Annotated in this window: 49 protein-coding genes (2 of these 49 running past the window's edge); 17 read left to right on the forward strand and 32 right to left on the reverse strand. The window is 71.8% G+C overall.

The features are described from left to right. The 3 genes in view from ACLQ2R_RS23090 to ACLQ2R_RS23100 are tightly spaced (each overlapping or abutting the next) and all read left to right on the forward strand, a layout consistent with a single transcriptional unit that may run on beyond the window. Positions 1-579: the 3' portion of an extracellular solute-binding protein gene (locus ACLQ2R_RS23090; protein ID WP_425962492.1), read on the forward strand. It extends 1,119 nt beyond the left edge of the window; only the last 579 of its 1,698 coding nucleotides appear in the window; its start codon lies beyond the left edge, outside the window; it ends in the stop codon at positions 577-579. After that, positions 572-1,594: an ABC transporter permease gene (locus tag ACLQ2R_RS23095; protein WP_425962493.1), complete on the forward strand. Its 1,023-nt coding sequence runs from the start codon at positions 572-574 to the stop codon at positions 1,592-1,594. The genes ACLQ2R_RS23090 and ACLQ2R_RS23095 overlap by 8 nt, the downstream gene beginning before the upstream one ends. Continuing rightward, positions 1,591-2,490, forward strand: coding sequence for a carbohydrate ABC transporter permease (locus tag ACLQ2R_RS23100; RefSeq protein ID WP_425962495.1), 900 nt, complete (start codon positions 1,591-1,593; stop codon positions 2,488-2,490). Before ACLQ2R_RS23095 ends, ACLQ2R_RS23100 begins: the two co-directional genes overlap by 4 nt. Positions 2,491-2,573: 83 nt before the next feature. Here ACLQ2R_RS23100 and ACLQ2R_RS23105 read toward each other — a convergent pair whose 3' ends face one another. The 4 genes from ACLQ2R_RS23105 to ACLQ2R_RS23120 all read right to left on the reverse strand — a co-directional run bounded on the left by ACLQ2R_RS23105 (position 2,574) and on the right by ACLQ2R_RS23120 (position 7,095). Further along, positions 2,574-2,882, reverse strand: a complete 309-nt coding sequence (locus ACLQ2R_RS23105; RefSeq protein ID WP_425962496.1) for a helix-turn-helix domain-containing protein — start codon at positions 2,880-2,882, stop codon at positions 2,574-2,576. 86 nt (positions 2,883-2,968) lie between these two features. Beyond that, positions 2,969-3,424, reverse strand: coding sequence for an Hsp20/alpha crystallin family protein (locus ACLQ2R_RS23110; RefSeq protein ID WP_425962497.1), 456 nt, complete (start codon positions 3,422-3,424; stop codon positions 2,969-2,971). Positions 3,425-3,731: 307 nt separating this feature from the next. Next, entirely contained in the window at positions 3,732-4,598 is an 867-nt protein-coding gene (locus tag ACLQ2R_RS23115) for an aldo/keto reductase (protein ID WP_425962498.1), read from the reverse strand. Positions 4,599-4,806: 208 nt separating this feature from the next. Continuing rightward, the gene (locus ACLQ2R_RS23120) at positions 4,807-7,095 is read right to left on the reverse strand and encodes a TIM-barrel domain-containing protein (RefSeq protein WP_425962499.1); all 2,289 of its coding nucleotides are present in this window, start codon (positions 7,093-7,095) and stop codon (positions 4,807-4,809) included. Between the two features lie 667 nt (positions 7,096-7,762). On the opposite strand from ACLQ2R_RS23120, the gene ACLQ2R_RS23125 reads away from it, so the two are divergent. Next, entirely contained in the window at positions 7,763-9,745 is a 1,983-nt protein-coding gene (locus ACLQ2R_RS23125) for a beta-galactosidase (RefSeq protein WP_425962501.1), read from the forward strand. A 94-nt stretch (positions 9,746-9,839) separates the two neighbouring features. Here ACLQ2R_RS23125 and ACLQ2R_RS23130 read toward each other — a convergent pair whose 3' ends face one another. After that, positions 9,840-10,409, reverse strand: a complete 570-nt coding sequence (locus ACLQ2R_RS23130) for a hypothetical protein (RefSeq protein ID WP_425962502.1) — start codon at positions 10,407-10,409, stop codon at positions 9,840-9,842. Between the two features lie 289 nt (positions 10,410-10,698). Between ACLQ2R_RS23130 and ACLQ2R_RS23135 the strand changes: the two genes are divergently transcribed. Next, positions 10,699-11,187: an NUDIX hydrolase gene (locus tag ACLQ2R_RS23135; protein ID WP_425962504.1), complete on the forward strand. Its 489-nt coding sequence runs from the start codon at positions 10,699-10,701 to the stop codon at positions 11,185-11,187. A 110-nt stretch (positions 11,188-11,297) separates the two neighbouring features. Here ACLQ2R_RS23135 and ACLQ2R_RS23140 read toward each other — a convergent pair whose 3' ends face one another. The 3 genes from ACLQ2R_RS23140 to ACLQ2R_RS23150 form a co-directional block, all read right to left on the reverse strand. Then, positions 11,298-11,981 (reverse strand): alpha/beta fold hydrolase, encoded by a 684-nt coding sequence (locus ACLQ2R_RS23140; protein WP_425962506.1) that lies wholly within the window; start codon positions 11,979-11,981, stop codon positions 11,298-11,300. 72 nt (positions 11,982-12,053) lie between these two features. Beyond that, positions 12,054-12,473 carry a VOC family protein gene (locus ACLQ2R_RS23145; RefSeq protein WP_425962508.1) on the reverse strand — a complete coding sequence of 140 codons (420 nt, stop codon included), beginning with the start codon at positions 12,471-12,473 and terminating at the stop codon, positions 12,054-12,056. Between the two features lie 112 nt (positions 12,474-12,585). Next, positions 12,586-14,202, reverse strand: a complete 1,617-nt coding sequence (locus ACLQ2R_RS23150) for an MFS transporter (RefSeq protein ID WP_425962510.1) — start codon at positions 14,200-14,202, stop codon at positions 12,586-12,588. Between the two features lie 61 nt (positions 14,203-14,263). Here ACLQ2R_RS23150 and ACLQ2R_RS23155 point away from each other — a divergent pair, with 61 nt between their 5' ends. After that, a complete protein-coding gene (locus ACLQ2R_RS23155) occupies positions 14,264-15,397 on the forward strand; it encodes a helix-turn-helix transcriptional regulator (protein ID WP_425962512.1) in 1,134 nt (377 codons plus the stop codon). Positions 15,398-15,509: 112 nt separating this feature from the next. Beyond that, a complete protein-coding gene (locus ACLQ2R_RS23160) occupies positions 15,510-16,706 on the forward strand; it encodes a pentapeptide repeat-containing protein (protein ID WP_425962513.1) in 1,197 nt (398 codons plus the stop codon). Positions 16,707-16,766: 60 nt separating this feature from the next. On the opposite strand, the gene ACLQ2R_RS23165 is transcribed toward ACLQ2R_RS23160, so the two are convergent. Then, a complete protein-coding gene (locus tag ACLQ2R_RS23165) occupies positions 16,767-18,161 on the reverse strand; it encodes an NAD(P)H-quinone dehydrogenase (protein WP_425962514.1) in 1,395 nt (464 codons plus the stop codon). 151 nt (positions 18,162-18,312) lie between these two features. Here ACLQ2R_RS23165 and ACLQ2R_RS23170 point away from each other — a divergent pair, with 151 nt between their 5' ends. The 4 genes from ACLQ2R_RS23170 to ACLQ2R_RS23185 all read left to right on the forward strand — a co-directional run bounded on the left by ACLQ2R_RS23170 (position 18,313) and on the right by ACLQ2R_RS23185 (position 24,250). Next, on the forward strand, positions 18,313-18,765 hold the full coding sequence (locus ACLQ2R_RS23170) for a gamma-glutamylcyclotransferase (RefSeq protein WP_386236250.1): 453 nt from the start codon (positions 18,313-18,315) through the stop codon (positions 18,763-18,765). Positions 18,766-19,096: 331 nt separating this feature from the next. Continuing rightward, positions 19,097-21,649 carry a serine/threonine protein kinase gene (locus ACLQ2R_RS23175; protein WP_425962515.1) on the forward strand — a complete coding sequence of 851 codons (2,553 nt, stop codon included), beginning with the start codon at positions 19,097-19,099 and terminating at the stop codon, positions 21,647-21,649. Between the two features lie 75 nt (positions 21,650-21,724). Then, positions 21,725-22,528, forward strand: coding sequence for a purine-nucleoside phosphorylase (locus ACLQ2R_RS23180; protein ID WP_425962516.1), 804 nt, complete (start codon positions 21,725-21,727; stop codon positions 22,526-22,528). 78 nt (positions 22,529-22,606) lie between these two features. Further along, positions 22,607-24,250, forward strand: coding sequence for a phospho-sugar mutase (locus ACLQ2R_RS23185; protein WP_425962517.1), 1,644 nt, complete (start codon positions 22,607-22,609; stop codon positions 24,248-24,250). Between the two features lie 158 nt (positions 24,251-24,408). On the opposite strand, the gene ACLQ2R_RS23190 is transcribed toward ACLQ2R_RS23185, so the two are convergent. From ACLQ2R_RS23190 to ACLQ2R_RS23210, 5 genes are all read right to left on the reverse strand, one after another. Further along, the gene (locus ACLQ2R_RS23190) at positions 24,409-25,143 is read right to left on the reverse strand and encodes a PH domain-containing protein (protein WP_425962518.1); all 735 of its coding nucleotides are present in this window, start codon (positions 25,141-25,143) and stop codon (positions 24,409-24,411) included. A 33-nt stretch (positions 25,144-25,176) separates the two neighbouring features. Next, a complete protein-coding gene (locus tag ACLQ2R_RS23195) occupies positions 25,177-26,256 on the reverse strand; it encodes an adenosine deaminase (protein ID WP_425962520.1) in 1,080 nt (359 codons plus the stop codon). A 66-nt stretch (positions 26,257-26,322) separates the two neighbouring features. Next, on the reverse strand, positions 26,323-26,676 hold the full coding sequence (locus tag ACLQ2R_RS23200; protein ID WP_425962521.1) for a cupin domain-containing protein: 354 nt from the start codon (positions 26,674-26,676) through the stop codon (positions 26,323-26,325). A gap of 122 nt (positions 26,677-26,798) precedes the next feature. Beyond that, entirely contained in the window at positions 26,799-27,404 is a 606-nt protein-coding gene (locus ACLQ2R_RS23205) for an AMIN-like domain-containing (lipo)protein (protein WP_425962522.1), read from the reverse strand. A 498-nt stretch (positions 27,405-27,902) separates the two neighbouring features. After that, the gene (locus tag ACLQ2R_RS23210) at positions 27,903-29,354 is read right to left on the reverse strand and encodes an MFS transporter (RefSeq protein WP_425962524.1); all 1,452 of its coding nucleotides are present in this window, start codon (positions 29,352-29,354) and stop codon (positions 27,903-27,905) included. Positions 29,355-29,441: 87 nt separating this feature from the next. Between ACLQ2R_RS23210 and ACLQ2R_RS23215 the strand changes: the two genes are divergently transcribed. Next, entirely contained in the window at positions 29,442-30,041 is a 600-nt protein-coding gene (locus ACLQ2R_RS23215; protein WP_425962525.1) for a MarR family winged helix-turn-helix transcriptional regulator, read from the forward strand. Here the strand turns inward: ACLQ2R_RS23215 and ACLQ2R_RS23220 are convergent. From ACLQ2R_RS23220 to ACLQ2R_RS23250, 7 genes are all read right to left on the reverse strand, one after another. Continuing rightward, a complete protein-coding gene (locus ACLQ2R_RS23220; RefSeq protein WP_425962527.1) occupies positions 30,031-31,311 on the reverse strand; it encodes a thymidine phosphorylase in 1,281 nt (426 codons plus the stop codon). The two genes, ACLQ2R_RS23215 and ACLQ2R_RS23220, sit on opposite strands and share 11 nt — an antisense overlap. Positions 31,312-31,348: 37 nt before the next feature. After that, complete coding sequence (locus tag ACLQ2R_RS23225) at positions 31,349-31,762, reverse strand: cytidine deaminase (protein ID WP_425962770.1); 414 nt, start codon at positions 31,760-31,762, stop codon at positions 31,349-31,351. Positions 31,763-31,886: 124 nt separating this feature from the next. Next, positions 31,887-33,167 (reverse strand): ABC transporter permease, encoded by a 1,281-nt coding sequence (locus ACLQ2R_RS23230; RefSeq protein WP_425962528.1) that lies wholly within the window; start codon positions 33,165-33,167, stop codon positions 31,887-31,889. After that, on the reverse strand, positions 33,164-34,312 hold the full coding sequence (locus ACLQ2R_RS23235; RefSeq protein WP_425962530.1) for an ABC transporter permease: 1,149 nt from the start codon (positions 34,310-34,312) through the stop codon (positions 33,164-33,166). The genes ACLQ2R_RS23230 and ACLQ2R_RS23235 overlap by 4 nt, the downstream gene beginning before the upstream one ends. A gap of 37 nt (positions 34,313-34,349) precedes the next feature. Beyond that, positions 34,350-35,873: an ABC transporter ATP-binding protein gene (locus ACLQ2R_RS23240; protein ID WP_425962771.1), complete on the reverse strand. Its 1,524-nt coding sequence runs from the start codon at positions 35,871-35,873 to the stop codon at positions 34,350-34,352. 101 nt (positions 35,874-35,974) lie between these two features. Continuing rightward, a complete protein-coding gene (locus ACLQ2R_RS23245) occupies positions 35,975-37,054 on the reverse strand; it encodes a BMP family lipoprotein (protein ID WP_425962531.1) in 1,080 nt (359 codons plus the stop codon). Positions 37,055-37,342: 288 nt separating this feature from the next. Beyond that, positions 37,343-38,584 carry a M20 family metallopeptidase gene (locus ACLQ2R_RS23250; protein ID WP_425962532.1) on the reverse strand — a complete coding sequence of 414 codons (1,242 nt, stop codon included), beginning with the start codon at positions 38,582-38,584 and terminating at the stop codon, positions 37,343-37,345. Between the two features lie 534 nt (positions 38,585-39,118). Between ACLQ2R_RS23250 and ACLQ2R_RS23255 the strand changes: the two genes are divergently transcribed. Further along, positions 39,119-40,525, forward strand: a complete 1,407-nt coding sequence (locus ACLQ2R_RS23255) for a peptide ligase PGM1-related protein (RefSeq protein ID WP_425962533.1) — start codon at positions 39,119-39,121, stop codon at positions 40,523-40,525. A gap of 25 nt (positions 40,526-40,550) precedes the next feature. Here the strand turns inward: ACLQ2R_RS23255 and ACLQ2R_RS23260 are convergent, their stop codons facing one another. Next, positions 40,551-40,772 carry an SCO4848 family membrane protein gene (locus tag ACLQ2R_RS23260; protein WP_425962534.1) on the reverse strand — a complete coding sequence of 74 codons (222 nt, stop codon included), beginning with the start codon at positions 40,770-40,772 and terminating at the stop codon, positions 40,551-40,553. A gap of 86 nt (positions 40,773-40,858) precedes the next feature. Between ACLQ2R_RS23260 and ACLQ2R_RS23265 the strand changes: the two genes are divergently transcribed. After that, complete coding sequence (locus ACLQ2R_RS23265) at positions 40,859-42,106, forward strand: D-alanyl-D-alanine carboxypeptidase family protein (RefSeq protein ID WP_425962536.1); 1,248 nt, start codon at positions 40,859-40,861, stop codon at positions 42,104-42,106. A 137-nt stretch (positions 42,107-42,243) separates the two neighbouring features. Here ACLQ2R_RS23265 and ACLQ2R_RS23270 read toward each other — a convergent pair whose 3' ends face one another. The 3 genes from ACLQ2R_RS23270 to ACLQ2R_RS23280 form a co-directional block, all read right to left on the reverse strand. Then, positions 42,244-43,176: a YihY/virulence factor BrkB family protein gene (locus ACLQ2R_RS23270; RefSeq protein ID WP_425962538.1), complete on the reverse strand. Its 933-nt coding sequence runs from the start codon at positions 43,174-43,176 to the stop codon at positions 42,244-42,246. Positions 43,177-43,306: 130 nt separating this feature from the next. Next, complete coding sequence (gene trpS, locus ACLQ2R_RS23275) at positions 43,307-44,311, reverse strand: tryptophan--tRNA ligase (protein WP_425962540.1); 1,005 nt, start codon at positions 44,309-44,311, stop codon at positions 43,307-43,309. 161 nt (positions 44,312-44,472) lie between these two features. Next, complete coding sequence (locus tag ACLQ2R_RS23280; RefSeq protein ID WP_425962542.1) at positions 44,473-45,807, reverse strand: hemolysin family protein; 1,335 nt, start codon at positions 45,805-45,807, stop codon at positions 44,473-44,475. A gap of 122 nt (positions 45,808-45,929) precedes the next feature. Here ACLQ2R_RS23280 and galE point away from each other — a divergent pair, with 122 nt between their 5' ends. Continuing rightward, positions 45,930-46,895, forward strand: coding sequence for a UDP-glucose 4-epimerase GalE (gene galE, locus ACLQ2R_RS23285; RefSeq protein WP_425962544.1), 966 nt, complete (start codon positions 45,930-45,932; stop codon positions 46,893-46,895). 56 nt (positions 46,896-46,951) lie between these two features. Here galE and ACLQ2R_RS23290 read toward each other — a convergent pair whose 3' ends face one another. The 3 genes from ACLQ2R_RS23290 to ACLQ2R_RS23300 all read right to left on the reverse strand — a co-directional run bounded on the left by ACLQ2R_RS23290 (position 46,952) and on the right by ACLQ2R_RS23300 (position 51,561). Further along, positions 46,952-47,806 carry a hypothetical protein gene (locus tag ACLQ2R_RS23290; RefSeq protein WP_425962545.1) on the reverse strand — a complete coding sequence of 285 codons (855 nt, stop codon included), beginning with the start codon at positions 47,804-47,806 and terminating at the stop codon, positions 46,952-46,954. 85 nt (positions 47,807-47,891) lie between these two features. Then, positions 47,892-48,869, reverse strand: coding sequence for a malate dehydrogenase (locus tag ACLQ2R_RS23295; RefSeq protein ID WP_386236302.1), 978 nt, complete (start codon positions 48,867-48,869; stop codon positions 47,892-47,894). Positions 48,870-49,005: 136 nt separating this feature from the next. Further along, on the reverse strand, positions 49,006-51,561 hold the full coding sequence (locus ACLQ2R_RS23300; protein WP_425962547.1) for a protein kinase domain-containing protein: 2,556 nt from the start codon (positions 51,559-51,561) through the stop codon (positions 49,006-49,008). A gap of 241 nt (positions 51,562-51,802) precedes the next feature. Between ACLQ2R_RS23300 and ACLQ2R_RS23305 the strand changes: the two genes are divergently transcribed. Continuing rightward, a complete protein-coding gene (locus ACLQ2R_RS23305; RefSeq protein ID WP_425962548.1) occupies positions 51,803-53,392 on the forward strand; it encodes a sigma factor-like helix-turn-helix DNA-binding protein in 1,590 nt (529 codons plus the stop codon). Between the two features lie 93 nt (positions 53,393-53,485). Here ACLQ2R_RS23305 and ACLQ2R_RS23310 read toward each other — a convergent pair whose 3' ends face one another. The 3 genes from ACLQ2R_RS23310 to ACLQ2R_RS23320 form a co-directional block, all read right to left on the reverse strand. Next, positions 53,486-54,700: an NADP-dependent isocitrate dehydrogenase gene (locus ACLQ2R_RS23310; protein ID WP_386236308.1), complete on the reverse strand. Its 1,215-nt coding sequence runs from the start codon at positions 54,698-54,700 to the stop codon at positions 53,486-53,488. A 117-nt stretch (positions 54,701-54,817) separates the two neighbouring features. Further along, positions 54,818-55,105, reverse strand: a complete 288-nt coding sequence (locus tag ACLQ2R_RS23315; protein ID WP_425962549.1) for a hypothetical protein — start codon at positions 55,103-55,105, stop codon at positions 54,818-54,820. Between the two features lie 49 nt (positions 55,106-55,154). Next, on the reverse strand, positions 55,155-56,276 hold the full coding sequence (locus tag ACLQ2R_RS23320; protein WP_425962551.1) for a citrate/2-methylcitrate synthase: 1,122 nt from the start codon (positions 56,274-56,276) through the stop codon (positions 55,155-55,157). 181 nt (positions 56,277-56,457) lie between these two features. On the opposite strand from ACLQ2R_RS23320, the gene ACLQ2R_RS23325 reads away from it, so the two are divergent. After that, positions 56,458-57,111, forward strand: coding sequence for an FHA domain-containing protein (locus ACLQ2R_RS23325; protein WP_386236314.1), 654 nt, complete (start codon positions 56,458-56,460; stop codon positions 57,109-57,111). Positions 57,112-57,248: 137 nt separating this feature from the next. Here the strand turns inward: ACLQ2R_RS23325 and ACLQ2R_RS23330 are convergent, their stop codons facing one another. Continuing rightward, positions 57,249-57,671: the 3' portion of a bifunctional methylenetetrahydrofolate dehydrogenase/methenyltetrahydrofolate cyclohydrolase gene (locus ACLQ2R_RS23330; protein ID WP_425962552.1), read on the reverse strand. The gene runs 438 nt beyond the window's last position; only the last 423 of its 861 coding nucleotides appear in the window; the start codon falls outside the window, past its right edge; it ends in the stop codon at positions 57,249-57,251.

Here is a 57,671-nt window from a genome sequence, read left to right on the forward strand (position 1 = left end):
GACATCGGCGCCTTCCCGGTCTTCGCGCACGACGGCGGCACGCCGCTGATGTACCACGGCAACGCGGCCGGCATCTTCACCTTCGTGAAGAAGGGCCTGCCCAAGGAGAAGGTGGAGGAGATCCTCTCCGTCCTCAACTGGTGCGCGGCGCCGTACGGCACCAAGGAGTACGAGCTCGCCAACTTCGGCGTGGAGGGCAAGCACTTCGAGCGCGACGACAAGAACGTGCCGCAGTCGACCGACCTGGGACGCAAGGAGGTCGCCTACACCTACGGCTTCCTCGGCGGGCGCCCGCTGTACGTGGACTGGATCTGGCCGGACGCGGTCAAGGCCAACGTCGAGTGGCAGAACGCGTCCTTCCCCTTCCTGGAGAAGGGGCCCTTCGACGGGATCAGGATCCAGCGGCCGTCGAAGTTCTCGGGCCTGCAGGTGCCCACCGAGGACAAGTTCACCGACATCATGCGCGGACGGCGCCCGGTGAGCGACGTCAAGCAGATCGTCACCGAGTGGCAGCGGGACGGCGGGAACGAGGCCCGCGACTTCTACATGAAGGTCCTGCGGGACAACGGCCGTGCTTGAGGACGACGCGAAGACCGGGCCGGCGGGTGACCTGACCTCACCCGCCGGCACCGGCACCTCCAAGGATGTCCGTAAAAGGGGCTCCAGGACAAGACGGACGCGCCCACAACCGCTCCGCTCGCGGCTGAAGCGCGACTGGCAGCTGCTGCTGATGGCGTTCCCGGCGATCGGCCTGCTGGTCCTGTTCCACTACGTCCCGCTGCTCGGCAACGTGATCGCGTTCCAGGACTACTCGCCGTACGTGGGCGTCGCCGAGAGCCCCTGGGTGGGGTTCACCAACTTCCAGTGGCTGATGTTCGACGACAGCTTCTGGGACGCGACGCTCAACACACTGTCGATCACGACCTTCCAGCTGATCTTCTACTTCCCGGTGCCGATCATGCTGGCCATCCTGCTGGACAGCGTGGTGCGGCCCCGGCTGCGCCTGTTCATCCAGGGCATCGTCTACATGCCGCACTTCTTCTCGTGGGTGCTGGTCGTCACGCTCTTCCAGCAGATGTTCGGCGGGGCCGGCCTGCTGTCGCAGACGCTGCGCGACAACGGCTACGACGGCGTCGACCTGATGACCAACCCGGACACGTTCATCGCGCTGGTCACGGCGGAGACGATCTGGAAGGACGCCGGCTGGGGGACGATCATCTTCCTGGCCGCGCTGGCGGCCGTCAACCAGAACCTGTACGAGGCCGCGGCCGTGGACGGCGCGAGCCGCTGGCGGCGCATGTGGCACATCACCCTGCCGGGCCTGCGCCCGGTCATCGTGCTGCTGCTGATCCTGCGCCTGGGCGAGGCGCTCAACGTCGGCTTCGAGCAGTTCTTCCTGCAGCGCGACGCGGTCGGCCGGGACGCGGCCGAGGTGCTGGACACCTTCGTGTACTGGCGCACGCTGCTGACCGGCGAGTGGAGCTACGGCGCCGCGGCGGGCCTGGTCAAGGGCCTGGTGGGACTGTTCCTGATCCTGGTGGCCAACAAGGTCGCCCACCGATTCGGCGAGCAGGGAATCTACAAACGATCATGACGACTCTTCCTCCCTGGGCCGAGCGGCCCAGCCGCGCCGGCGGGCTCCTCAAAGGGCTCGTCCTGACGATCATCGTCGCCTCGGTGCTCTTCCCGATCTACATGGTCGTGCTGACCAGCCTGTCCACCCAGGAGGCGGTGACCGCCTCCGGCGGCCTGGTCATCAAGCCGAGCGGGCTCTCGCTGGCCGCGTACCGGGAGCTGTTCGCCGGGGGTGTGGTGACCCGGTCGGTCGGGGTCAGCCTGGGCGTGACGCTCGTCGGCACGGCGATCAGCCTGATCGTGACCGTGCTGGCCGCCTACGGACTGTCGCGGCCCGGCTCGCTGCTGCACCGGCCGCTGCTGTTCCTGGTGCTGCTGACGTTCCTGTTCGGCCCCGGCCTGATCCCCAACTACCTGCTGGTCAGCTCGCTGGGGCTGATCGACACGTACTGGTCGCTGATCCTGCCCGGCGCGGTCACCGCCTTCAACCTGGTGGTGATGCGGGCGTTCTTCATGAACATCCCCGAGGAGGTCTCCGACAGCGCCCGCATCGACGGCGCGAGCGAGTTCGGCATCCTGCTCAGGATCGTGCTGCCCATGTCCAAGGGCGTCACCGCGGTCATCGGGCTGTTCTACGCGGTCGGCTACTGGAACTCGTTCTTCAACGCCGTCCTCTACCTGAACGACAACGCCAAGTGGCCGCTCCAGGTGGTGCTGCGGCAGTACGTGCTGCAGGGCCAGTCCCTGGTCGTGGGCCAGTCCGGCGTCGGCACGATCCCCGGCCAGTCGCTGCCGCCGAGCCTGGCGATCCAGATGGCCATCGTCGTGGTCGCGCTGCTGCCGATCCTGTTCGTCTACCCCTTCGTCCAGCGTCACCTGACCAAGGGAGTGATCATCGGCGCCATCAAGGGCTGAACGAGGGTTCCGGCGGCACCCCCTGGAGGCGGCGCGGGCGCGTGCGCGAGACCGGAGGGCCCGGCGCGCGGCCGGGCCCGGGGTCAGCCCTCCCGGCGGGTCTCCCGCTCCCTGGCCAGCTCCTCCTCCAGCTCGCGGACCTGCTGCTGGAGCGCGAAGATCCTGCGGATCGCGGCGAGTGTCATGCCCTCGCCGGCCAGCTGGATGGCGTCCTGGAGGTCACCGATCTCGTGGCGGGTGTAGCGGCGCTGACCGCCGGTGGAACGGGCGGGGCGGACCACGTCGTGCTCGTCGAGACGGCGCAGGAAGGCCTGCTCGACATCGAGCATGTCGGCGACCTGTCCGACCGAGTACAGGGGGGCGTGCTCGTCGTCGAAGGGCAGGCGGGCCATCACGGTTCCTCTCTCGAAACGCGGAAGGGCGGGGCCGGAGATCCGGTCGCCCACCCTGTCGGGTTCCGCGTTCAGGCCCGGTGGCCTCAGGACTTGATCGACCGCTGCTCGGAGGCGTCCTCGGCCTTGTGGATCTCGACCTTGCGGGGCTTGGCCCGCTCGATGACCGGGATGCGCACCGCCAGCACCCCGTTGGAGTAGGCCGCGTCGACCTTCTCGGCGTCGAGGTGCTCGGAGAGGTACACACGCCGGGTGAAGGTGCCCATCGGGCGCTCGCGGACGAAGAGGCGGTCGTCCTCACCGTACTCCTCCTCGCGGCCGGCGCTCACCGTGAGCACGCCACGGTCGACGGTCACCTCGATGGAGTCGGGGTCGATGCCCGGCAGGTCGAACCTGAGCAGGACGTCGTCCTTGCGGCGAACCCCGTCGAGCGGCATGGCCCCGCGCGCGGCGGCGTCGGCCCCGCCGAAGGCCTGACGGGCGAGCCGGTCGAAGCGGCGGTCGAACTCCTGCACGAACGGGTCGATCGACGTGAGCAGCATCGGTAACCACCTCCGGTGAAACTGGCAGGTATCCTCAAGCCTGCCGTGCTGGAAACTTGTTACTTCAGTTATAAGTTATCGGCAGCTCGATGTGCAAGCTTCTTCGCCGGGATTTTTTCGGCCCCGCCGCGACGGAGGCGAACCGTGGCGAGGCGGCGCGTCCGGCCGAGGGCCGTGCGCCGGAAAAGCCGGAGACTGCCGTGCGCCGGAGAAGCCGGAGGCTACGGAGACGCCGAAGGCTACGGAACGAGCTCGCCGCCCGCCCGGGGCGATCCCGGACGGGCGGCGGGCTCGAGGAAAACCGAGGTCAGGCCCCCTTGGACAGGGCCTCGAACTGCTCGTCGGTCAGGGTGACCGTGGCGGCGGTGACGTTGTCCTCCAGGTGCGCGACCTTCGAGGTGCCCGGGATGGGCAGCATCACCGGCGAGCGCCGCAGCAGCCAGGCCAGCGCGAGCTGCGAGGGCGTGGCCCCGTGGCCGGCGGCGGCCTCGGCGAGCGGGCCGCCCTCCTTGGCCAGGCTGCCGGTCGCCAGCGGGAACCACGGGATGAACGCGATGTCGTTGGCCTCGGCGTACTCCAGCAGCGGCTCGGCGTCGCGGTGCGCGAGGTTGTAGAGGTTCTGCACCGAGACGATCCTCGCGGACTTCCCCGCCTCCTCGACGTCCTCGACGCTCACCTCGCTGAGGCCGATGTGGCGGATCTTGCCCTCCTGCTGCAGGAGGGCGAGCTCCCCGACCTGGTCGGCGACGGGCACCGCCGGGTCGATGCGGTGGAGCTGGAACAGGTCGATCCGCTCGACGCCGAGGTGGCGCAGGCTCAGCTCGGCCTGCTGGCGCAGGTACTCGGGGCGGCCGAGCGGGCGCCACTCCCCCGGCCCCTGCCGGGTGAACCCCGCCTTGGTCGCGATGACCAGCTCGTCGGGGTAGGGGTGCAGCGCCTTTTTGATGAGCCGCTCGGCCACGAACGGGCCGTAGGAGTCGGCGGTGTCGATCAGGGTGACGCCCAGCTCGACGGCACGGCGCAGGACCCTCACGGCCTCCTCGGGGTCGCGCGGCTCTCCCCACACCCCCTCGCCGGTGAGCTGCATGCTCCCGAAGCCCAGGCGGTTGACGACGAGGTCGCCTCCGATGGCGAACGTGCCGGATGCCTCGGCGGGCCGGGTGGTGGTCGTCATGGTCGTCCTTCCGGAGTCGGGCTGAGAACGTGGATCACGATGATCCGGCACATTCTCCGCGGGATCATCGTGACCCGAGACATCCCGTACGGGGGTCCCGCGCCCCCTACCCCCGAGACCCGTGGTCATCCGGGCCCCCGGACGCATGCGGCCCGTTCCCCCGCCGTGGACGGGAGAACGGGCCGCGCACTTGGGCATGCGTGTTCTTCTAGGTGGTGGTGATGACGACCGGGACGCCGGTCCCCGCGAATTCGACGCCCGCGATCCGCGCGCTCCCCGAGACGGTCACCCGCAGGCCCTCCCCGTCGGGGACGGAGACGATCACGGTGTCCCCGTCGAGGTCGGAGACGGTGGTACGGCTCTCCGCGACGCCGTACACGACCAGGGTGATCTCCCCGAACGGCCCGTCGCCGACGGCTCCCCGCGGGTCGGCCAGGACGGGGATGATCGCGCCGTGCCGCACGTACAGCGGGATGCGGTCCAGCGGCGTGGCGGCCGTGACGTAGCGTCCGCCGATCAGGACGTCGCCGGTCCAGTGGTCGACCCACTCGCCCTCGGGCAGGTAGACCTTCCTGACCTGCTCGGGAGAGGTCATCGGCGCCACCAGCAGGTCGCGGCCGAGCAGGTACTCCAGGTCGGCCTGCCAGGCCACCGGGTCGCCGGGGTGGTCGACGCACAGCGCCCGCATCATCGGCGCCCCGGTCCTGGCGGCCTCCACGGCCGCGGTGTAGATGTAGGGCATGAGCCGGTAGCGCAGCCTCAGCGCCTCCACGGCTTCGGCCTCGACCTCGGGGAACTCCCACGGCTCCCGGCTGGTGGTGCCGTGCAGGCGCAGCAGCGGGGACAGGGCGCCGAACTGGGTCCAGCGGACGTACAGGTCGTCGGTGGGACGGCCGGTGAACCCTCCGGCGTCGTGGCTCCAGAACGGGACGCCGGACAGGCCGTGCGCCAGCCCGCCGCGCAGCGTGCTGGCCATCGCCGGGTAGCTGGTGTAGGTGTCGCCGCTCCACTGCGCCGCGTGCCGCTGCCCGCCGAGGTACGACGAGCGCGCCCAGACCATGCCGTGCCCGGTGACCTCGCGGGTCACGTCCGAGACGACGTCGTTGAACAGCAGCGTGTAGACGTTGTGCAGGTCGGTGCCGGACATGCCGTTGGCCGCGACGGCGTCGTGCGGCACGCCCTCGGCGAAGTCGGTCTTGAAGACCTGCACGCCCTGCTCCAGCAGCGGGCGGAGCAATCCCTTGAACCACTCGACGGCGGCGGGTGAGGTGAAGTCGACGATGCCGCAGGCCGGGTACGAGCCGTGCCAGCAGTCCGCGACGTACACCTCACCATCCGGATTTTTCAGGAAAAATCCGTTCTTGGCGGCGTCGGCGAAGGCCGGGCTGAGGTGGGAGACGTAGGGGTTCATCCACAGGCAGACCTTGAAACCCATGGTGTCCAGCTCGGCCAGCATGCCCGCGGGGTCGGGGAAGCCGTCGGCGTCCCAGCACAGGTCCGACCAGTGGCCGTCGGTCTGCCAGTAGGTGTCCAGGTGCAGAACGTCGCACGGGATGCCGCGCTCGCGGATCGTGCGGGCCCGCTTCATCACCCGCTCCTGGGTGTCGACGAAGAACCCCGAGGAGATCCAGGTGCCGAACGCCCACTTCGGCGGGAGCTGCGGCGCGCAGGTCAGCAGGTCGAACCGGCCGAGCACCTCCGGCGGGGTGGGACCGGCGATCACGTAGTAGTCGATGAGGTCGTCCGGCACCACGATCTGCACGCAGCTGTGCGTGCTCTGGCACACGTCGAACTCCACCGGCGCCCCGCTGTCCACCACCACGCCGTAACCCCGGCTGGACAGGTAGAACGGCACGTTCTTGTACGCCCGCTGCGACTCGGCGCCGAACGCGTCGAAGTTCCACATCAGGGGGCGCTGGCCGCGCTTGTCGAGCCGGGTGAAGGACTCGCCGAACCCGGTGAACGCCTCGTCGGCCCCGGCCACGAAGCTCTCGTGGTACCCGGCCACCGCGCCGCCCGAGGCCGAGCGTCCGAACGGCAGCGTGCGCAGCCGGCCGCTGATGTCGGTGTGCCCCCGGTCCTGTTCCAGCAGCGGCGCCCCGCTCGCGTCGGTGAACCTCAGGTGCCAGGGCGACAGGGTGATCTCCGCGCGGAGCGAGCCCGCGTCGAGCAGGATCGTCCCGTCCCGGTTCTCCACCCGGGCCCCGGCGAACTCGCCCGGCGTCACCATGCTGATCGCCGGGGCCGACCGGGTCCGCGCGTCCGCGTCCTGGCCCAGCCTGACCCGGATCACGCCCTCGCCCGCGACGCCCACCTGGACCAGGAGCGTCTCCTCGGCGGTGGTCACCGCCTTGAGGATCACCCCGGCCTCGTCGGAGGCCACCGGCTCCGCCGAGATCAACGCCGACAGTCCCTCCTCGCCGTGGGAACGGACGGGCAGCTCCGGCGGATCAGCGACGAAGTACTCGTGCGCGACCAGAGGGGGACGGTAGGGCATGGGAACTCCAGAGCTCGACGTGCGGCTGCGGAATTAGTTTTACGTCCAAACCAACAAACGTCAATGGCTCGGGGTGCCCGCCGGCGTCATCGAGCACCACGTCCCCGGGGCGCCAACGGGCGTCTCCCTCGGAGGTCGGGCCGACGGACGCCTTGGACACCGGACCGGCGGACGCCTCCCCGTAGGTCGGGCCGACGGGCGTCTCCCCCGGACACCGGCACGTCCGGTTCGGGACCGGGATCGGTCACGCACGGTGTCGAGGCCCGGAGGGAGACGTCCGTCCCCGCCGTCGCCGTCAGTCCTCGTAGCCACCCGGAGCACAGAGGGTCTCGTTCCCCTCGGCGATCTCCCAGGCGTTCTCCGTGAGGCACTTGCGGTTGAACACGCCGGACACTCCCGGCAGCGCGATCCGGAGGGTGATCGCTGCCGACTCTCATAAGGGCGATGCCTTTCGTGGGGCAACGGACGCTGTTATTGCCCGCAGCCCGCCGCCGTCTTCACGAAAAGGCCTCGTGATCCTCCGGGATTGCGGCGTCCTGAGCAGGCACGGCGCCGCATCCGAGCCCCGCATCGGCCCGGCCGGGAACCGCGAGTGCCCCAAATCCTTGAAACGGAACCGCCCACCCGTAATAATTAGTTTAGTTTATGTCCAAACAAAGGGGCGAGCGTGGATTGGCCTGGACGGACCGGCGGGCTGTACTACGGCGGGGACTACAACCCCGAGCAGTGGCCCGAGGAGGTCTGGAAGGAGGACGTCGCGCTGATGCGACGGGCCGGGGTCAACCTGGTCAGCCTCGGCGTGTTCTCCTGGGCCCGGCTGGAACCCCTGCCCGGGGTCCACGACTTCGGCTGGCTCGACCGCGTCCTCGACCTGCTGCACGGGGGCGGGATCGCCGTCAACCTCGCCACCCCGACCGCCTCGCCGCCGCCCTGGTTCGGCCTGGCCCACCCCGACGCCCTCACCGTCACCCCCGACGGCACCACGCTCACCCACGGCAGCCGCGACACCTACTGCGTGCACGCCCCCTCCTACCGGGACGCCTGCCTGCGAATCGCCGACGCCCTCGCCGAGCGCTACTTCGACCACCCCGCGCTGGCCATGTGGCACGTGCACAACGAGTACGGCACCGTCTGCCACTGCGACCACGCCGCCGACGCCTTCCGGGTCTGGCTGCGGGAGCGGCACGGCACCCTCAAGGCGCTCAACGAGGCCTGGACCACCTCCTTCTGGAGCCAGCACTACTCGGCCTGGGAGCAGATCGCCCCGCCCCGCGCCACCCAGTACCTGCCCAACCCCTCGCAGGCGCTCGACTTCCGGCGGTTCGTCTCCGACGCGATGCTCGACCACTTCCGCGACCAGAAGGCCGTGCTGCGCGACATCACCCCGGACGTGCCGGTCACCACGAACTTCGTCCTCGGCGACTGGGTGCCGGTGAACCAGCGGCACTGGGCCGACGAGGTCGACGTGGTGGCGATCGACCACTACCCCTCGGCCGACCCGCCCGCCGAGACCGCGTTCGCCGCCGACATGGCCCGGGGCTGGGCCTCCGGGAAGCCCTGGCTGCTGATGGAGCAGGCCGTGCTCACCTACACCGGCCGCCGGATGCTCGCCAAACGCCCCGGGGAGATCACCCGGCTGAGCCTGTCGCACGTGGCACGGGGTTCGCGGGGGGCGATGTTCTTCCAGTGGCGGGCCTCGCGGGGCGGCGCCGAGCTCTGGCACGGGGGCATGGTGCCGCACGCCGGCCCCGAGTCACGGATCTTCGGGGAGATCTGCGAGCTGGGCGAACTCCTGCCGACCCTGGTGGACGCCTGCGAGGCCCCCGTCGAGGCCGGGGCCGCGATCCTGGTCGACGTCGAGGCGAACTGGGCCCTCCAGTCGCCCGGCCTGCCGTCCGCCGAGCTCACCTACACCGACGCCGTACGCCAGGCCCACCGGGTCCTCTACCGGCACGGCGTCACCGCCGACCTGGTGCACCCCTCGGCCGACCTGTCGGCGTACCCGCTGGTGCTCGTCCCGGCCCTGTACCTCATCTCCGACGCCGACGCCGACAACCTGCGCCACTACGTCGCCGACGGCGGCACGCTCGTGGTCTCCTACCTCAGCGGCGTCGCCGACGAGCACGCCCGCGTCCGCCTCGGCGGCTACCCCGGCGCCCTGCGCGACCTCCTCGGCATCAGGGCCGAGGAGTTCCACCCCCTCCCGCCGGACGTCACCCTCACCCTGTCGGCCCCCGACGCCCCGGAGGACCACCCGGCGGCCTTCCCCGGCCCCCAGGGGGAGACCGCCACGTTCTGGAGCGAGCACGTCCACCTCGAAGGCGCCGAGGCCCTGGCCGTCTACACCGGCCCGCACACCTCCGGCACCCCCCTCGCGGGGCAGCCCGCCATCACCCGCCACTCCCACGGCTCCGGCACGGCCACGTACGTCTCCACCCGCCTGTCCGACGACGCCTACGCCCGCCTGCTGGACCTCACCCCTGCCCCGGTGGAACTCGTCCGGCGCGGCGACTGGTTCTTCGCCATCAACCACGGCGACGAGGACCAGAAGGTCGAGGGCGTCCACCTCCCCCCGGGCGGCTTCGCCGTACGCACACACGACCACCTGGACCGCGACCGTTCCACCCCTCGTCCCCAGGAGTGGCACTGACGCCCGCACGGGATCCGAGCCCGGAGTCCCGGTACCCGCCACGATCCCCGTCGATCCCGGACCGCCCCTGACGGAGCGCCGTCCGGCTCGGCGATCAGCCCCTGAACGAGACCCAGCCGTACTCGTACTGGGTCCAGCCGTTCTCGTCCCCCTGGTGCTTGCGGCCGGTCATCACCTGCTGGGCGCCACCGATCGAGGCGTGGTTGTTCTCCCTGAGCCAGCCCTCCAGGTACCCGGCGAGAATCTGCACCGGCTTGCCCTGCCAGAACAGCGAACCGCTGTAGTAGACGGTGTCGCCGTTCTCGTCCCCGTCGTGCCGGATCCCGACGATGGCCCGGTTCTGCGGAGCGTGGTAGTCGTGGTCGTTCTCGTCCGTCCTGGTGCCCCAGAAGTCCAGCTTGAGCACCGTGACCTGGATGCCGTCGATGAAGACGCGTCCACAGTGGAACGTGGTGTCGCCGTTCTCGTCGCCGCGGTGCTCACGACCGATCAGCACCTCGTTCGTCGGGCAGTTGAACTTGCTGTCCGACTGTTTCAGGATCGAGGTCTTCCCGGCCCGGATCTCGATCGTGGGTTCCGCGGCGGCCGCGGCGGGGACGGCGGGGGCCAGGGTGAGGGCGACGACGGCCGCCGCCAGCGCGGCCGGTAGATGTTTCTTGAACATGTTCGTGTCCTTACGAGAGCCTGCGGTGAGCGGAATCCATGGTCGGCCGTCACGACGGCGCCCGTCGTCCGCCTGCAGGATGAGCACGCGTCCGCCTGCGCGGTGACACCTGCCACGCAGAACCTCCCCCATGGCCCTCTGCCGGATTCCAGGCGAGTTTGTCCTTCGGCTGTTTCGTCCCTCGATCGGCTGATCGGTGTTGCGATCCACACCGACCCCGGAGGGATGCCGCCCGCAGTCGACGTGTGGTGCAGGGAATTTTTGAACACCAGCGTTCACCATGGATGCCATGGATGGAGCCTTGGTACGCGATGCGAAGGGGAACGCGCTGACGGCGTTCCTGCCGGCCGCGCGCGTCGCCGACGCGCCGGACGACGCGCCGATGCCCGCGGCCCTGGTCGCGGTCTGGTGCGGCCGGCACCTGCTGCTGGTCTTCGACCGCTTCCGGGGGGAGTGGGAACTACCCGGCGGCAGGATCGATCCCGGCGAGACACCTCTCCAAGCCGCCGTACGGGAACTCCACGAGGAGAGCGGCCTGCTCCTGCCCGCCCTCACCCTCTCCGGATACGCGCGCCTCCGGCTCGTCGGCCCGCCCCGCGACGAGTACGCCGCGATCTACACCGCCCACGTCCCCTCCCTGCACCACACCTTCACCCCCAACCAGGAGATCGGCGCCATCCGCTGGTGGGACACCGCCGACGCCCCACCCGGCGGCACCCAGATCATCGACGTGGCCCTGGCGCGACGAACCGACCCTCGACAGCACGCGAACGACTGATCAACCACAGCGGGACGTGGTACGAGGACCGAAGCGGCACGGTAGGTCCGGACGATCTCGGCCACCGCCGTTCGGTTCCTCTCCCTGCGCCACGGCGGCGAGGGAGGTGTTCACGGCCGCAGGAACGACAGCACCGCGTCGGTGAACTCCTGGGGCCGGACGTCGTGCACCAGGTGCCCTGCCTCAATGGTGACGACGCGGGCGTCGGGGATCCGCCGCGCCATCTCCGCGATCCGGTCCTGCGGCACGAAGCTCAGCGATCCGCCCGCCACGATGAGGGTCGGTGAGGCGATCCGGCCGAGCCGGTCCAGCCAGACCGGGTCGGGGTCGTCGATCTGCTTCTTGACGGCGAGCAGCATCTCCCAGTCGAAGGGCAGTGCCCCGGCGGGCTTGACCAGCACGGTCCGCTCCCGGGGCAGCGGCGCCGAGACGTCCTCCAGGACGAGCCGCTCCACCCGCTCGGGGTGTTCCTCGGCGCACAGGTACGCCACGAACCCGCCCAGCGAGTGCCCGACCAGGGTCACCCGGTCGAGCGCCAGGGCGTCCAGGAATCCGAGCACGTCGTCGCGCATGAGTTCCAGGGAGTAGTCACCGGGCCATGCGCTCTCCCCGTGCCCGCGCAGGTCCAGGGCGTGGACCCGCCAGTGGGGCTCGAAGGCGGCCACCACGCCGTCCCAGTCGGCCGCGGTCTTGCCCATCGCGTGCAGCAGGACGAGCGGCGGGGCTTCGACGGCTCCGGACACCCGGTAGGCGAGCCGGATCCCGTCGACATCGACCGTGCGGTGATCGGTCATGTCCTGACAATAGCCACCACACCGGACGTCCGGGCCTTCGCCGCCGGTGACGCGGCCCGGCGCGGCCGACGATCAGTGACCTTCCGGGTGGTGGCAGACGGCTTCGAGGTCGACGCCGTGGGGATCACGGACGAAGGCACCGTAGTAGTCGGGGTGGTACTCGGGATGCACCGCCGGGGCGTGGAGCGGCGTGGCGCCCGCGTCGAGGGCGGCCCGGTAGAAGACGGCGACCTCGTCCCGGGTGTCGACGGTGAAGGCGAGATGCATGTCCGTCCCCACGGTGCCACCGGCGAGGAGCCAGAAGTAGGGCTTGACCCCGGCCGCGCCGAAACCGGTCATGGCGCGTTGGTCGAGGGCGGGGTCGGCGGGGATCTCGAGCATCTTCGCGATCCCGATGGAGGCGAGGGTCGGCTCGTAGAAGGCGACGGCCGCCCGGAGATCGGGAACCGCGATGTTGAGGTGGTCGATGCGGGAACCGGAACGGTCGGGCATGGTGACTCGCTTTCTCATGGTCTCGGGCACGGGCGCTGTCTTCTCGGGTACGAACGCTGCCTTGGCGGGCTCGCGGGCTCAGGGGCTCTCGGGACGGAGGGCCCTCTCCCCCTCACGAGGAACGTTCCCCCTGCGCCGCCGCCGTTCTGGGGAGCAGCAGCATGAGCGCGGCGGCCAGGACGTGGAGGGCGATCTCGACGGGCAGGACGGCGGCGAACGCGTCCGCGTGGACGCCCAGGCGGGACGTACCGGCCGCAGAGGCGTCCAGGGAGGCGAAGAAGATCGTCGCCAGGACGGCGATCCCGGCGGCGCCGCCGATCTGGTTCACGGTGGACAGCACGCCACCGGCCGCGCCCGCGTCCCTGCCGGGGACACCGGCCAGGACGACGTTGATCAGGATCGGCGCCGTCAGTCCCAGGCCGAGACCACCGGCGAACAGGGCGAGCGCGAGCATCCAGTACCCCGGGCTCTGGCCGTCGCGCACGAGGAGCCACAGCAGCGCCTGCGACGCGGCCATGGTCGTCGACCCGCCGACCAGGAGCGCCCGGCCCGCACGGGCCGCGAACGCCACCCCCACGCCGGAGGTGACGATGGAGCCGATCGCGTACGGAAGGATCACCAGGCCGGTCTCCCAGGCGGTCCGTCCCGTTCCGGCCTGGAGGTAGATCGACAGCGTCAGGAAGAAGGCACCGATGGCGCCGAAGAAGAACAGCGACGCCAGCAGCCCGGCGCCGAAGCCGCGCACCCGCAGCAGGGACGGGTCCAGGATCGGCTGCCCGCCCCGCCGCGCGACCGAACGCTCGTACGCCAGGAAGCCCCCGAGGAGCAGCACCCCCGCCGCCATGATCGCGAAGCCCCACCACGGCCAGCCCCAGTCGCGGCCCTGGACGAGGGGAAGGAGCACCAGGAGCACCCCCAGCGTCGACAGCGCCGCACCCGTCACGTCCAGCCCTCCGCGCCGCGTGCCCGTCGACTCCGGCAGGACGCGGGCACCGAGCACGAGCGCCACGGCCGCGACCGGGACGTTCACCCAGAAGACGGCCCGCCAGCCCAGTCCGAACACGTCGGCGTCGACCAGGAACCCGCCCAGGAGCGGCCCCGCCACCGCGGCCAGGCCCTGCACGGCCCCGTAGGCGCCGAACGCCCCGGCCATCCCCGCCGGGGTGAACGACGAGCGGATGATCCCGAAGACCTGCGGGACCATCAGGCCACCGGCCAGGCCCTGCAGCACCCGCGTGCCGATCAGCGTCTCCGGTCCGGTGGCCAGCGCGCAGGCGGCGGAGGCGACGGTGAAGGCCGCCAGGCTCCCCAGGAAGACCCGGCGGCGGCCGTGGTCGTCGCCGATCCTCCCGCCGACGACCAGTCCCGCTCCCAGCGCGAGGACGTACGCGGCCAGCATCCACTGGAGCTGGGACGCGCTCGCGCCGAGCCCCGCCGCGATCGCCGGTGCGGCGACGGTGACGATCGTGGCGTCGAGCAGGTCCATGAACGAGGCGAAGAGCACCACGAGCAGCGCGATCCCGGCGGACGCGCCGGTCAGGGCGCCTGCCCGGTGCCCGGCGCGCGGAGCGGTGTGGGAGACGTCGTTCTCGGCGCGCGGGTCGGTGTGGGAGACATCGTCCTCGGCGCGTGGAGCGGTGTGGGAGACATCGTCCTCGGCGCGTGGAGCGGTGTGGGAGACATCGTCCTCGGCACGCGGGTCGGTGTGGGAGACATCGTGTGAGGTCATGGGGCGTACCGTCCCAGGGGTGGCGGACACCCGATGACCGCCACTGGCCGACGATGGGAACATGGCCACAACGTCCGCCCGGTTGCTCACCCTGCTGTCCCTGCTCGCGGCCCGCCAGAACCGGTCCGGCCGGGAGCTGGCCGAACGGCTCGGGATCAGCGCGCGCACCCTGCGCCGCGACGTGGAGAGCCTGCGTGCCCTGGGGTACCCGGTCCACGCCCTCAAGGGCCCCGACGGGGGGTACCGGCTCGGTCCCGGCGGCGGGCTCCCTCCGCTGCTGCTCGACGACGAGCAGGCCGTCGCGGTCGCGGTCGCCCTGCAGACCGCGCCGACCAGCGTCACCGGCCTCGACGACGCCGTGGCCCGTGCCCTGACGAGCATCAGGCAGGTGATGCCCGCGCGCCTTCGCTCCGAGGTCGACGCGATGCGCCTCACCAGCATCCGCAACTCCTGGGAGTTCCCCGCTCCCCCCATCGCCCCCGGCACGCTCAAGGCCGTCGGCTACGCCGTCCGCAACGAGCAGGTGCTGCGCTTCGACTACCTCACCCCCGACGGGCGCCGGCCGCACCCGAACGACGCCGACTTCACGGCGCCGCTCCGGGTCGAGCCCCACCACCTCGTCCTGTGGGCCGGGCGCTGGTACCTCGTCGCCTACGACCCGGCCGCCGCCTCCTGGCGTATCCACCGCGTCGACCGCATCCACGCCCACTCCCCCACCGGGATCCCGTTCCGGCGGCGCGAGCTTCCCGAGCCCGACGTGGCCCGCTACGTGATGACCAGCCACGACAGGGGTGACACCCCGGCCCGGTGGGAGTGCCTGGGCTCTGCCCTGATGGAGCTGCCCGCCGACGTCGTGGCCCGCTGGGCACCCGGCGGCTCGGTCATCGAGTACGTCTCCCCCACCAGGACCCGCATCACCCTGGGCGCGTGGTCCTGGGCGGGGATCGCCGGCCTGCTCGCCACGTTCGACGCCGACATCACCGCCGTCGAGCCGGACGATCTCAGGGAGGCGTGCCGCGTCCTCGCCGAACGCTACCGGCGCGCCGGTGAGCCGCCCCCGGAGGGCACCGGTGAACGGACCGGGGAGGGCCAAGGTGAACGAACCGTGGAGAGACCAGGTGAACTGGCCGTGAAAAGCCCTGGTGAGCGGAGCCCGGCGAACGCCGACGAGCGGGAAATCGGCGAACATCGGTGAGCGGGAAACCGGCGAACACCGGTGAACAGAATCAGGAAAACGATGCAAGCGGCCGTCTAGCGGGATGCAATGATCCGCTGACACCATCGGGACTGCTTTGAAGGAGGCTCCCGTGCGTCGTTCCATCCCCCTGGCTCTCATCGTCGCGACTTTCGCGCTGTCGGGGACAGTCATCTCTCCCGCCCAGGCCGCGACCGGGCCGTGCAGGCCCGGCGAGGGCGTCAACCTGCGCGGCAGGAACCTCACCGAGGGGGCCCGGCTTCCGGCGAACCTGCGCTGCGCCGACCTGACCAAGGCGAAGCTGGACGGGGTGGACCTGACCCAGAAGGACCTGACCGGGGCGATCCTGCGCGGCGCCTCGCTCAAGCAGGCCGACCTCACCCAGGCCACGCTGAAGTACGCCGACCTGCGGGGGGCCGACCTCACCGAGGCCGACCTGGGGCAGATGCACGCCGACCACGCCGACCTGCGGGACGCGATCCTGGTCGACGCCGAGGCGGGGCAGGCGTACTTCCCGCACGCGGACCTGACGAGGGCGGCCCTGACCAGGGCCGAGCTGACCCAGGTGGACTTCACCAACGCAAAGCTGATCGACGCCGACCTGGAGGAGAGCACCCCCGGTCAGATCAAGGCGCGCAAGGCCGACTTCACCCGGGCCAAGCTGCACGAGGCCAAGATGGGCCAGGCGAACCTGCGCAACGCCACGCTCAAGGACGCCGACCTGAGGGAGGTCACCTTCACCCAGGCCGAGCTGGACGGCGCCGACTTCACCGGCGCACTGGTCGAGGGCGCGTCCTTCATCCAGGCCGACGACGCCGACCTCACCGGTGCCAAGGGCACCCCGACGGGCCTGGACCCCTCGACGCCGGTCACGATCCCCGACCTCGACATCTTAGGGAGCGAGCCGTCGGAGACCCCGTCGGCCGGCGCGGCCCGGGGCGGCGGCGTGTCGGTGGGCCTGATCATGGTCGTGCTCAGCGCGGTGGGCCTGGCGCTGACCGTGGTGGCCTGGGGCATCAGCGCCCAGGGACGCAACCGGCGCGCCCAGCAGTTCGCGCTGATGCGCCACGGCGCCGAGGAGGACATCACCCGGCTGGGCGAGGAGATCGACCAGCTCGACTACGAGTTCCAGCTCGGCGCGCGCGGCGGGATGACCGCGGACCGCGACTGGCGGCACGCCCTGGACGCGTACGAGGCCGCCAAGCAGGCCCTGATGATCGCCCGGCGTCAGGAGGAGCTGCACTTCGTGGCCCAGGCGGTCCAGGACGGCAGGAACGCGCTGAACCGCCTCCGGCCCCGGGTCCACTGACCGCCCGCGCCCTCCCCCCGTACGGGCCGAAAGGTCCGCCGGGGGCGGGGCGCGGAGCGGTCAGATGCCGCTGGGGGTCATCGGCTGCATCAGGCGGCGGGCCGCCTCGGTGACGGAGCCGGACAGGGAGGGGTAGACCGCGAAGGTGTGGGCGATCTGGTCCACGGTCAGCCGCTGCTGCACGGCCACCGACACCGCGAGGATCAGCTCCGAGGCGCGGGGGGCGACCACGACGCCGCCGAGGATGATGCCGGTGTGCGGGCGGCAGAACAGCTTCACGAAGCCGTCGTTGAAGCCCTGCATCTTGGCGCGGGCGTTGGTGGCCAGCGGCAGCTTGACGATGTTGGCCTCGATCTCCCCGGCGCGGACCGCCTTCTCGGCGACGCCCACGGCGGCGATCTCGGGGTCGGTGAAGATGGCGGAGGCCACCGTGGCCAGGCGGAGCGGCTGCACGGCCTCGCCCAGGGCGTGCCAGACGGCGATGCGGCCCTGCATGGCGGCGACCGAGGCGAGCATCAGCACCCCGGTGCAGTCCCCGGCCGCGTAGACGCCCGGCGCGGAGGTGCGGGAGACCTTGTCGACCTGGACGAACCCGCCGGGGCCGAGGGTGACACCGGCCTCCTCCAGGCCGATCCCCGCGGTGTTGGGGATCATGCCGACCGTCATCAGGCAGTGGGTGCCCTCGGCGGTGCGGCCGTCCTCCAGCGTGACGACCACGCCGTCGTCGGTGCGCTTGACGGACTCGGCGCGGGAGCGGCCCATGACGTTCATGCCACGGCGGCGGTAGACCTCTTCGAGGACCTCGGCGGCGTCGGCGTCCTCGTTGGGCATCATGCGGTCGCGGGAGGAGACGAGGGTGACCTCCGAGCCCAGCGAGCGGTAGGCGCCCGCGAACTCCGCGCCGGTGACGCCGGAGCCGACCACGATGAGGTGCTCGGGCAGCTCCTCCAGGTCGTACAGCTCCCGCCAGGTGAGGATGCGCTCGCCGTCGGGCTCGGCGCCGGGCAGGATGCGCGGGGTCGCGCCGGTCGCCACGATGACGACGTCCGCGCGGATCGTCCGGTCGCCCGCCCTGACGACCTGCGGGTCGACCAGCCGTCCGGGGGCCGTGACCACCTCGACGCCCTCGGCGGCCAGGCGGGCGGCGATGTCGGCGGACTGCGCGCGGGCGAGCTCCTTGACGCGCCTGTTCACCAGGGGCATGTCGGCGATCACGCCGCCGACGTCGCCGTCGGGGCCGCCGGTGTAGTGCACCCCGAGCATGCTGGCGTCGAGGAGCGCCTGCTTGCGCACGGAGGTGGCGATCAGCGTCTTGGACGGTACGCAGTCGGTGAGCACGCACGCCCCGCCGGGGCCGTCCTGCTCGACCACGGTGACCCGCGCCCCCAGTTGGGCGGCGACCAGCGCCGCCTCGTATCCGCCGGGACCGCCACCGATGATCACTATCCTCGTCACATGTCCTATTCTCCCGCATGACGGGACCGACCCTCGCTTCGCATCCCGTCGAATCTCGGAAATCCCCGAAACCCCCGCGATTCACCGGGTTGTCGGCGTGCCCCACGCGGCGGGTGATCGTCCGGCCGATCTTCGATTAGTGTTGGTCACCGTGCCTGTCTACGCCGCATACGGCAGCAACATGGACCCCAAGCAGATGGCCCAGAGGGCCCCTCACTCCCCGATCAGGGGGACAGGCTGGCTCCAGGGCTGGCGCCTGACCTTCGGCGGGAACGACCTCGGCTGGGAGGGCGCGCTCGCCTCCATCGTCGAGGACGCCGCCGACCAGGTGTTCGTGGTCCTGTACGACGTGCCCGAATGGGACGAGAGTTCTCTCGACCAGTGGGAGGGCGCGGCGCGCGGCCTCTATCACAAGGTCAAACTCCGGGTGCAGACCCTGGAGGGTGAGGTCCTGGCGTGGTTCTACGTGCTGGACGGCTACGAGGGCGGCCTGCCCTCGGCCCGCTACCTCGGCATCCTGGCCGAGGCCGCCGAGCACGCGGGCGCCCCGGACGACTACGTCAGGGACCTGCGCGGTCGCCCCTGCACCTCGCTGGGAAGCTGATCACCAGCCCGGGACGCCGGCCGGTTCCCCGGGCTGAACCAGGCCGGGGACCTCGCCGGGGAAGCGAGCCGCCACCCCCGCCGTCCGCCTCCCGTGGCGTGCAAGTCAGCCACAAGCGCGTCCTGCGACGCTGAGCCTCCGGCGCCGGGAGCAGGGGGCCCCGGGTACGGCCGGACCCGTCGCCGGCGCGCGGTGAGCCTGTGCGGTGCTCATCGGCCGCGCCGGCGGCCGGGGCGGCGCGAGCGGTCCGGCGGGACGGCCCCGCCCCGCCGGACCGCCGCCCCCGTCCGCGTCCCCCGCCCGCACGACACGGTCACGAGGAAGATCTCCAGTGGAAGCGACACCAGGCACGCAGGATGCCGTCAGCACGCCCGGCCTTGCGCCCCTGCGGCCCGCCGACCCCGAGCGGGTGCGGGAGTACCGGCTCACCGCGCGTCTCGGCGAGGGCGGTCAGGGCACGGTCTACCTGGGCGAGTCCTCGTCCGGGACGCAGGTCGCGGTCAAGCTGCTCCGGGCCGAGCTCGCCCAGGACGAGGAGGCACGGGAACGCTTCGTCCGCGAGGTCGGCACGGCCCGTCGCGTCTCCCCGTTCTGCACCGCCGCGGTGCTGGAGACCGGCCTCGACGAGGGCCGTCCGTACATCGTCAGCGAGTACGTCGAGGGCCCGACCCTGGACGCGGTGGTGAACGACGAGGGGCCGCGCGAGGGCGCGGCCCTGCACCGCCTGGCGATCGGCACGGTCACCGCGCTGGTCGCGATCCACCAGGCCGGGATCATGCACCGCGACTTCAAGCCGTCCAACGTGCTGCTGGCCCCGGACGGCCCCCGCGTGATCGACTTCGGCATCGCCAAGGCCCTCGACCAGACCTCGACCCTGACCGCGATGGCGATCGGCACGCCCGCGTACATGACCCCCGAGCAGCTGGTCGGGGAGAACGCGGGGTCCCCGGCGGACATGTTCGCCTGGGGGTGCACGATGGTCTTCGCCGCCACGGGACGGCCGCCGTTCGGCGTCGACAGCCTTCCCGCGATCTTCAACCGGATCATGAACGTGGAGCCCGACCTGTCGGCGATCACCGATCCGGTGCTGCGCGAGCTGGTGGGCGACTGCCTGGCCAAGAAGGCGAGCCGCCGTCCCACGGCGAGCGAGGCGCTTATGCGCCTGCTGGGTCACGCCGTCCCTGGCGCACCGGCCCCCTCCCTCCCCTCCACCGGAGGCATGCTCGCCGAGGGCATGGCCGCCGTGGCCGGGCCGGACGCTCCCGCGCGGTCCCCCTACCGGGCGGGCGTCACCCGGCCGGCGGTCCCGGCCGAGCCCGCGCACCAGGCCGGCGTGGCGTGGGGGGCCGTCCGTCAGGAGTCCCCGTACGGGACCGGCGCGCCTGTCCCCGGGTACCAGGAGCCCCACCGGCCTGTCCCCGGGCACCCGGAGCCCTACCCGCCGGTCCCCGGGCACCCGGAGCCCTACCCGCCGGTCCCCGGGCACCCGGAGCCCTACCGGGCCGGCCTCGGTGATCACCCGCCGCACCAGGAGCCCTACCGGGTCGGCCCGGGAGGTGAGCCGCCCTTCCAGGCGGGTCCCGGCGGGTACCCCTCGCACCGGGCGGGTCCCGGCGAGTACCCGCAGTACCAGGCCGGGCCGGTCGAGTACCCGCCGTTCCAGGCCGGCCCCGGCGATCGTCCCTCGCACCAGGTGGGTCCCGGCGGGTACCCGTCGCCGTACGGGCTCGTGACCCACCCGGTGGCGCCGGGGGCGGCGCCGTCCCGGAGCGGTCGCAGGCGGGTGCGCCGCGCCTGGATCGCGATCGGTGCCGGGCTCGTGCTCACGCTGGTCGCGGCGACGATCACGATCGTGGCCCGCGGTACGGGCACGCCCGCATCGGACAACGCCTCGCGGGCCACCGCCGGAGCGAGCGGTGGTGCCACGACCGCCCCCACCCCGGCTCCCACCCCCACTCCGGCCCTCGCCCCGGAGCGGCGGATCACGCTGCCGGGCGGCTCCCTCACGGTCCGCGAGCGCGAGACGGACCCGATCAAGCTGACCTCCTACACGCTGGGCACCGGGGACAAGTACCGTCTCCACACCCGCAAGGCCGGCACCCGGCGGTTCGTCAAGAACGACAGGTACGGCCACTACACGCTTGACTCCACGGGCACCCGCGCCCTGACCACGGCCCGCGTGTACAACGCGGCCGGCTACGAGGTCGTCTCGATCGTCGACCACGCGAGCGGCGCGAGCACCGCCGACATCAGGGTCACCAAGTCGCCGATCTTCGGGCTCTATCCGCTCTGGTCGCCGGACGGCACCAAGGGCCTGGTCACCCTGTACAAGACCGTCCCGGGTAAGAACGAGTCGCGCGTCCACGGCTACACGATCATCGACGTCGCCACGAAGAAGGCGTCGATCGTGCCGGTGAAGGAGGAGGGCACGTCGGAGTGGCCCTACTTCTGGCGGGCCGACGGCAGGGCGGTCGGCACCTGGACGGCCGTCGGCGGCGACGACCGCATCCGTTTCCGTGACCTGCGGGGCACCCTGCTGCGGACGGTGAAGGACGTGGGCGCCCCGATCTGGATCGAGGGGGAGAGCCTCAACCCGTCCGGCACACTGATGATCACGTACTGCGCGGAGGCCGAGGAGATCTGCCTCAGGTCCGCCACCGCCGTCGAGGGCGGGGAGCCGACGACCCGGATCCCCTTCGAGACCGAACGGATCATCGGCTGGTACGACGACCGGCACCTGGCGGTCTGGCGCGAGCGGGGTTCCGGTCACGAGGCCGTCGTGATCGACTTCAGGGGCGAGGTGAAGCGGGTGATCGCCACCAGCAAGGAGACCGACGAGGACTACAAGTGGCAGTTCATGGTCTACAGCAGGACGACCGGCTGAACCGGCGGGCCGGGAACGCGCGGGAAGCGGCACGGAAAGGACGCGGTCACACCGGTGACCGGTACGCTCGGTGAGGTGACCAACGACCCCTACGCACTCGCCACGGACGCCGCGGACGCGCTGAGAAGCGCCGTCGGCGTGGACTCCTTCGACGTCGCGCTGGTGATGGGCTCCGGCTGGGTCCCGGCCGCCGACGCGATCGGCGAGACCGTCGCCGAGATCCCCGTGACCGACCTGCCGGGCTTCCTGCCGCCCGCCGTGCAGGGTCACGCGGGCCGGATCCGCGTCGTACGGACCGGGGCGGGCAGGAACGTGCTGATCTTCCTCGGGCGTACCCACCTCTACGAGGGCCGGGGCGTGGACCCCGTCGTGCACGGCGTGCGGACCGCCGTCCGGGCCGGGGCGGGCACGATCGTGCTGACCAACGCCGCCGGAGGGCTCCGCCCGGAGACCCAGGAGATCGGCGAGGCGGTGCTGATCAGCGACCACATCAACCTGACCGGCACCAGCCCCATCACCGGCGCCACCTTCGTCGACCTCACCGACGTCTACAGCCCGCGCCTGCGCGAGCTGGCCCGCGAGGCCGACCCGTCGTTGACCGAGGGCGTCTACGTGGCCTTCCGCGGTCCCACGTACGAGACCCCGGCCGAGGTGCGCATGTGCCGCATCCTCGGCGGCGACATGGTGGGCATGTCCACCGTGCTGGAGGCGATCGCGGCGCGCGAGGCCGGTGCCGAGGTGCTGGGCGTCTCCCTGGTCACCAACCCGGGCGCCGGCCTGGTGGGCGAGCCGCTCAACCACGAGGAGGTGCTGGAGGTGGGCCGCGCCACCGCCGCCCGCATGGGGGGCCTGCTGGCGAGCGTCGTGGGCAGGCTGTAGGACGGACCGGCGGCAGGCTCCGGCGACCACGGCCCCAGCCTCGACCACGGACTCGACCTCGGCCTCGGAAAGGTGACGATGAACAGCGACCTGGCAGGGCTCGCCCGATCCTGGCTGGCCCAGGACCCCGACCCCGACACCCGCGCGGAACTGGCGAGGCTGCTCGACGGCGGTGACGACGACGCGCTGCGCGAGCGGTTCGGCTCCCGGCTGGAGTTCGGCACCGCCGGGCTCCGCGGCGAGCTGGGCGCCGGGCCCAACCGGATGAACCGGGTGACGGTCATGCGCGCCGCCGCCGGCCTGGCCCGTGTCCTCGGCCCCGGCCGGCATGTCGTGATCGGCTACGACGCCCGGCACAAGTCCGACGCCTTCGCATGCGACACCGCGGCCGTGCTCACCGGGGCGGGGCTGCGTGCCTCGCTCCTGCCCGGCCCGTTGCCCACCCCGGTGCTGGCCTTCGCCGTCCGCCACCTCGGCGCGGACGCGGGCGTGACGGTCACCGCCAGCCACAACCCGCCCCGGGACAACGGCTACAAGGTCTACTGGGGGGACGGCTCCCAGATCGTGCCGCCGATCGACGCGGAGATCTCCGCCGCCATCGACGCGACCGGGCCGGTCTCGGACCTCCCCCTCGGCTCCCCCGGCGAGCCGGGCTGGACCACGCTGGACGACGGCGTCGTGGCCGCCTACCTGGAGGCGCTGACCGCGCTCCCGATCGGGAGGGCCCGCGCGCTGCGGGTGGCGTACACCCCGCTGCACGGCGTGGGCGGCGTGACCCTGGCCAGGGCGTTCGCCGCCGCCGGGTTCGAGACGCCCGCGACCGTGGCGGAGCAGGCCGAGCCTGACCCCGACTTCCCGACCGTGGCCTTCCCCAACCCGGAGGAGCCCGGCGCGATGGACCTCGCGCTGGAGCTCGCGGCGCGGACCGGCGCCGATCTGGTGCTGGCCAACGACCCTGACGCGGACCGCTGCGCGGTGGGCGTGCCGCTGCCCGGCGGCGGCCACCGGATGCTGACCGGTGACGAGCTGGGCGCCCTGCTCGGCGAGCACGTGATCCGGCACACCTCGGGCGACGAGCGCCTGGTGGCGACCACGATCGTGTCGTCGTCGCTGCTCGGCAAGATCGCCGCCGCGCACGGCGTGCGCTACGCCGAGACCCTGACCGGCTTCAAGTGGATCATGAAGGCCGGCGAGGGCCTGGTCTTCGGGTACGAGGAGGCGCTGGGGTACAGCGTCGGCTCGGAGCAGGGGCTGCCCGTGCACGACAAGGACGGCATCGGCGCCGCCCTGACCGTGGCCGGGATCGCCGCCCAGGCCGCCCTGGAGGGCCGGAGCCTGCTCGACCTCCTGGACGACCAGGCCCGCCGCCACGGCCTGCACGCCACCTCCCAGCTCTCGTTCCGGGTGGCCGACCTGTCGCTCATCACCGGCGCGATGGCCCGCCTGAGGGCGACGCCGCCCCGGCGGCTGGGCGGCCACGACGTCGAGGCCGCCGACGACCTGAGCCGGGGCGCGGGCGGGCTGCCGCCCACCGAGGGACTGCGCTACCGGCTGTCCGGCGGCGCCCGGGTGGTCGTCCGCCCCTCGGGCACCGAGCCCAAGCTCAAGTGCTACCTGGAGGTCGTGATCCCGGTGACCGGCGAGGTCTCCGAGGCCCGCGCGCGGGCCGCCACGGAACTGGACGCCCTCAAGACCGATCTCACCGAAGCCCTCGGGCTCTGATCCGGACAGGGGACTCCCGGGCTCCGGCTCGGCCCTCCGAACTCGGGCTCCCGGGCTCGGACCTGAACCCCGGAGTCGGGCTCGGTCTCGGACCGGGCTCCCGGGCTCGGACTCGGCTCCCGGACTCGGCTTCCGGGCTCGGACTCGGGCTCCCGGGCTCAGACGAGGAAGGCCGCGATCGTCGGCACGGCCGCGACGACGATGGCGGCCAGGGCGGTCGGCGCCCAGCTCGACCTGAACGTTCCCTCCCGGCCGGTGCCGGTCGCGTCCCCGGTGCCGGCCCCCTCACCGCCGCCTCGCGCGACTCCGGTGGACGTCGTGGCCTCGGCGGACGTCGTGGTCTCCGCGGACGTCGTGGTCTCCGCGGCGCTCCGCAGAGCGGCCGTGCGGCGGGCGGTCTCCGCGCGTTCGGTGATCTGCTGGGCCACCCAGTCGGCGTGGGTCCTGCCGGCCATCGCCGCGGCGGCGGCCTGCTCGCCCTTGGACCGGACCGGTTCGGTCGCCCCGGCGCCGCCCCGCGTGTCCGGGGTCCTGCCCCTGCGGACGGCGGCGGCCCGTTCGCGGGCGGAGGTCTGCGGCACCCAGCAGCGGACGCTCCGCCCACCGGAGGTGATCTTGATCGAGTGCGAGACCGTGACCTCGTCCACCGCCCGCCAGGGCACGAAGGTGTTCCGCAGCGGGTTGCGGACCAGCACGCCCTCCTCGGACGCGACGACCGCCGGACGCAGGCAGGTCAGGAAGACCACCGCGGTCAGCACCGCCAGCACCGCCGCGGCGATCATCGAGGTCCGGCCGCTGTAGCGGACCACCAGGTCGATCGCGTTGAGGGCGGCGAAGACCATCCAGGCCCAGCCGACGACCATCGCGAAGGTGGAGCGGAACACCTGCTTCATCAGGGGAGACTCACTTCGCCGGTACGGACCCGCTCACGCCTGCCACTTGAGGCGCGCGAACCCGGGCTTGATGACACCGTTGATGAGCGACAGGCGCTCGTCGAACGGCAGGAACGCCGACTTCATGGCGTTGACCGTGAACCACAGCATGTCGTCCCAGCCGTAGCCGAACGCCTCCGACAGCTTGGCGAACTCCTCGGAGACGGACGTCCCGCTCATCAGCCGGTTGTCGGTGTTGACGGTCACCCTGAAGTTCAGGCGGCGCAGCAGGCCGATCGGGTGCTCGGCGATGGAGGTCGCGGCACCGGTCTGCAGGTTGGACGTCGGGCACATCTCCAGCGGGATGCGCTTGTCCCGGACGTAGGCCGCCAGCCGCCCGAGCTTGGGCTCCTGGTCGTCCTGGACGGAGATGTCGTCGATGATGCGGACGCCGTGGCCGAGCCGGTCGGCACCGCACCACTGGATCGCCTGCCAGATCGAGGGCAGGCCGAACGCCTCCCCGGCGTGGATGGTGAAGTGGGCGTTCTCCCGCTGGAGGTACTCGAAGGCGTCGAGGTGGCGGGTGGGCGGGTAGCCCGCCTCGGCGCCCGCGATGTCGAACCCGGCCACTCCGGCGTCGCGGTAGCGGACCGCGAGCTCGGCGATCTCCATGGACCTGGCCTGGTGGCGCATGGCGGTGAGCAGGGTGCCCACCCGGATGCCGCGTCCCGCGGAACCCGCGGCGAAGCCCTCCTGGACCGCCTCGATGACCTCTTCGAGGGTCAGGCCGGCGGAGGTGTGCTGCTCGGGCGCGTAGCGCACCTCGGCGTAGACCACGCCGTCGGCGGCCAGGTCCTCGGCGCACTCGGCGGCGACCCGGGTCAGCGCCTCACGCGTCTGCATGACGCCCACCGTGTGGTCGAAGGTCTCCAGGTAGCGCTCCAGCGAACCGGAGTCGGCCGCCGCCCGGAACCAGGCGCGCAGCCTCTCGGTCTCGGTCTCGGGCAGACCGTCGTAGCCCGTCTCGCGGGCCAGGTCGATGATGGTCTCCGGGCGCAGACCACCGTCGAGATGATCGTGGAGCAACACCTTGGGAGCCAGGCGAATCTGCTCGAAGGTGGGTAGCTGACTCATCTCACCAGCCTACCGCCGGGGTCCGGCCGGAGGTCGTCACGCCCGGTGCCGTGGCGGGTGCCGGGGTCAGTCCTCACGGCGGGCGGCGTCGGGGGAGAAGGCGGGCAGGCAGACGGCGACGTACTCGGCGCCCTCGGGACCGGCGCTGTAGCGGATCCGCTCGCCCGGCTCGCAGCCGAACGCCTCTCCCGCGCCGACCTCGGTGACGCCGCCGTCGTGCTCCACCAGGACCGTCCCGGACAGGACGAGCGTGTACTCGGCGAACTCCGGGGTCTGGGCGGGCTCCTCCCACCCGGCGGGAGCCTTCATGCGGGCGATCGAGATCCGGTCGTCACCGGTGTTGACCCGGCCGACGTACTCGTCGATCGTCTTGCCGCCGGGAACGGGGATCCGCGTCGCGCCCTCGATTTTGCGTACCATCGCCCCAGTCTGTCACCGGTCCCGGGATGCGGCGCCTCGCGGGCGCACCGGGCCGGTGCGTCCGGCCGATGCCTGCGCGCTGTACGGCCGCCGCGTGCGTAGTGTGCGCGGTCGGGGCGGGGTCAGTGTGCGATGTCGACGACCAGCCGGTTCGGGCTCTTCTGTTCCAGCACCCGGAAGGCCGCCTTGCGCTCCAGGACGACGCCCACGCCCACCACGGCCTCGAAGTCGCCGGTCCTGACGACGTTCCGCACGTTGCCGAGCCGGGCCTGGAAGATCGGCCCGCCGGTCCAGGTGGGCGTGCCCGCCTCGGTGTGCGCGGCGGCCGGGGTCATCGTGAGCTGGAGGTAGGCGCCGCCGCTGACGTCGATCGGGTCGCCCGACCCGTCCTGGACCAGCTTCGGCACCCACCGCGCGCTGTAGCCCGGCACTTCTCCGTCGAGGTCGATCACCACGCGGTCGAATCCCTTGTGCTCGGCGAACCGGGCCCCGGTGACGATCGGCGGGGCGACGGTGGTCCGGGCGACCTCGATCTCCTTGGTGCTCGTCGGGGGCCGCAGCCCGGCGGGTGCGGCGGCAGAGGGCGTGGCGGGCGCGCCGGTCGCCGGATCCGCGGGCGCGGTGCTCGCCGGGGCCCCCGAGACGGGGCTCACCGTCCCGGTGTCCGTTCCGCAGGCCGCCAGTGCCAGCAGAGGGACGAGCGCGAGGGGAACGAGGGTGCGGTTCATCGTGGGCCTCCTACCCCGTTAGATGCCCGGGTGGACCGCCGGTCTCACCCTCGGAGCCCACCTGTGCCGTGGCCGGATCGTGACAGCCCGCCGGGGACGAGTCAAGGACCGCGCCCCGGGCCCGCGAGCGGCGCGTCGCGGGAGCCGGGCGAGCAGAGAACCGGACGAGACGAGAGCCGGGCGAGACGGGAGCCGGGCGAGACGGGAGCCGGGCGAGACGGGAGCCGGGCGGGAAAGGGTGCCGCCGCCGGGCCCCTGTATCCGGCGGCGGCACGCTCGCGATCCGGCGGGGTCCCGTGGGGGTCCCCTGTTCCCCGTGGAACCCCGCGCTTCCCACGGGGTGGGAGTCCCCGTGTTCCCCGAGGAGTCCCCTGAGCCCCGCAGGATCCCCGTGTCTCCCGCGGAGTCCCCCGGGGTCCCCGCGTTCCCCGTGGGCTTCCCCTGTTCCCCGCCGGATCGCGAGTGGTCCGGTGGTCCGTGCGCGTCGGCGCCGAGGTGTCAGACCGTCTCCAGGACCGGCTTCTCCTCGGCCACGACGGGCGTGCGGCGCGCCCGCGGACCGGTCAGGCCCCTCAGGCCGGTCAGCGCGATCACCAGGCCGACCAGGGCGAGGATCCCGGAGACCGTGATCGCCGCGCGGAAGGAGCCGATCGGGTCGGCGCCCGTACCGGAGGTCAGCACGGCCGTCACGACGGCCAGCACCACCGCCCCGCCGACCTGTCCCGAGGTGTTGAGCAACCCGGAGGCCAGTCCCTGCTCGTCGTCGGCGACGCCGTTGGTGGCCTGGATGTTCAGCGCGGGGAAGGACAGCGCGAACGCGATGCCCAGCAGCACCATCCCGGGAACGATCAGCGTGGCCAGGCTCGGATCGCCGTCCAGGCGCAGGAAGAACGCGTACCCGGCGGCCAGGGCGGCCGAGCCGACCACGATCAGCCTCGCGGTGCCGAACCGGTCGGCCAGCGAGCCCATCCTGGTGGAGGTCACCGCCACCAGCAGCCCGGCGGGCAGGAAGGCCAGCGCGGTCTGCAGGGCCGACCAGTGCAGGAAGTTCTGGAAGTACTGCATGGCGACGAACTGGAAGCCGACGTAGGAGCCGAACAGGATCACCAGCCCGAGGTTGGCGCGGACGATCGGGCCGGAGCGCAGGATGCCCAGGCGTACCAGCGGGTGCCTGACGCGCCGCTCGGTGACCACGAAGGCGGCCAGCAGCAGGGCGGCGCCCAGCAGGGTGGCGATCGTGCGCGGCGAGCCCCAGCCCGCGTCGGGCGCCTCGACCACGGCGTAGACCAGCAGCAGCATGGAGCCGGTGACGGTGGCCGCGCCGAGCAGGTCGTGGCCGCTCTCGGCGCGCTGCTCGCGGCGCTTGGGTAGGTACCTCAGGGCCGCGACCAGCGCGATGATCGCGACGGGGACCGGCATGAGGAACGTCCAGCGCCAGCCGAGCTCGGTCAGGAATCCGGAGATGACCAGGCCCAGCGAGAAGCCGCTGGCGCCGGAGGCGGTGAAGAAGCTGAGGGCCCTGTTGCGGGCCGGGCCCTCGGCGAAGGTCGTGGTGATGATGGAGAGCGCGGCGGGCGCGGTGAAGGCGGCGCTGACGCCCTTGACGAAGCGGGCCGCGATCAGCAGCGTGCCGTCGTCGACGAGACCGCCGAGCAGGGAGGCCACGGCGAAGACCGCGAGGGCGACCAGGAAGACCCTGCGACGCCCGAGCAGGTCGGCGGTCCGGCCGCCGAGGAGGAGCAAGCCGCCGTAGCCGAGCACGTAGCCGCTGACCACCCACTGCAGCGAGGAGGTGGACAGGCCCAGGTCGGCCTGGATCGACGGCAGGGCCACGCCCACCATGGAGACGTCGAGGGCGTCGAGGAAGACCACGGCGCAGAGCACGGTGAGCGCGGCCCACAGTGCCGGGCTCCAGCGCTCGTCATCCGGTGATGTCGATGAGGAGGTCATGAGGACCGAGAATACATGCACTCACATCTAATGCAAGGGAATTTAATTCGCGTGCATTCAATTGTCGCGGGTGGTACGATCCGCCGCATGAACGAGGAGGACGCGGTAAGCGCATGGCGCCAGGTTCTGGCCGTGCACGCCACGGCCGCCTGCGCCCTGGAACGCGAACTCTCCGAACGGCACCGGCTCGGCATGAGCGAGTTCGAGGTGCTGGAACGCATGGTCGAGGGAGGCCGGGAGAAGTACCGGGTCCAGGAGGTCGCCGACGCGGTCCACCTGAGCCAGAGCGCCTGTTCCCGGCTGATCGCCCGTCTGGAGAAGGCCGGCCTGGTGACCCGGGCCATCTGCCAGGACGACCGGCGCGGCATCTACGTGGGCATCACCCCGGAGGGCCGCGAGCGCCACGCCACGGCCCTCCCGACCCACCGCGCCGTGATCGACGAGATCTTCTCCCCGGTCGGCCCCGGGGCGCGCCGGACCTCCGGCCGGGCGCGGCCCGCCGAGGAGACGAGCGGCACCGGGATCACCGGAGGCTGCGGCTCGGCACCACGCCCCCCCGAGCCGCGCGCCGGGAACAGCGGGGACGCCGGAGACGCAGCAGACGCAGCAGACGCAGCAGACGCCGAGACCTCCCGCCCCGAAGAGCCGGAGGGCTCGGCAACGCTGGAGACCGCCGTCAGGCCGTGATGCGGTCGATCACCAGGGGGAGCAGCTCGCCGTCGGCCGCCTCGCCCACGGTCCAGGCGCCCTCCAGCGCGGCGAGCGCCCGCTCGAAACGCCCGGTCTCGTCGGCGTGCAGCGTCATCAGCGGAGCGCCCGCGCGGACCGGGTCACCGGGCTTGGCGTGCAGCACGATACCCGCGCCGAAGGAGACCGGGTCCTCCTTGCGTTCCCGTCCCGCGCCGAGCCGCCAGGCGGCCAGGCCCACCCCGTAGGCGTCGAGCCGGGAGAGCACGCCGGACGAGGGCGCGACGACCTCCATCGTCTCGGCGGCCACCGGCAGCGGGGCGTCCGGGTCGCCGCCCTGAGCGGTGATCATCCGTCGCCAGGCGTCCATCGCCGAGCCGTCGGCCAGGGCCCGCTCGGGGTCCTTTCCTCCGGTGATGCCCGCCGTGGCGAGCATCTCCCGCGCCAGCAGCACGGTCAGCTCGACCACGTCGGCGGGCCCGCCCCCGGCGAGGACCTCGACCGACTCGGCCACCTCCAGCGCGTTGCCCACGGTCAGGCCCAGCGGCCGGTCCATCGCGGTCAGCAGCGCGACCGTGCCCACCCCGGCGTCGGTGCCCAGCTCGACCATGGTGGTCGCCAGCTCGCGAGCCTCCTCGACGGTCTTCATGAACGCCCCTGAGCCGACCTTGACGTCCAGGACGAGCGCGCCGGTCCCCTCGGCGATCTTCTTCGACATGATCGAGGAGGCGATCAGCGGGATCGACTCCACGGTCCCGGTGACGTCGCGGAGCGCGTACAGCTTCTTGTCGGCGGGGGCCAGGCCGTCGCCCGCCGCGCAGACCACCGCCCCGGCGGCGGCGAGCACGCCGAGCATCTCGTCGTTGGAGAGCGAGGCCCGCCAGCCGGGGATGGACTCCAGCTTGTCCAGGGTGCCGCCGGTGTGGCCGAGACCCCGGCCGGAGAGCTGGGGCACGTACCCCCCGCAGGCCGCGACCAGCGGGGCCAGCGGCAGCGTGATCTTGTCGCCGACGCCGCCGGTGGAGTGCTTGTCGGTGGTGGGTCCCGGCAGCGCCGACCACTCCATCCGGGCCCCGGAGCGGATCATCGCCTGGGTCCACCCGGCGATCTCGCGCCGGTTCATGCCGTTGAGCAGGATCGCCATGGCGAGCGCGGACATCTGCTCGTCGGCGACGACGCCCCGGGTGTAGGCGTCGATCACCCAGTCGATCTGCGCGGGGACGAGTTCCCTGCCGTCCCGCTTGGCGGAGATGACCTCGATGGCGTCCACGGTCAGGCTCCCCGGTTCGGCTCGGTGGCGTCCATGCTCAGGCTCCCCGGCTCAGGTCGTCGGGCCCGAAGGCGTAGGGCAGGATCTCCGACATCGGCTTCGGGCCGTCGACGGTCTCCAGCAGCAGCTCGGGGCCGCCGAACTCGTACAGGAGCTGGCGGCACCTGCCGCACGGCATGAGCAGCTCCTCGTGCCCGTCGACGCAGGTGAAGGCCACCAGCCTGCCGCCGCCGCTCGCCTGGAGCGCGGAGACGAGCCCGCACTCGGCGCAGAGGCCGAGGCCGTAGGAGGCGTTCTCGACGTTACAGCCGGAGACGAGCCGCCCGTCGTCCACCAGGGCGGCGGCGCCGACCGGGAACTTGGAGTAGGGGGCGTAGGCGTGCCCCATGGCCCGCACGGCCTCGTCCCTGAGCGCGGACCAGTCGATGTCCGCGCCGGTGTTCGTGCCGATACCGGTCTCCGGGCCGCCGTCCGTGCCGCCGTCCGTATCGCCGTCCGTGCCCGTCACACCGTCTCCCCTCGTGGGGACGGCACGGGCCGTCCCGTTCGCGTCGTACCTGTCGTTCGGGACACGGTCATCCGCCCTGTCCCCTGCGGTATATCACGCCGTTCGCGGCCGGCGGGCGGAGCCGCTGCGCGGCCAGGGACAGCACCAGCAGGGTGGTGATGTGCGGGGTGACCGAGGTGAACTCCGAGGGGATCGAGTCGGTCAGCGCGAACACCACGAACACGGCGATCGCCGCGACACCGGTGATCAGCGCGGCCCGCGTCCGGTTCTGCCGTACGAGCTGGTAGACGGCCACCGCGACGAGCAGGACCGTCACCACGAGCAGCAGCGCGTGCACCGACTCGCCGCCCCGGCGGAGCTGCAGCGCGTCGGTGTAGCCGAACAGGAGGGCTCCCCCGGCCAGCCCGCCCGGCCGCCAGTTGCCGAAGATCATGGCGGCGAGGCCGATGAAGCCGCGCCCGCCGGTCTGCCCCTCGCGGTAGGCGCTCGCGGCCACCTGTGCCAGGAACGCCCCGCCCAGTCCCGCCAGGGCACCGGAGATGACGACGGCGACGTACTTGTGCAGGTAGACGTTGACGCCCAGCGACTCGGCGGCCACCGGGCTCTCCCCGCAGGAGCGCAGCCGCAGGCCGAACGCGGTGCGCCAGAGCACGTAGTACGACAGCGGGACGAGCAGGATCGCCAGGATCGTCAGCAGCGAGACGTTCGTGGTCATGCCCCGCAGGATGCCCGCCACGTCCGAGAGCAGGAACCACTGCTTGGCCTCCAGGGCCCTGAGCGGATCCCCGACCAGTGGCAGGCTCACCACCTGGGGCTTGGGCACCGGGGGCGACTGGGAGTCGCCGCCGCCCGACATCTCGGCGAAGGTGACCTTGGACAGGAACTGGGTGACGCCCAGCCCCAGGATGTTGATCGCGACACCGGAGATGATGTGGTCGACGCCGAACGTCACGGTGGCGATCGCGTGCAGCAGGCCGCCCAGGGCCCCGCCGATCGCGCCGGCGACGACGCCCGCCCAGGGGTTGTCGAAGTACAGCGCGCCCCACGCCCCGCACCAGGTGCCCATGATCAGCATGCCTTCGAGGCCGATGTTGACCACTCCGGCCCGCTCCGCCCACAGGCCGCCCAGCCCGGCCAGGCCGATGGGCACCGCCAGCGCGATGGCGGCGTTGATCGCGCCTGCCGAGGTGAGGTCGACGGCGCCGGTGACGGCCCGCGTGAACGACAGCAGCAGGACCAGCGCGCCGAGGGTGAGCAGCAGGGTCCGCCAGGTGAGCCTGAACCTGCGGGCGGGGGTCTCGGGCCTCAGGAAGGGGGCCTCCGGTGTGGCAAGGGCGTTCTGGCTCATACCGGCGTTCCTTCCTGTGCCGGGGCGGTGCTCGCGAGCTGGCGGCTCACGCGGCGCTGCTCGGCGGCGATCTGGTAGCGGTGCACCAGCTCGTAGGCGATGATCACCGAGAGCACGATCACACCCTGCATGATGGTGACGATGTCAGGGGAGATCTTCTTGATCTGCAGGATGCCGGCCGAGGTGTCCAGGAAGGCCCACAGCAGGGCGCCGAATGCGATGCCGACCGGGTGGTTCCGGCCCAGCAGCGCGATCGCGATACCGGTGAAGCCGAGACCCGTGGGGAAGTCCAGGCTGTAGCTGTAGGAGGCGCCCAGCAGCTGCGGCATGCCGACCAGGCCCGCCACCGCGCCGGACAGGACCATCGAGACGAGGATCATCCGCTTGACGTTGACGCCGCTGGCCACCGCGGCCGACTCCGACCGGCCGGTGGCGCGCAGGTCGAACCCGAAGCGGGTCCGGTTGATCACGACGTGGAACAGGACGCCCATCGCGATCGACAGCAGGATCAGGCCGAAGACCTTCGTCTGGGTGCCCGAGACGATCGCCAGCCCCGGCACCTGGCCGGAGGGCGGGATCGGCTTGGTGCCGATGTTGTTGCTGCCCCCGACCTCGACGGCCAGGCGCTCCTTGTTGAGCAGCCAGGAGCCGAGCGCGGTGGCGATGGCGTTCAGCATGATCGTGGAGATGACCTCGCTGACCCCGCGCCGCACCTTGAGCAGCCCGGCGATGGCCGCCCAGCCCGCGCCGACCAGCACGGCGACGAAGATGATCAGCGCGACGTGCAGCGGGGCCGGCAGTGCGACCGCGCCGCCGACGGCCGCGGCGGTGAGCGCGGCGAGCCGGTACTGCCCGTCGACGCCGATGTTGAAGAGGTTCATCTTGAACCCGATCGCCACCGCCAGCGCCGACAGGTAGTAGGTCGTCGCGGAGTTCAGGGTCAGCACGATCGAGCGGGGCCGGATGGCGTACTCGCCCATGACGACCAGGGTGTCCACCGGCGGGGCGCCGGTGAGCGCCAGGATGACCATGGTGACCAGCGCGGCGAACACGATGGCGGTGACCGGGGCGACGAGCGAGAGGAGTCCCGCCGGCGAGACCCGGCCCAGCAGCCGGTCGGCGAAGGTCGATTCTTTCGCGCTCATCCGGGCGTCCCGGGGGGCGTGTGCGCTGCGTGGATGTTCATGCCGCCTCTCCAGCACCCGTCATGGCCGAGCCGAGCCGCTCGGGTGTCACGTCCTTGGGGTCGACCTCGGCGACGATCCGGCCGCGCAGGATCACCTTGAGGGTGTCCGACAGGCCGATCAGCTCGTCGAGGTCGGCCGAGATCAGCAGGACCGCCAGGCCCGCGGCGCGCGCCGCGCGCAGGTGGTCCCAGATCGCGGCCTGGGCGCCCACGTCGACGCCGCGGGTGGGGTGGGACGCGATCAGGAAGACGGGCTCCCCGCTCATCTCCCGGCCGACGATCAGTTTCTGCTGGTTGCCGCCGGACAGCGCGGCGGCGTCCACGTCGATGCCCGGGGTGCGGACGTCGTAGCTCTCGACGATGCGGCGGGTGTCCTCGCGGGCCCCGGCGCGGTCGATCCAGGGCCCCTTGACGTTGGGCTTTCGCGTCTGGTGGCCGAGGATCCGGTTCTCCCAGAGCGGCGCCTCCAGCAGCAGGCCGTGCCGGTGGCGGTCCTCGGGGATGTAGCCGATGCCGGCCTCGCGGCGGCGGAGCGTCGGCCAGCCGGAGATGTCGTGCTCGCCGAGCCGGATCTCGCCCTCGGCCGGGCGCATGCCCATGATGGCCTCGACGAGTTCGGCCTGGCCGTTTCCCTCGACCCCGGCGATGCCCAGCACCTCGCCCCTGCGGATGTCGAAGGTCACGCCGTCCACGACGCGGCGGTCCTCGGACGAGTGGACGTTCAGGCCGCGTACCGAGATCGCCACCGTGTCGGTGACCGTGGACTCGCGGGTCTCCGGGCTGGGCAGCTCGCTGCCGACCATGAGCTCGGCCAGTTGCCGGGCGGTCACGTCCTTGGGGTCCACCTCGGCCACGGTCGTGCCCCGGCGGATGACGGTGATGGCGTCGGCGACCGAGAGGACCTCGTCCAGCTTGTGCGAGATGAAGATGATCGTGAGGCCCTCGCGGACCAGCTCGCGCAGGTTGGCGAAGAGCTCGGTGACCTCCTGCGGCACGAGCACGGCGGTCGGCTCGTCCAGGATGAGGATGCGGGCGCCTCGGTAGAGGACCTTGAGGATCTCCACCCGCTGGCGCGCGCCCACCCCGAGGTCGTCGATGGTGACGTCGGGGTCGATGCCCAGGCCGTAGGAGTCGGAGATCTCCCGGATCCTGGTGCGGGCCGCGCCGAAGTCGATGGCCACGCCCCCCTTGCGGGGCTCGCTGCCCAGGATCACGTTCTCCAGCACGGTCAGGTTGCCGGCCAGCATGAAGTGCTGGTGGACCATGCCGATGCCCACCCCGATCGCGTCCGCGGGGGAACGGAAGCCCACCTCGGCGCCGTTGACGCGGATCCGTCCCTCGTCCGGGCGTTGCATGCCGTACAGGATCTTCATGAGGGTGGACTTGCCCGCGCCGTTCTCGCCGACGACGGCGTGCACGTGCCCCTGACGCACGGAAAGGGAGATGTCACGGTTGGCGACGACGCCGGGGAATCGTTTGGTGATCCCCTCGAGCTCGACGGCCGGTGCCGGAGTGCTGATGACGGCCTCCTCCGTACGGATGCCCGGTACGGAACGTGGTGGTGAGAATAGGGCGAAGGGCCCGGAGGAGGATCTCCTCCGGGCCCCGCGTGAGCGTCAGATCAGGAGGTCTTGTCCGGGACGGTGAGCTCGCCGGAGATGATCTTCTGCTTGTACTCGTCGAGCTTGGACTTGATGTCGTCGACCTGGCCACCGGTGGTGGAGTAGTCGACGCCGTCGGCCTTGAGGTCGTACGTCGTCGTGCCGGACTTCACCGCGTTGGTGGTGAAACCCTTGAGGAAGTCGAAGACGGCGACGTCGACCTTCTTGATCATGGAGGTCATGATGACGCCCTGCAGCTCGGGGGCCGCGGTCTTCGCCTGGTCGGAGTCGACGCCGATGGCCAGGCCCTTGGCGGCCTTGGCCGCCTCGAACACGCCGCCGCCGGAGCCGCCCGCGGCCTGGTAGACCACGTCCGCGCCCGCGTCGAACATGCCCTCGGCCGCGGTCTTGCCCTTGGCCGGGTCGCTGAACCCGGTGAAGTCCGGCGGCTGGGTCAGGTACTTGACGTCGACCTTGATGTCCGACTTGACCGCCTTGGCACCGGCGATGAACCCGGCCTCGAACTTGTTGATCAGCGGCACCTGGACGCCGCCGACGAAGCCCACGTGGTTCTTCTTGCTCTTCAGCGCCGCGGCGGCACCGACCAGGAAGGAACCCTCGTGCTCGGCGAAGAGGAGGTTGGAGATGTTGGGCGCGGCCGCCGCGGCGTCGTCGACGATCGCGAACTTGACGTCGGGGAACTCGGTCGCGACCTTCTTGACCGGGTTGGAGTAGGCGAAGCCCACCGCGATGATCGGGTTGAAGCCGCCGTCGGCGAGCAGGCGGAGCCGCTCCTCCTTGGCCGCCTCGGTCTCGCCGTTACCGGCCTCGAGCTCGTTGGTGTCGGCCAGGCCCAGCTCGGCCTTGGCCTTGTCCAGGCCGGCCGCGGCGGAGTCGTTGAACGACTGGTCCCCGCGCCCGCCGATGTCGTACGCGAGACCGACCTTGGGTCCGGTCGCGGCCGACGCCGCACTGCTGGCGGCCCCGCTCGGCTGTGCCGACGTGGTCGGTTCCTCGCTTCCACCACACGCGGCAGCTCCCATGAGCATGCTGCCCGCCAGTGCGGTCGCGGCCAGCTTGCCGAATCGGTTCTGAAGCAAGATGACTCCCTTCGCGTTCTCTGTGCACGCGCGAAGAGACGCACGGCAACCCTGCACGGAAGATAGTTGGTCCGTCAGGGTTGACCAAACCATCACGCAGGTCCGCAACAGGTCCGTTATGCAGCTCACGCCACCTTGTGACACACGAAGCATGCCGAAACGACCCGGCCGTGACACCGGACGGCCCGGCCGCTCGGACGTTCTCCCTGATGATCACCCTGAGCGTCTCGGTCAGGGTCGGTTGAGAACTTTGTCAAAATATGTCCGAAGTCACCGGCCGGGAGATCGCTAGTTGTCGGCCTTCACGGCCATCAGGGCGTCGTCCGTGAGGGGACGACGCCCCTCCCAGAGCGCGGTCAGCGCGGTCGCCGCCATGAAGCGCACGCCGGTGCCGATGGCGCTCTCGTCGACGTCGAAGGTGCCCTGGTGGATGTCGGCCGACTCGCTCGATCCGCGCCGGCGGGTGCCCAGCCTGGCGAACGCGCCGGGGATGGACTCCAGGTACCAGCCGAAGTCCTCGCCGCCCAGGCTCTGCTCGGTCGGCACCGGGGCGCCCTGTCCGAGCACGCCCTCGGCGGCCTCGGCCAGCATCTGCACGCTGACCTTGTCGTTGACCACCGGTGGCACGCCGCGCACGTACTCCATCTCGGCCTCGACGCCGTACGCGCCCGCGACCGACTCCAGCAGCGCCTTGATCATGTCGGGGGCCGCGTGCCAGGCGGCCTCGTCCAGGCAGCGCACGGTCCCCTCGGCGATGCCGTCGTCCGGGATGGCGTTGGCGACCGAACCCGCCTCGACCCGGCCCCAGACCAGGCTCAGCGAGGAGCGGGGGTCGATGCGGCGGGAGAGCGCCGCGGGCAGCTCCGTGAGGATCTTGGCGAGCGCGAAGACGAGGTCCGCGGTCAGGTGCGGCCGGGCGGTGTGCCCGCCGGGGCCGCTCACCCGGACCGTGACCCGGTCGCAGGCGGAGGTGATGGCGCCGGCCTTGAGGCCGACCTTGCCGACGTCGAGGCGCGGGTCGCAGTGCAGCCCGAAGATGCGGTCGACCCCGCTGATGCCGCCCGAGGCCATGACCTCCAGCGCGCCGCCGGGGAGCTCCTCGGCGGGCTGGAAGATCAGCCGGACCCGGCCGGGCAGCAGGCCCGCCTCGGCCTGCTGGGCGAGGAACAGCGAGGTGCCGAGCAGGATCGTGGTGTGCACGTCGTGGCCGCAGGCGTGGCAGACGCCCGGGACCGTCGAGCTGTAGGAGACGTCCTTCTCGTCCGGCACCGGGAGCGCGTCCAGGTCGGCCCGGAGCGCCACGGTCGGCCCGTCGCCGCTGCCGACGTCGCAGAGCAGGCCGGTACCGCGCGGCAGCACCGAGGGGTTGAGCCCGGCGGCGGCCAGGCGCTCGGCGACGCGCTGGGTGGTGCGGTACTCGGCGAACGCGAGCTCGGGATGCATGTGCAGGTCTCGACGGAAGGCGATCAGCTCCTGCTCACGACCGGCAAGGAACGCGTCGAGCTCTCCCCGCAAATTACGCCCCCGCATTGCTCACCCTCCCATCCGCGCCGGCGGGCTCTGGATCCTCGACGCACCGTACGACTACCCGGGATCTCGGGATCCACGAGGTCGTGTCAGAAAAACGATCGCCGCGCCGACGGACCGGGTGGGTCTTCCGGGCCGCGCCGGCGCGGGCTTGTCCACCGCCGGCGTCCGAGACGGCGGACCGGTGGTCCGGGGTGGCCGTCGCGTCGGCGATGACACCGACTTTATCCCTCCCGCCGCGCGGCTCGCCGACATCCGGCCCAAATGTTTTGTCACCCCGCGCTCCCCTTCTGGCACTTACGCCCCATCCGGATCATCGAAGATGACTCCAATTGACCATGGGGGCAGTGGTCCTCCTGGGGGAGCGCGGACGCGCGAGAAGGCCGTGCCGTCACCCGGTCAAACCTCGCCTACCTGGCAATTTACGTGACCTCAGGTGCCGGTCATCGCACCCGACGGAGTGATGTAAACAGGAGGAATGCGTGTTTCACTTCGCATATGATCACTAACATCCCATTCGGGAAGAGATGGTCGCGTTTGAGCATATTCGAACCGGACGAGGGCGCCCTACTGGTCATTCCCTCGCTCTCCCTTCCCCAGGATGAACTGCGCAGCATCCCCGCGGCCCGCTGCTACGAGGAGAGGCTGCTGTTCCTCCTCCTCACCCTGCGCAGGCCCGGGGTCTCGGTCGTCTACGTGACCTCGACGCCGGTGGACGGCGCGATCGTGGACTACTACCTGAGCTTCCTCGACGATCCCGACGAGGCCCGCACGCGGTTGCAAATGATCAGTTTGGACGATCCCGAGACGCACCCGCTCACCGAGGCCCTGCTCCGCCGCCCGGACGTGATCGCGCGCCTGCGCGCCGCCCTCGGCGGCCCCCGCGAGGACGACGGCCGGCCCGCCACGGACACCGGCGCCCGGAGCGCCTGGATGGTGCCGTTCGTGGTCAGCGAGTACGAGGAGCGCCTCGCCTCGATCCTCTCCCTGCCGATCTACGGCCCGGCCACCCGGCTGGCGTACCTGGGCTCCAAGAGCGGCGGCAGGACGCTCGGCGAGGCGGCGGGGGTGCCCACGGTGAGGGGGTTCGGCGACCTGCGGTCACTGGCCGAGGTGGAACACGCCGCCCGCGCGATGAGCCCGGCGGCCCGGCTGATGATCAAGCTGAACAACAGCTACTCGGGGATGGGCAACGCCATCGTCACCACGGGCGACGGGCCGCTCTCCGGCCGTCCCACGAGCTTCTCCGCGCCCGGCGAGGACTGGGCGTCGTTCGCCGAGAAGATCGCCGAGCGGGGGGCGGTGGTCGAGGAGTTCATCGAGGACCGGCCGCTCCGCTCCCCCAGCGCCCTGGTGAGGATCACCCCGGGCGGCACCTTCGACGTGGTCGCCACCCACGAGCAGGTCCTCGGCGGCCCCAACGACGACGTCTACCAGGGGTGCAGCTTCCCCGCCCGCCAGGAGTACCGGGCCGAACTCCGCGCGTACGCCGAGCGGATCGCGCGGGTCCTCTCGGCCCGGGGCGTGGTGGGGTTGTTCGGCGTCGACTTCTTCGCCGTCAGGGCCGCCGGCGGCCACCGGACGCTGTTGTGCGAGATCAACCTGCGCATCGGCGGCACCACGCACCCGTTCGGGGCCGCGATCCTGACCACCGGCGCCACGTACGACCCCGGCACCGGCCTGCTCGTCCACGAGGGCCGCGCCAAGTACTACGTGGCGACGGACAACTGCGCCGCCCCCGGCCTGCTGGGCCGCACCCCCGGGGAGGTCGTCAAGCTGATCCAGGACGAGGGGCTCGGCTTCGACCGGGAACGCCGCACCGGGAACGTGCTGCACCTGCTGGGCGCGGTCACCTGCTTCGGCAAGCTCGGCTTCACCAGCATCGGCGACTCCGCCGAGGAGGCCGCCGAGCTGCACCACAGGACCGTGTCGACGCTGCGCTGACCCGCTTCCCGGCCGGTCGCCCCGGTCATTTCGGTCCCCGGGCTTCCCGGTGGCCGCGCAGCGCCCGCAGGCCGATCGCGCCGAGCACGAGGGCCAGCACCAGGTTGACCGCGACCAGGATGCCGTGGACCACGTAGAACGACGTGGGATGGCCGTCCGCGAGGTTGAAACCAAGGTTGATCCACTCAAAGATCATAAAAGCGGCAAGGCCAATCAGAAAAGCGGCGATCTTTCGCGATATTTGCATGATGTCAGTATTCCGCCGAGTGGAGCGTAGCTGGTCAGGGCACCTGTACTCCATGCGAACCGGCACGAAGCTACCCTGAGATCATCATGGGGACCAGACACATCGCGCCCGTCGGGGTGCTGCTCGCGGCGACCGCCTTTCTCGGCGCGCCCGCACAGGCCGGGACAGAGGCCCGGCCGCCGGGCATGCCCGCGGGCACCGGTTCACCCGCCTCCGCGGGCATGCCGACCACCGGCTCGCCGGGCGCCGGTTCGCCGGACGGCGCGTGGGGCGCGGGCACCGGTTCGCTCGAACCGGGCGCGGACGGCCAGAGGGAGCCGGTCGGCGGCTCCCGGCTCGGGGAGCGGGGTCTCATCGTCCCCCCGGGTGTGAAGGCCCCGCCCAGGACGGCCGCCAAGGCGTACGTGATCGCCGACGCCGAGACCGGCGCGGTGCTGGCCGCCAAGAACGCCCACGGGCGTTACCTGCCCGCGAGCACGCTGAAGGCGCTGACCGCCCTCACCCTGATCCCCAGGCTGGACAAGGACCGGAGGATCAGGCCGAGCAGGCGCGCGGTGAACGAGGAGGGCAGCGCGGTCGGCCTGGTCCCCAAGCCGCTCTACACGGTCGAGGACCTGTTCAAGGCGCTGCTGCTGGTCTCCGGCAACGACAGCGCGATGGCACTGGCCGAGGCCAACGGCGGCCTGGCCGCGACCCTGGCCGACATGAACGCCGAGGCCAAGCGCCTTCAGGCGTTCGACACCGTGGCCATGACCCCGAGCGGGCTGGACAAGCCGGGACAGAGCAGCTCGGCCTACGACCTGGCCCTGATCGCCCGCGCCGGCCTGGCTAACCCCGATTTTCGCCGATATATCAGCCTAAAAACTGACAAGTTTCCGGCTCCCAAGGGCTACTACGAGATCGGCAACCACAACAAGCTGCTCTGGCGCTACAAGGGCATGATCGGCGTCAAGAACGGCTGGACCTCCAAGGCCCAGGGCAGCTTCGTCGGCGCGGCCAGGCGGAACGGCCACACGGTCATCGTGTCGATCATGCGCCACGACGGTTACTTCTGGGACGAGGTCGCCGACCTGCTCGACTGGGGCTTCGCCAACCGCGGCAGGGTCGCGGCGGTCGGGCACCTGGTCGACCCCCTCCCGGTCGCCGCCCCGTCACCCATCGCTCCCGCGACCTCCGCGCCCCCGGCCGCACCGGCGCCGATCTCGGCGGCCGATCCGCCTGGTGCGGCACGCCCCTCGGGCGAGGGCACCCCGATCGGCTACTACGTCCTCGGTGCCGGCCTGCTGGGCGGCCTGATCTGGCTGGCGTACGGCCTGCGCAGGCGCTTCCGCTAGACGGAGGCGCACGGACGAAGGCGCACGGACGAAGGCGCACGGACGAAGGCGCAGGGACGGAGGAGGACCCGCGGAGACACGCGGGGAGAGGCGCGGAAGGAGAAACCCGGCGTCGCCGGACGGGGAGCGCCCGGCGCTCAGGCCGGGATGGCGGTCGCCGGGACCGGGGTGGGATCGGGCGGAGGCCCGAGCGAGGCCGTGGCGGTCCAGGCGGCGGCGTACATGATCACCCGGGCCGAGAGGTTGATCCAGACGAGCAACCCGACCACCACGGCGAACACCCCGTAGACCGGGTTGTTCAGGGTGCCGGACAACACCAGCGCGGCGAGCTGCTTGAGCAGGGCGAAGCCGATCGCGCCGAACAGGGCGCCGCGCAGCAGCACCGGGAGCGGCTGCCTGATACGGCCCAGCCAGCGCAGCAGGATCAGGAAGACCAGCACGTCGGCGAGCACGCTCACCGCCAGGCCGACCAGCCAGATCGTGGTGGTGGACACCACCGACCCCGACAGGCCCACCCATCCGGCCACGGTCCCGCCGGCCTGGGTGGCGAAACCGGCGACCAGCACCGAGGCCAGCATCGTGGTGCCGACCAGGACGAGCCCGGCCAGGTCCCTGAGCTTGGCCATGGCGAAGCCGAGCGGCGCCTCGGTCGTCATGGAGATCTCACGCAGCGCGCCGCGCAGCGCGTCGATCGCGCCGAGCCCGGCGTAGAGCAGGCCGAGCAGGCCGATGATCCCGGCGCTGGTCCGCGAGTCGGCGATCTCCTGGATCGGCAGCTTGTCGGCCAGGCCCGGCAGGTACTGGTCGATCGCCTTGCGCAGGGTGTCGGGGGCGTCCGGGGTGACCGCGAGGAAGTAGCCGAAGACCGCGAAGGCCAGCGCGACGATCGGGAAGAACGACAGGAAGGCGAAGTAGCTGACCGCCCCGGCGAGCCGGTCGCCCGACTGGATCTGGTAGCGCTGGTAGGTCCTGACCAGATGGTCGAACCACGGCCACCTGATCCGGGCCGAGCCGAACCTCGCTCCGAGCCGCTCGCGGCCTGTCCGTACGCGTTCCCACACACCTGTCACCCGCGCCCCCTACCCCGTCACCGCCGTCTCGACCACGAACGGCGGCGCGAAGACCACCGCCCGTAGGCGAACGATCGAAAACGGGCGGCCGCAAGGCGGGCGGGGAGGGGCCGGGCAGAGGCCCCTCAGGTCACGGGGTGGGCAGGAAGCCCACCCTGTCGCGTACCCTGGCCATCGTCTCGGCGGCCACCGCGCGGGCCCGCGCGGCACCGGCGGCGAGCAGCCGGTCCAGCTCGGCCTCGTCGGCGAGCAGCTTCTCGGTCCGCTCGCGGATCGGGGTGAAGGTGTCGACCACCAGCTCGGCGACGTCCTTCTTGAACGTCCCGTAGCCCTGACCGGCGTAGCGGGTCTCCAGCTCGGGGATGGGGACGCCGCTCAGCGCGGACTGGATGCGCAGCAGGTTCGTGACGCCCGGCTTGTTCTCGTCGTCGGCGAGGACCTCGGAGCCGGTGTCGGTGACCGCGCGCATGACCTTCTTGCGGAGCGGGCCCGGCTGCTCCAGCAGGTCGAGGATGCCCGCGGCCGAGGAGGAGGACTTCGACATCTTCGCCGTGGGCTCCTGAAGGTCGGTGATCTTCTCGACCCCCTTGACGATGTGCGGCTCGGGCAGCGTGAAGGTCTCGCCGAAGCGGTGGTTGAAGCGCTGCGCCAGGTCGCGGGTGAGCTCCAGGTGCTGCTTCTGGTCGGCGCCCACCGGGACCCTGTTGGCCTGGTAGAGCAGGATGTCCGCGGCCTGCAGGATCGGGTAGGTGAACAGCCCCACGCTGGCAGAGCTCTCGCCCTGCTTGGCGCTCTTGTCCTTGAACTGGGTCATCCGGCCGGCCTCGCCCATGCCGGTGAGGCAGATCAGCACCCAGGCCAGCTCGGTGTGCTCGCGGACGTGGCTCTGCACGAAGACCGTGGAGCGCTCCGGGTCGAGCCCGGCGGCGAAGAGCTGGGCGGCGGCCACCCTGGTGCGCCTGCGCAGCTCCTCCGGCCGGTAGTCCACCGTGATCGCGTGCAGGTCGACGACGCAGTAGAACGCGTCGTAGCCCTCCTGCATGGCGACGTACTGCCGTACGGCACCGAGGTAGTTGCCCAGGTGGAAGGAGTCGGCGGTGGGCTGGATTCCCGACAGGACGCGAGGACTGGCCATGGCAGACAATTGTGTCAGGTGTCCGGAGTGATCGGTGCCCCCCGCGCAGGTGTCAGGCGTCCGGAGGGGTCCGTGCCCGCTCCGCGCGTCCCGGCCGCCCGGCACGATCGGCGCCTCCTCGCGCGGGTGTCGGCAGTGATCGGTGCCTCCTCGCGCGGGTGTCAGAGGTCCGGGGTGATCAGCGTCTCCTCCGCCGCGTCCGCCGTCTCCTGGCGGGGGACGTTCCGCTTGATCCTGACCCGGGAGACCCTGCGGCCGTCCATCTCCGTGACCGTCAGGTCGAACCCGGAGACCTCCACCCGCTCCCCCAGCACCGGAAGGTGGCCCAGGGACGACATCAGGAACCCGCCCAGGGTCTCGTACGGGCCGGCGGGCAGGCGGACGCCGGTGGAGGTGGCCACCTCGTCGAGGGTGGCCAGCCCGTCCAGCTCCGCCTCCCCCGCGGGGAGGGCGACGTGCTCGTCCTCCACGTCGTGCTCGTCGCGGATGTCGCCGATGAGCTCCTCGACCAGGTCCTCCAGGGTGACGATGCCGGCGGTGCCGCCGTACTCGTCCACCACGATCGCCAGGTGGTGGCCCTCCTTGCGCATCTCCGAGAGCGTGGCCATGAGCTGCTTGCTGGTGGGGACCAGCTTGACCGGGCGGATCGGCACCAGCTCGCTGATCGGCTCGATGGACCCGGTCAGCACCGGGTCCAGCAGGTCGCGGATGTGGACGAACCCCACGATGTCATCGTAGGAGTCACGGTAGACCGGGAAGCGGGAGTGCGGCATGGCCGCGGCCAGGACCGCCGCCTCGGCCAGCCGCGTGTCCGCGGACATGAACTCCACCTCGGTACGCGGCAGCATGACCTCGCGAAGCTGCCGCTTGCCGGCCGCGAACACCTCCGCGATCAGGTGGCGCTCGTCGGCGGTGAGCTCCTGGTGGCCGACCACCATGTCGCGCAGCTCCTCGGTGGAGATCTCCTCGCGGTCGGCGTCGGGGTCGCCGCCCAGGAGCTTGACCACCCCGTCGGTGGACTTCGACAGCGCCCAGATGATCGGCCGCGACAACGCGGCCATCCGGTCCAGGAAGGGCGCGACCAGCAGGGAGATCCCCTCGGCCCGCTGCCGGGCGATCCGCTTGGGCGCGAGCTCTCCCAGCACCAGCGAGGCGTACGAGATCGCCAGCGTCACCAGGACCAGGGCGAGCGGGGCCGTCACGGCCTCGGGGACCCCCCAGGAGGTCACCACCGGGATGAGGTCCTTGGCCAGGGTGTCGGCGCCGAAGGCCGCCGAGAGCATGGTGGCCACGGTGACGCCGATCTGCACGGCGGACAGGAAGCGGTTGGGGTCGCGGGCGAGCTTGGCAGCCCTGGCCCCTCGGCGTCCCTGCGTGTCGAGCCGCCGCACCTGGCTCTCCCTGAGGGAGACCATGGCCATCTCCGCCGCGGCGAAGAACCCTCCGATCAGTACAAAGATCAAGACCAGGGCGATGTTCGCCAGGACGCTGTTCACGAGGTCGTCTCCGTCATGGCGGCCGCCCGTTCCGGCGGTGGCCGATATGTGATGTGCCAGCATATGCTGGCGGTAGACTTACAAAAATAAACAAGTCCAAACATCATCGAACAGGAGGCTCCGTGAAGCTGCTCGTCACCGGAGGCGCCGGATACATAGGCAGCGCCGTGGCGGCGCAACTCGTCGAAGCGGGTCACGAGGTCACCGTCCTGGACGACCTGTCCACCGGTCACGCCGACGCGGTCCCGCCGGGCGCCCGCCTGGTCGAGGGATCGATCACCGACGCCGCGGGGGTGCTCGACGGCGTCGAGGGCGTGCTGCACTTCGCGGCGAAGTCGCTGGTCGGCGAGTCCGTACAGCGGCCGGACCTCTACTGGGCGCACAACCTCGGCGGCACCCTCGCCCTGCTCGACGCGATGCGGAGCGCCGGGGTGGGCCGCGTCGTCTTCTCCTCCACCGCCGCCACGTACGGCGAGCCGGAGCGCTCCCCGATCAGGGAGACCGACCCCACCCGCCCCACCAACCCCTACGGCGCCTCCAAGCTGGCGGTCGACACCGCGCTGAGCGCGTTCGCCGGGCTGTACGGCCTGGCCGCGGTGAGCCTGCGCTACTTCAACGTGGGCGGCGCCTACACCGACCGGGACGGCCGCGTCTACCGCGAGCGTCACACCGTGGAAACGCACCTGATCCCCAACGTCCTCGCCGTCGCGCTCGGCGGGCGCGAGCCGGTCAGCGTGTTCGGCACGGACTACCCGACGCCCGACGGCACATGCGTGCGTGACTACATCCATCTGGCGGACCTGGCCAGGGCCCACCTGCTGGCGCTGGACGCCTGCTCGCCGGGCGAGCACCGGATCTACAACCTCGGCAGCGGTACGGGCTTCTCGGTGCAGGAGGTGCTCTCGGTCTGCCGCGAGGTGACCGGTCACGAGATCCCCTCGGTCGTCCGCGAGCGCCGCGCCGGTGACCCGGCCGTGCTGGTGGCCTCCTCCGAGAGGATCCAGCGCGAGCTGGGCTGGAAGCCCGAGCACCCGTCGGTCCGCGACGTCGTCGCCGACGCCTGGGCCGCCCTGTCCGGCCGCCCCTGAGACACCCGGTACGTCCGTCCGGGTTCGTCCGAGTCCGGCCGGGTGCACGGCCGGGTCTATCCTCCCAGGCGGAGGCGGGCCGTGTTGTCGGCGGGGCGGCGCTCGCCCACCAGCGGGGAGTGGACGGTCGCCTCCGCCCTCGGTTCGTGACCGCGGGCCGTGAAGGCGAGCAGGAGGTTCACCCGCCCACCCGCGCCGAGCGCGCGCAGGCGGCAGGCGGCGTGGCCGGGGCGGGTGTCACATCGCGTCCCGCGCGCCGCCAGCAGGCGGGCCCCGCCGGTGTCGAGGAGGAGCGCGGCGTCGTGGACGCGCCGCGGGCCCCGGTTGCGCACCACCGCGGACACCAGGACCAGGCGCCCCGCGCGGATCCCGCGCGACAGCCTGACCGCCAGGTCCGTCCCCTGGTCCACCTCGGTCAGCGCCCGCGCGGAGTTGTCCGTCTCGTCGCCGTCCACGACCCCCGAGGAGATCGTGGCGCTCGCCTCCAGCGGTCCCCGCGCGCCGGGACGCACGATCGCGTCGACCGTCACCCCGCCGGTCGTCCCGGCCGGGACGTCGGCGGACGAGGCGCAGACCACCTCGTCCGCGACGGCACCGGGCAGGCACTCGGTGACGTCGGTGCCCAGCACCCGTACCTCGTGCGGCAGCCGGAGGGTGAGCACGGGAAGCACCGCGTCACCGGGGCCGGCGTTGCCCACCTCGGCCCGGTAGCGCAGCGGCCGGCCGGGCCGGGCCCTGACCGGGGAGACCAGCAGCCGCACCGACAGGTCGGCGCCGCCCCAGCCGTCGTCCTCCGGAGAGGCGTGCGCCGCCCGGGGCGGCGGCGCGAGCACGAGCATGATGACGAGACAGAGCACACCGGCGGCGACCCGCGCCGCGGCGTTCCCTCCGACCGTCGATCCGCCGACCACAAGTGATCATTGAACGACGGGACGCGGCGCCCGGCGATGAGCGACACGCCGCCTTCCCGCCCTGGCCTTCGCCGGAGCGGTCCGGTCAGATCAGGCCGAGTTCGCGCACCGCGGTGCGCTCCTCCTCCAGCTCCGCCACGGTGGCGTCGATCCTCTCGCGGGAGAAGGCGTCGATCTCCAGCCCCTGGACGATCTCCCACTTCCCGCCGCGCGAGGCGACCGGGAAGGACGAGATGAGACCCTCGGGCACGCCGTACGAGCCGTCGGAGGGGATGGCGGCCGAGGTCCAGTCGGTGCCGTTGACCCAGTCGAAGACGTGGTCGATCGCCGCGTTGGCGGCCGAGGCGGCCGAGGACGCGCCCCGAGCCTCGATGATGGCCGCGCCGCGCTTGGCCACGGTGGGGATGAAGGTGTCGCGCAGCCAGGTCTCGTCGACCAGCTCGGCCGCGACCTTGCCGCCGACCTCGGCGTGGAAGAGGTCCGGGTACTGGGTGGCGGAGTGGTTGCCCCAGATGGTCATCTTCTTGATCTCGGTGACCGGCACCTGGAGCTTGGCGGCCAGCTGCGACAGCGCCCGGTTGTGGTCCAGGCGGGTCATCGCGGTGAAGCGCTCCGCCGGGACGTCGGGGGCGTTCCGCTGCGCGATGAGCGCGTTGGTGTTGGCCGGGTTGCCGACCACCAGCACGCGGATGTCGTCGGCGGCGTTGTCGTTGATCGCCTTGCCCTGCGGGCCGAAGATGCCGCCGTTGGCCTGGAGGAGGTCGCCGCGCTCCATGCCCTTGCTCCGGGGACGGGCTCCGACCAGCAGCGCCACGTTGGCGCCGTTGAACGCCGCGTTCGGGTCGTCGGTGACCTCGATGCCGCGCAGCAGCGGGAACGCGCAGTCGTCGAGCTCCATCGCGGTGCCCTCGGCGGCCTTCACGGCCTGCGGGATCTCCAGCAGGCTCAGCGTGACCGGGACGTCGGCGCCCAGCAACTGGCCCGAGGCGATGCGGAAGAGCAGCGCGTAGCCGATCTGACCGGCGGCGCCGGTGACGGTGACCTTTACGGGAGTCTGGGCCATGACCTTCCCTCACTCGAAGGATGAACTGTGACGCTCGGATGCTACCCGTCCGTCGCGGACGGCCGTCCGGCGAGTGCCCTCCTCCGCTCACGGAACGGCGTTCCCGGTGTGAGGCGCGTCCCTCCGGAGGCGGGGCTCAGCCGCAGGGCGCCATGGCGGGGAGGCCGTTCTCCCGGCCGGGGAAGTCGACCTTGGAGAAGTGCTCGTCGAGCAGCCTGCGGACCGTGCCGTTCCGGTGGAGCTCGGCGATCGCGCCCCTGACGGCCTCGCAGGTGCGTTCGTCTCCCCGCTTGAGCGCCACCGCGTAGCGCTCGTCGGTGAGCTCCAGGCCGAGCAGCCGGTGCCGGACGCTCTCCCGGTCGCCGAAGCCGGCCAGCAGCAGGTCGTCGCCGGGGATCGCGTCGACCAGGCCGTCCCGCAGCATGTTGACGCACTCGGTGTAGGTCCGGGCGGTGACGAGCCGCAGCGGCTTCACCTCGTTCTGCAGCACGGCGACCGAGGGGCTGGCCTCGGGCGCGCACATCCGGCTGTTCACCAGGCCCTTCGCGGTCCGGATGGGCGAGTCGTCCTTGACCAGCACGTCGACGTGGGCGAGGTAGTACGGCCCGGCGAAGGTCACGTCGTCCACGTCGTTGATCGCGTAGGTGGCCAGCACCATGTCGACGCCACCGCCGGCCAGCAACACCGGCCGGTCCTGGCGGCGGGTGGCCTGGAAGGTCACGCCGCTCTCCGGCACCCCCAGCAACCTGGCGATCTCCAGGGCCAGGTCGATCTCGAAGCCGCTCCACCTGCTCCCGTTCCGCAGCGCGATGCCGGGCAGGGAGTCGCGCACGCCGACGACGAGCCTGCCGGTCGTGGCGGCCTTGTCCACCACCGAGGCGAACGCCTCGCCGGAGGGCCGTACGGGCGCCTTCCCCGGGGTGTCGTCCGGCCACCAGACGGCGGCGGCGGCCACCGCGAGCAGCAGCAGGACCACGGCGGCGGCGATCCAGCGTCCCCTGCGCGAGCGCCCGCCCCCTTGCGGCCCTCCGGGACGGACCGGCGTCTGCCAGCTCGGCGGCGGCACCTCCCCGACGTACCCGGCGTGTCCCGCGGGCTCGGGGTGGGGGGCGAACTCGAAACGACCGGCCTGACCGGCCTGACCGGCGTGTCCCGCGGGCTCGGTGTGAGCGGGGTGTCGGGTGTGCTCGGGGTACCCCGCGCGCTCGGTCTGCTCGGAGTACCCGGCGGGCTCGGGGTATCCGGCGGGCTCGGGGTATCCGGCGGGCTCGGGGTATCCGGGATGACCGGGCCATTCGGCGGTGGCGGAGACCTCCGGGGGGGCCGGGGGGCCGGCCGGAGGGGGCGGGCCGTGACCGGGCGACGAGGGCCGCTCCCGGTGTTCCGGGGGGATCCCGGACGACGACCGCTCCCGGTATCCCGAGGGAGTCCCCGGCGACGACTGTTCCCGGTACCCCGACGGGATCCCGGACGACGGCTGCTCCCGGTACCCCGAGGGAGTCCCCGGCGACGACCGTTCCCGGTGTCCCGGAGGGATCCCGCCGGAGGGGGACGGGTGACGGTCCGGATGATCGGCGGGTTCCCGTCCCGGGGGCGGCGCCTCGTCCGCGCCTCCCGGGGGCCTCGTCCCCGGGCCGGGGAGACGCATCTGGCTGGTGGCGTCGTCGTCCAGGCCCTCCTCGGCCTCCCGGGGACGCCCCGCGCCGGAGGCCGCACCGGGACCGGCGTCCCGATCACCGGCCCGATCACCGACCTGATCGCCGGTCCGGTACCCGTCTGTCCTGGGCCCGCCGGTTCGGGACCCGTCTGTCCGGGGACCGCCGGTGGCGGAGACCTCGGCGCCCTGGGTGAGGATGGCGGGCGAGGCGCTCGCCTCCTCGGGATGGCCGAGCATCCGCAGCAGGATCCGGTCGGCCGAGGGCCGCTCGGCCGGGGACTTGGCCAGCGCCGCCCCGACCACGCCGCGCAGCGGCTCGGGCAGCACGCCGAGGTCGACGTCGTGGTTGAGGATGCGGTTGAGCACCACCGCGATCGAGCCGCCCTCGAAGACCGTCTCGCCGGTCGCGGCGAACGCGATGGTCGCGCCCCAGGCGAAGACGTCGGTGTGCGGCCCGACGTCGGTCCCGGCGATCTGCTCGGGCGCCATGTACGCGGGGGTGCCGATGGCCCGGCTGGTGATCGTGCCGGTGGAGTCGAGGATGCGGGCGATGCCGAAGTCGACCACCCTCGGGCCGTCCGCGGCGATGAGCACGTTGTCCGGCTTGAGGTCACGGTGCACGATCGAGGCGTGGTGGATGGCGGTCAGCGCGGTGGCCGTGCCGATCGCCAGCCGCTGCAGCGGGGCGCCCCGCAGGGGGCCGTCGTCCTCCACGACCTGGCGCAGCGACCGGCCCTCGATGTACTCGCTGGCGATGTAGGGGGTGTCGCCCTCCAGGTCGGCGCCGAGGACCGCCGCCGTGCAGAACGAGGCGACCCGCTGGGCGGCCCTCGCCTCCCTGGCGAACCGGGACCTGGCGACGGCGTCCCCGGAGAACTTCACGTGCAGCAACTTGATCGCCGCGTACTGCCCGTCGGCGTCGACCCCGAGGTAGACGATGCCCTGCCCGCCCTCGCCGATGCGCCCGAGGACGCGGAACGGCCCGAGCCGGTTCGGCTCTCCCGCTCCCAGTGGGGCGATCTGCGGCATCATCATCCTCGCGGTCTCGTAATCTTCGACGTGGCAAACTTTACGGCGCCATGACCCGCCCGCCCTCTCCGTTATCCCGACGTGACCCCATATTCCCCACGGCAAGACCCGCTCACCGCCCACGTCACGACCGGGACGGCGGGCGAACACGACCCCCCGATTTCCGACATTCGCCCCAATTTCGCGTTCCAGCCGCTTAGATCGCTACCGTTGTACGTCCCTCAGGCAAGCCGGAGCAAAAACGTCCATGCGCCGATACATCGGTTATCGCGAGTTCGTGCAGCGCGATCAGCGTTCCCTCGTCGGCACCGCCCTGCTCCTCACCGGTAGCCACGAGCACGCCATCCGCCTGACACTGCGGGCCTTCCACACCGTGGCCCTCACCTGGCCTCCAGCGGTCTGGGAGAACTCCACCACGCACGCCCAGATCGCGCTCTACCGCCGGTTCCTGCAGCGGCCGAGCGCCGCCGGGGACACGGCGCTGGTGCGGATCCCGCCCCGGCGGCGCCTGCTCGTCGTGGCCTGCCTGCACGACGGCAGGACCCACGCGGAGATGGCCGCCGTCCTCGGGCTGCCGGAGGAGACGGTGAGGGCGGAGATCGCCGAGGCCGTCGAGACCCTCACCAAGGGCGACGAGAAGCGCCTGGTCACGAGGATGGCCACGGGGGCGGGGGAGGCCTCCGTACCGGACCTCACCGCGCCGGCCGTGCGCACGGTCAGGCGCCGCCGCCGCCGCGGGGCCATGCTGGCCGTGACGGCGGCGCTCGTCCCGGTCGCGCTCATCGTCGTCTTCACGATGCTCCAGCGGGGCGAGGTGCTGAACTCGGCGCTGGGCGGTCCGGACAGCGGCGCCATACAGGGCCACGAGCCCGTACGGGCGATCTCCACGCCGGCGCCGGACACCTCCCCGCCGCCGGGCGCGTCCCCGGAGACGACCGCGTCCTCCAGGGCCGCCTCCCCCGCCCCCTGGCGAGCTCCGCGGACCTCCTCGGTGATCCTGTACGCGGTCCCCGACCGCTGTCCCGGCAAGGGCGTCCGCGCGCGGCCCGGCGACGTGACCTGCGCGGGCTGGACGCTGCGACTGGGCCCAGGCGCCCCCCAGGGCGCCTCTCCCGGCCGTACGGACTGCGAGGGCGCCGAGCCCTGCGCGCCGACGCTCGGCGTCCCCGACGCCGCCCAGCGCCTCGCGCACGGCGACGGGCGCCACCGGCTCGATCCCGCCATCAGCCGCGACGGGCGCCGTATCGCCTACCTCAGCGCGGCCGAGCGCCGCTACGTCGCCCACGACCTCGGCAGCGGCGTCAAGCGCTACCTGTCACCGGTCCTCGCGCCGGGCGACACCGAGAACGGAACCCTGGTGAGCGTCTCCCCCGACGGCCGCCACTTCACGGTCACGCTCGGCGAGCGGCGGCTGCGGACCGACTTCACGACCGGCGCCCTGACCTCCGTGCCCGCCGCGCGGACGCTTCCCGCCGAGAAGGCCGCCCCCTGGCTCAGGGAGCGGTACGCCTCCTGGGCCGACTCCCCGAACGGGAGGTACTCCGTGGCGGTGGGCGGCGGCAAGGCCGCGCACCGGGACGCGCGCGGCCTGCACGTGATCGACGCCGGGACGCGCCGCGTCCTGCGGCGGCTCCCCCTCCCCGACGCGGGGCGTCCCGCCGACGGCGAGGTGGTGAGCTGGCTGAACGCCCGCGAGGTGGCCGTCAGGATGAGCGCCACGACCGGCGGCGAGCCCCTCGGCCTCTTCCGGGTGAACGCCGTCACCGGGCACGCGCAGCGACTTCCCGGCCTTCCGGCCGACGGCGCCCTCGTCCTGGGGGCCACCACGGCCCTGTGACCGGCCCACCGGGCACGGACGCGGAACGCGAAGGGGCCGATCCTCCGTCGAGGACCGGCCCCTTCTCCGCTTCCCGCGAGATCGTCCTCGCGGTCAGCCCATCTTCTTCTTGAGGTTCTCGTCCAGCGCCGCCAGGAAGTCCTGGGTGGTCAGCCACTTGGCGTCGCCGCCGACCAGCAGGGCGAGGTCCTTGGTCATCTGACCGCCCTCGACGGTCTCCACGCAGACCTGCTCCAGCTTGTCGGCGAAGTCGGACACCGCGGGGGTGTTGTCGAGCTTGCCGCGGTGCTGCAGGCCCCGGGTCCACGCGAAGATCGAGGCGATCGGGTTCGTGGAGGTGGGGTTGCCCTTCTGGTGCTCGCGGTAGTGGCGGGTCACCGTGCCGTGGGCGGCCTCGGCCTCGACGGTCCGCCCGTCCGGGGTGAGCAGTACCGAGGTCATCAGGCCGAGCGAGCCGAAGCCCTGCGCGACCGTGTCGGACTGGACGTCGCCGTCGTAGTTCTTGGCGGCCCAGACGTAGCCGCCCTCCCACTTGAGGGCCGCGGCGACCATGTCGTCGATCAGGCGGTGCTCGTAGGTGATCCCGGCGGCGTCGAAGTCGGCCTTGAACTCCGACTCGAAGACCTCGGCGAAGATGTCCTTGAAGCGGCCGTCGTAGGCCTTCAGGATCGTGTTCTTCGTGGAGAGGTAGACCGGGTAGCCGCGCGAGAGGCCGTAGCGCATCGAGGCGCGGGCGAAGTCGCGGATCGAGTCGTCCAGGTTGTACATCGCCAGCGCGATGCCGGGGCCGGGGAAGTCGTAGACGTCCAGCTCGATCGGCGCGGAGCCGTCCTTGGGGGTGTAGGTGAGGGTCAGGCTGCCCTCGCCGGGGACCTTCAGGTCGGTGGCGCGGTACTGGTCGCCGAACGCGTGACGGCCGATGATGATCGGCTTGGTCCAGCCGGGGACGAGCCTCGGCACGTTGGACATGATGATCGGCTCGCGGAAGATGACGCCGCCGAGGATGTTACGGATGGTCCCGTTCGGGGACTTCCACATCTTCTTGAGGCCGAACTCCTCGACCCGGTCCTCGTCGGGAGTGATCGTGGCGCACTTGACGCCGACGCCGTACTGCTTGATCGCGTTGGCGGCGTCGATCGTCACCTGGTCGTCGGTGGCGTCGCGGTGCTCGATCCCCAGGTCGTAGTACTTCAGGTCGACGTCCAGGTAGGGAAGGATCAGCTGGTCCTTGATGAACTGCCAGATGATCCGGGTCATCTCGTCGCCGTCAAGCTCGACGACGGGGCCCTCTACCTTGATCTTGGGCATGCGTATGGTTCCCCTTCTGAACTAATTTGACCAGACAGTACCTTTTTGAGGCTCACTGGCCGTTGAGGCTATCGGACAGGGTCGATCGCCTCGCGGCGCACCCGGCCGTCCGGCCCGTCACATCGGTATGTGGTCCTTGAACTCCAGGATGGCCCCGGCCACCATCAGCACGACGCCCAGACCTCCCAGCGTGACGGCGTCGGTGGCCCTGCGGCGGACGGCGAGCCGCCCGCCCCCGGCCAGCCGGGCGAGCGCCCCGAGGGTCATGACGGCGCCCATGGCGATCCCGCCCCAGTAGGGCAGGTCCAGCAGCAGGGCTCCGACCAGCGCGACGAGCGCGCCGCCCAGCACCAGGGGGTAGGCCCCCCAGCGTTCGCCGTTCGCGTCGGCCGCTCGCGCGTTCACCGGCCCACCACCCGTTCTCGCCCCCGGCTCCGGTTCTTCGGTCTCCGGCTCATCGCTCGGAGATCGGCTTCCACTTCTGGTCCCGCTCGCCGATGTACTCGCTGTCCGGGCGGATCAGCCGGTTGTCGGCGTGCTGCTCGATGACGTGCGCGGTCCATCCTGACATGCGGCTGACCGAGAAGACGGGAGTGAACAGATCCGTCGGGATTCCCAGGTAGTGGTAGACGGTCGCCGCGTAGAAGTCGACGTTCGGGTAGAGGCCCTTCGTCTCGAGGACGACCTCCTCCATCTCCTTGGACATCCGGTAGTAGGTGTCGTCGCCGGAGGCCTCGCCGAGCTCCTGCGACATCGTGCGCAGGTGCGTGGCGCGCGGGTCCTCGGTCTTGTAGACGCGGTGCCCGAAACCCATGATCTTCTCGCCGGCGGCGAGCCGCTCGCGGACGTTCGCCGCGACACCGTCCGGGTCCAGGGACTCCAGGGTGCGCATGACCTGCTCGTTGGCACCGCCGTGCAGCGGGCCCTTGAGGGTGCCGATGGCGGCCACGATCGCCGAGTGCATGTCCGACAGGGTCGCGGCGCAGACCCGGGCGGCGAAGGTGGAGGCGTTCATCGTGTGGTCGGCGTGCAGGACCAGGCAGGCGTCGAAGATCTCGACCTCGCGCTCACCGGGGGTACGGCCGGTGATCTGCAGCAGGAAGTTCGCCGCCACGCTCAGTTCGGGATCGGGCTCGGCGACCGGGGCGCCGGTCCTGGCCGCGTGGTAGCGGGCCACCAGGATCGGCTGCTGCGCGGTCAGCCGGGCCGCCTTGCGCAGGTTCGCCTCGGGCTCGTTGGAGTCCTTGTCCGGGTCGTCGCCCCCGGCCAGCGAGACCAGCGTGCGCAGCGCCTCCATCGGGGCCTGCTTCTCGGCGATCTCGGCGATGTTGGCCTCGGCGAGCGCGCCGAGCGTGCGTCCCCGGACCAGTTCCTGTCCGTACGCGGCCAGCTGCGACGCGGTGGGGAGCGTGCCGTACTGCAACAGGTGCGCGGTCTCCTCGAAGCCGGTACGGCCGGCCAGATCGTGGATGTCGTAGCCACGATAGAAGAGACGACCCGCCTGACCGTCGATGTCACTGAGCGCGGTGGACGCGGCTACGACATCGGCGAGACCTTTGGTTGGTTTGTCCGCCATGAGTGTTTCCTCCGCTTATCTGTGCCCGAAGTCTACCTGTGAGCAGCGGAAACCCTCCCAAGAGGTGCACGCCAATTTCACGAGGGATTCTCCTTCTGGCAAAGGCGATTCCCCATCACCTCCTTTGGGTAAGCCGGAGCTGTAGGAATAGTTACGGCGGGCTACCTGGGGAGGAACTGCCGTGGAGGGGCCGTTCATACGCATCGAGGACACAGGCGAGGTGGTCCCGTTGCGCCCCGAGATCACGACGATCGGACGTGGCCGGGGAGTGGACATCCGGCTCACCGATCCGAGTGTTTCCCGGCTGCACGCGGAATTCGTCCGGCGCGGACCCTACCTTTACGTCGTTGATCTGGGCCTGTCCCGCAACGGCACGCGGGTCAACGGCCGGCCGATCGCCCGCAGGGTGCTGGACGACGGTGACGTGGTGTCCTTCGGCGCGGCACGAGGCAGGATCGGCGGGGTCCCGCGTGAGGACTTCGCCCCGGAGGTCGAGCTCCGCCGCGCCGCGGCACCGGAGCTGACCAGACGGGAGGTGGACGTCCTGACGTCGCTGTGCCGTCCGGCGCTCTCGGACGAGGCGTTCGTGGCACCGGCCACGGCGCGGGAGATCGCCGACGACCTGGTGGTCACCGAGGCCGCCGTCAAGCAGCACCTCCTGCGCCTGTACCAGAAGTTCCGGATCCCGGAGGGGACCAACCGGCGCACCAGGCTGGCGAACGAGGTCGTCGCCCTGGGGCTGGTCAGGCCCACCCCGGTGGTGCCGCCGCAGCGGGCCTCGGGCACGCCCGAGACGCAGACGGCGGGCACCGGCGCGAACCGCAGGGCCTCGTAACCGATCCCGCCCGCGGGCCCGTCCGCCCGCGGGTCCGGATCCACCCATGCCCAGGCCGGGTCCGCACGCCGGCCGGGTCCGCGGACCGGCCGATCTCGCGGATCGGTCCGCCTGTCCCGAAGCGGCCCTCTCGCGGGTCAGCCGCGTGCGCGGACGCTCCTCTCGGCGGCCTCGACCACGTTGGTGAGCAGCATGGCCCGGGTCATCGGGCCCACGCCGCCGGGGTTGGGGGTGAGGAAGCCCGCGACGTCCTCGACGCCGGGGGCGACGTCACCGGCGATCTTCCCGTCGACCCTGGAGACGCCGACGTCGAGCACGGCGGCGCCCGGCCTCACCATGTCGGCGGTGATCAGGTGCGGCACCCCCGCGGCGGCGACGACGATGTCGGCGCGCCGGGTGTGGGCCGCCAGGTCCCGGGTGCCGGTGTGGCAGAGGGTGACGGTGGCGTTCTCCGAGCGGCGGGTCAGCAGCAGGCCGAGCGAGCGGCCCACGGTGATCCCCCGGCCGACCACGACGACCTCGGCCCCCTTGATCGGCACCCCGTACTCCTGCAGCAGCGC

Source organism: Streptosporangium sp. DT93 (assembly GCF_049844535.1).
Lineage (GTDB): Bacteria > Actinomycetota > Actinomycetes > Streptosporangiales > Streptosporangiaceae > Streptosporangium.

Coding starts and splice junctions, on each gene's coding strand:
- ACLQ2R_RS23100 (WP_425962495.1), top strand. CDS start 1,591: ATGACGACTCTTCCTCCCTGGGCCGAGCGGCCCAGCCGCGCCGGCGGG.
- ACLQ2R_RS23105 (WP_425962496.1), bottom strand. CDS start 2,882: ATGGCCCGCCTGCCCTTCGACGACGAGCACGCCCCCCTGTACTCGGTC.
- ACLQ2R_RS23110 (WP_425962497.1), bottom strand. CDS start 3,424: ATGCTGCTCACGTCGATCGACCCGTTCGTGCAGGAGTTCGACCGCCGC.
- ACLQ2R_RS23115 (WP_425962498.1), bottom strand. CDS start 4,598: ATGACGACCACCACCCGGCCCGCCGAGGCATCCGGCACGTTCGCCATC.
- ACLQ2R_RS23120 (WP_425962499.1), bottom strand. CDS start 7,095: ATGCCCTACCGTCCCCCTCTGGTCGCGCACGAGTACTTCGTCGCTGAT.
- ACLQ2R_RS23130 (WP_425962502.1), bottom strand. CDS start 10,409: ATGTTCAAGAAACATCTACCGGCCGCGCTGGCGGCGGCCGTCGTCGCC.
- ACLQ2R_RS23135 (WP_425962504.1), top strand. CDS start 10,699: ATGGATGGAGCCTTGGTACGCGATGCGAAGGGGAACGCGCTGACGGCG.
- ACLQ2R_RS23140 (WP_425962506.1), bottom strand. CDS start 11,981: ATGACCGATCACCGCACGGTCGATGTCGACGGGATCCGGCTCGCCTAC.
- ACLQ2R_RS23145 (WP_425962508.1), bottom strand. CDS start 12,473: ATGCCCGACCGTTCCGGTTCCCGCATCGACCACCTCAACATCGCGGTT.
- ACLQ2R_RS23150 (WP_425962510.1), bottom strand. CDS start 14,202: ATGACCTCACACGATGTCTCCCACACCGACCCGCGTGCCGAGGACGAT.
- ACLQ2R_RS23155 (WP_425962512.1), top strand. CDS start 14,264: ATGGCCACAACGTCCGCCCGGTTGCTCACCCTGCTGTCCCTGCTCGCG.
- ACLQ2R_RS23185 (WP_425962517.1), top strand. CDS start 22,607: ATGAACAGCGACCTGGCAGGGCTCGCCCGATCCTGGCTGGCCCAGGAC.
- ACLQ2R_RS23190 (WP_425962518.1), bottom strand. CDS start 25,143: ATGAAGCAGGTGTTCCGCTCCACCTTCGCGATGGTCGTCGGCTGGGCC.
- ACLQ2R_RS23195 (WP_425962520.1), bottom strand. CDS start 26,256: ATGAGTCAGCTACCCACCTTCGAGCAGATTCGCCTGGCTCCCAAGGTG.
- ACLQ2R_RS23200 (WP_425962521.1), bottom strand. CDS start 26,676: ATGGTACGCAAAATCGAGGGCGCGACGCGGATCCCCGTTCCCGGCGGC.
- ACLQ2R_RS23205 (WP_425962522.1), bottom strand. CDS start 27,404: ATGAACCGCACCCTCGTTCCCCTCGCGCTCGTCCCTCTGCTGGCACTG.
- ACLQ2R_RS23210 (WP_425962524.1), bottom strand. CDS start 29,354: ATGACCTCCTCATCGACATCACCGGATGACGAGCGCTGGAGCCCGGCA.
- ACLQ2R_RS23215 (WP_425962525.1), top strand. CDS start 29,442: ATGAACGAGGAGGACGCGGTAAGCGCATGGCGCCAGGTTCTGGCCGTG.
- ACLQ2R_RS23230 (WP_425962528.1), bottom strand. CDS start 33,167: ATGAGCCAGAACGCCCTTGCCACACCGGAGGCCCCCTTCCTGAGGCCC.
- ACLQ2R_RS23235 (WP_425962530.1), bottom strand. CDS start 34,312: ATGAGCGCGAAAGAATCGACCTTCGCCGACCGGCTGCTGGGCCGGGTC.
- ACLQ2R_RS23250 (WP_425962532.1), bottom strand. CDS start 38,584: ATGCGGGGGCGTAATTTGCGGGGAGAGCTCGACGCGTTCCTTGCCGGT.
- ACLQ2R_RS23260 (WP_425962534.1), bottom strand. CDS start 40,772: ATGCAAATATCGCGAAAGATCGCCGCTTTTCTGATTGGCCTTGCCGCT.
- ACLQ2R_RS23265 (WP_425962536.1), top strand. CDS start 40,859: ATGGGGACCAGACACATCGCGCCCGTCGGGGTGCTGCTCGCGGCGACC.
- trpS (WP_425962540.1), bottom strand. CDS start 44,311: ATGGCCAGTCCTCGCGTCCTGTCGGGAATCCAGCCCACCGCCGACTCC.
- ACLQ2R_RS23295 (WP_386236302.1), bottom strand. CDS start 48,869: ATGGCCCAGACTCCCGTAAAGGTCACCGTCACCGGCGCCGCCGGTCAG.
- ACLQ2R_RS23300 (WP_425962547.1), bottom strand. CDS start 51,561: ATGATGATGCCGCAGATCGCCCCACTGGGAGCGGGAGAGCCGAACCGG.
- ACLQ2R_RS23305 (WP_425962548.1), top strand. CDS start 51,803: ATGCGCCGATACATCGGTTATCGCGAGTTCGTGCAGCGCGATCAGCGT.
- ACLQ2R_RS23310 (WP_386236308.1), bottom strand. CDS start 54,700: ATGCCCAAGATCAAGGTAGAGGGCCCCGTCGTCGAGCTTGACGGCGAC.
- ACLQ2R_RS23320 (WP_425962551.1), bottom strand. CDS start 56,276: ATGGCGGACAAACCAACCAAAGGTCTCGCCGATGTCGTAGCCGCGTCC.